This window comes from Terrimonas ferruginea DSM 30193, assembly GCF_000425585.1.
Classification (GTDB): domain Bacteria; phylum Bacteroidota; class Bacteroidia; order Chitinophagales; family Chitinophagaceae; genus Terrimonas; species Terrimonas ferruginea.
The window spans coordinates 1-57,671 of record NZ_AUDS01000026.1 but is presented as its reverse complement, the minus strand read 5'-3'; the positions used below and the strand labels follow the sequence as shown (position 1 = coordinate 57,671).

Annotated in this window: 56 protein-coding genes and 1 tRNA gene (1 of these 57 running past the window's edge); 41 read left to right on the top strand and 16 right to left on the bottom strand. The window is 48.5% G+C overall.

Going from position 1 to position 57,671, the window contains the following annotated elements; translation table 11 throughout:
* From H608_RS0110345 to H608_RS0110325, 5 genes are all read left to right on the top strand, one after another.
* A protein-coding gene (locus tag H608_RS0110345; RefSeq protein ID WP_028787620.1) for a zinc-dependent metalloprotease crosses the window boundary here: on the top strand, positions 1–1,797 show its 3' portion. The gene continues 741 nt to the left of window position 1, outside the view; the window shows 1,797 of its 2,538 coding nt (coding positions 742–2,538); its start codon lies beyond the left edge, outside the window; it ends in the stop codon at positions 1,795–1,797.
* A 364-nt stretch (positions 1,798–2,161) separates the two neighbouring features.
* Complete coding sequence (gene rpmI / locus H608_RS0110340; RefSeq protein WP_028787619.1) at positions 2,162–2,359, top strand: 50S ribosomal protein L35; 198 nt, start codon at positions 2,162–2,164, stop codon at positions 2,357–2,359.
* Between the two features lie 64 nt (positions 2,360–2,423).
* Positions 2,424–2,768, top strand: a complete 345-nt coding sequence (gene rplT, locus H608_RS0110335) for a 50S ribosomal protein L20 (RefSeq protein ID WP_028787618.1) — start codon at positions 2,424–2,426, stop codon at positions 2,766–2,768.
* A 105-nt stretch (positions 2,769–2,873) separates the two neighbouring features.
* A complete protein-coding gene (locus tag H608_RS0110330) occupies positions 2,874–3,644 on the top strand; it encodes a hypothetical protein (RefSeq protein ID WP_028787617.1) in 771 nt (256 codons plus the stop codon).
* A 99-nt stretch (positions 3,645–3,743) separates the two neighbouring features.
* A complete protein-coding gene (locus H608_RS0110325; RefSeq protein WP_028787616.1) occupies positions 3,744–5,147 on the top strand; it encodes a type III PLP-dependent enzyme domain-containing protein in 1,404 nt (467 codons plus the stop codon).
* Between the two features lie 105 nt (positions 5,148–5,252).
* Here the strand turns inward: H608_RS0110325 and H608_RS0110320 are convergent, their stop codons facing one another.
* Positions 5,253–5,585 (bottom strand): hypothetical protein, encoded by a 333-nt coding sequence (locus H608_RS0110320; protein WP_155990118.1) that lies wholly within the window; start codon positions 5,583–5,585, stop codon positions 5,253–5,255.
* A 62-nt stretch (positions 5,586–5,647) separates the two neighbouring features.
* On the opposite strand from H608_RS0110320, the gene H608_RS0110315 reads away from it, so the two are divergent.
* On the top strand, positions 5,648–6,115 hold the full coding sequence (locus tag H608_RS0110315; protein WP_028787614.1) for a DUF4440 domain-containing protein: 468 nt from the start codon (positions 5,648–5,650) through the stop codon (positions 6,113–6,115).
* Here the strand turns inward: H608_RS0110315 and H608_RS0110310 are convergent.
* Positions 6,096–7,316, bottom strand: a complete 1,221-nt coding sequence (locus tag H608_RS0110310) for an MFS transporter (protein ID WP_028787613.1) — start codon at positions 7,314–7,316, stop codon at positions 6,096–6,098. The genes H608_RS0110315 and H608_RS0110310 overlap by 20 nt on opposite strands.
* A 330-nt stretch (positions 7,317–7,646) precedes the next feature.
* Between H608_RS0110310 and H608_RS0110305 the strand changes: the two genes are divergently transcribed.
* The 4 genes from H608_RS0110305 (at position 7,647) to H608_RS0110290 (ending at position 13,225) form a co-directional block, all read left to right on the top strand.
* Entirely contained in the window at positions 7,647–8,927 is a 1,281-nt protein-coding gene (locus tag H608_RS0110305) for a retropepsin-like aspartic protease (protein WP_028787612.1), read from the top strand.
* A gap of 371 nt (positions 8,928–9,298) precedes the next feature.
* Complete coding sequence (locus tag H608_RS0110300) at positions 9,299–12,121, top strand: sensor histidine kinase (protein WP_028787611.1); 2,823 nt, start codon at positions 9,299–9,301, stop codon at positions 12,119–12,121.
* A gap of 53 nt (positions 12,122–12,174) precedes the next feature.
* A tRNA-Arg gene (locus tag H608_RS0110295) sits at positions 12,175–12,248 on the top strand.
* A gap of 350 nt (positions 12,249–12,598) precedes the next feature.
* The gene (locus H608_RS0110290; protein ID WP_028787610.1) at positions 12,599–13,225 is read left to right on the top strand and encodes a hypothetical protein; all 627 of its coding nucleotides are present in this window, start codon (positions 12,599–12,601) and stop codon (positions 13,223–13,225) included.
* Between the two features lie 79 nt (positions 13,226–13,304).
* Here the strand turns inward: H608_RS0110290 and H608_RS0110285 are convergent, their stop codons facing one another.
* A complete protein-coding gene (locus H608_RS0110285; RefSeq protein WP_211227053.1) occupies positions 13,305–13,820 on the bottom strand; it encodes a transposase in 516 nt (171 codons plus the stop codon).
* A gap of 457 nt (positions 13,821–14,277) precedes the next feature.
* On the opposite strand from H608_RS0110285, the gene hutH reads away from it, so the two are divergent.
* Genes hutH through H608_RS0110270 form a run of 3 tightly spaced genes read left to right on the top strand, consistent with a single transcriptional unit; the run spans position 14,278 to position 18,747 of the window.
* Positions 14,278–15,840 carry a histidine ammonia-lyase gene (hutH, locus tag H608_RS0110280; RefSeq protein WP_028787608.1) on the top strand — a complete coding sequence of 521 codons (1,563 nt, stop codon included), beginning with the start codon at positions 14,278–14,280 and terminating at the stop codon, positions 15,838–15,840.
* 31 nt (positions 15,841–15,871) lie between these two features.
* Positions 15,872–17,518 carry a urocanate hydratase gene (hutU, locus tag H608_RS0110275; RefSeq protein WP_028787607.1) on the top strand — a complete coding sequence of 549 codons (1,647 nt, stop codon included), beginning with the start codon at positions 15,872–15,874 and terminating at the stop codon, positions 17,516–17,518.
* 26 nt (positions 17,519–17,544) lie between these two features.
* Complete coding sequence (locus tag H608_RS0110270) at positions 17,545–18,747, top strand: outer membrane protein assembly factor BamB family protein (protein ID WP_028787606.1); 1,203 nt, start codon at positions 17,545–17,547, stop codon at positions 18,745–18,747.
* A 71-nt stretch (positions 18,748–18,818) separates the two neighbouring features.
* Here the strand turns inward: H608_RS0110270 and H608_RS0110265 are convergent, their stop codons facing one another.
* From H608_RS0110265 to H608_RS24250, 5 genes are read right to left on the bottom strand one after another with little or no spacing between them, the layout of a single operon-like run.
* A complete protein-coding gene (locus H608_RS0110265) occupies positions 18,819–19,352 on the bottom strand; it encodes a c-type cytochrome (RefSeq protein ID WP_028787605.1) in 534 nt (177 codons plus the stop codon).
* Entirely contained in the window at positions 19,342–19,959 is a 618-nt protein-coding gene (locus H608_RS0110260; protein ID WP_028787604.1) for an SCO family protein, read from the bottom strand. The genes H608_RS0110265 and H608_RS0110260 overlap by 11 nt, the downstream gene beginning before the upstream one ends.
* Positions 19,956–21,650 (bottom strand): cbb3-type cytochrome c oxidase subunit I, encoded by a 1,695-nt coding sequence (locus tag H608_RS0110255; RefSeq protein ID WP_028787603.1) that lies wholly within the window; start codon positions 21,648–21,650, stop codon positions 19,956–19,958. Before H608_RS0110255 ends, H608_RS0110260 begins: the two co-directional genes overlap by 4 nt.
* An 11-nt stretch (positions 21,651–21,661) precedes the next feature.
* On the bottom strand, positions 21,662–22,120 hold the full coding sequence (locus tag H608_RS0110250; protein ID WP_051268203.1) for a cupredoxin domain-containing protein: 459 nt from the start codon (positions 22,118–22,120) through the stop codon (positions 21,662–21,664).
* A gap of 9 nt (positions 22,121–22,129) precedes the next feature.
* A complete protein-coding gene (locus tag H608_RS24250; protein WP_081658852.1) occupies positions 22,130–22,255 on the bottom strand; it encodes a cytochrome c oxidase subunit 2A in 126 nt (41 codons plus the stop codon).
* A 114-nt stretch (positions 22,256–22,369) separates the two neighbouring features.
* On the opposite strand from H608_RS24250, the gene H608_RS0110240 reads away from it, so the two are divergent.
* From H608_RS0110240 to H608_RS0110230, 3 genes are read left to right on the top strand one after another with little or no spacing between them, the layout of a single operon-like run.
* On the top strand, positions 22,370–23,167 hold the full coding sequence (locus H608_RS0110240) for a DUF542 domain-containing protein (RefSeq protein WP_081658851.1): 798 nt from the start codon (positions 22,370–22,372) through the stop codon (positions 23,165–23,167).
* A 48-nt stretch (positions 23,168–23,215) separates the two neighbouring features.
* A complete protein-coding gene (locus H608_RS0110235; protein ID WP_028787600.1) occupies positions 23,216–24,454 on the top strand; it encodes a PAS domain-containing sensor histidine kinase in 1,239 nt (412 codons plus the stop codon).
* The gene (locus tag H608_RS0110230; RefSeq protein ID WP_245565750.1) at positions 24,451–25,509 is read left to right on the top strand and encodes a response regulator; all 1,059 of its coding nucleotides are present in this window, start codon (positions 24,451–24,453) and stop codon (positions 25,507–25,509) included. The genes H608_RS0110235 and H608_RS0110230 overlap by 4 nt, the downstream gene beginning before the upstream one ends.
* 185 nt (positions 25,510–25,694) lie before the next feature.
* Here the strand turns inward: H608_RS0110230 and H608_RS0110225 are convergent, their stop codons facing one another.
* Complete coding sequence (locus H608_RS0110225) at positions 25,695–26,045, bottom strand: hypothetical protein (RefSeq protein ID WP_028787598.1); 351 nt, start codon at positions 26,043–26,045, stop codon at positions 25,695–25,697.
* A gap of 177 nt (positions 26,046–26,222) precedes the next feature.
* On the opposite strand from H608_RS0110225, the gene H608_RS0110220 reads away from it, so the two are divergent.
* From H608_RS0110220 to H608_RS0110205, 4 genes are all read left to right on the top strand, one after another.
* Positions 26,223–26,573 carry a hypothetical protein gene (locus H608_RS0110220; protein ID WP_028787597.1) on the top strand — a complete coding sequence of 117 codons (351 nt, stop codon included), beginning with the start codon at positions 26,223–26,225 and terminating at the stop codon, positions 26,571–26,573.
* Positions 26,574–26,588: 15 nt separating this feature from the next.
* The gene (locus H608_RS0110215; RefSeq protein ID WP_155990117.1) at positions 26,589–27,239 is read left to right on the top strand and encodes a hypothetical protein; all 651 of its coding nucleotides are present in this window, start codon (positions 26,589–26,591) and stop codon (positions 27,237–27,239) included.
* 86 nt (positions 27,240–27,325) lie between these two features.
* Complete coding sequence (locus H608_RS0110210; protein WP_028787595.1) at positions 27,326–28,165, top strand: universal stress protein; 840 nt, start codon at positions 27,326–27,328, stop codon at positions 28,163–28,165.
* 14 nt (positions 28,166–28,179) lie between these two features.
* Positions 28,180–29,019 carry an adenine nucleotide alpha hydrolase family protein gene (locus H608_RS0110205; RefSeq protein ID WP_028787594.1) on the top strand — a complete coding sequence of 280 codons (840 nt, stop codon included), beginning with the start codon at positions 28,180–28,182 and terminating at the stop codon, positions 29,017–29,019.
* A 25-nt stretch (positions 29,020–29,044) separates the two neighbouring features.
* Here the strand turns inward: H608_RS0110205 and H608_RS23590 are convergent, their stop codons facing one another.
* From H608_RS23590 to H608_RS0110190, 3 genes are read right to left on the bottom strand one after another with little or no spacing between them, the layout of a single operon-like run.
* Complete coding sequence (locus H608_RS23590; RefSeq protein WP_155990116.1) at positions 29,045–29,443, bottom strand: hypothetical protein; 399 nt, start codon at positions 29,441–29,443, stop codon at positions 29,045–29,047.
* Between the two features lie 16 nt (positions 29,444–29,459).
* Entirely contained in the window at positions 29,460–29,933 is a 474-nt protein-coding gene (locus H608_RS0110195; RefSeq protein WP_028787593.1) for a pyridoxamine 5'-phosphate oxidase family protein, read from the bottom strand.
* Between the two features lie 27 nt (positions 29,934–29,960).
* Positions 29,961–30,593: a class I SAM-dependent methyltransferase gene (locus H608_RS0110190; protein ID WP_028787592.1), complete on the bottom strand. Its 633-nt coding sequence runs from the start codon at positions 30,591–30,593 to the stop codon at positions 29,961–29,963.
* A 187-nt stretch (positions 30,594–30,780) separates the two neighbouring features.
* Between H608_RS0110190 and H608_RS0110185 the strand changes: the two genes are divergently transcribed.
* The 6 genes from H608_RS0110185 to H608_RS0110150 all read left to right on the top strand — a co-directional run bounded on the left by H608_RS0110185 (position 30,781) and on the right by H608_RS0110150 (position 36,361).
* Entirely contained in the window at positions 30,781–31,227 is a 447-nt protein-coding gene (locus H608_RS0110185) for an Hsp20/alpha crystallin family protein (protein ID WP_028787591.1), read from the top strand.
* 77 nt (positions 31,228–31,304) lie between these two features.
* A complete protein-coding gene (locus tag H608_RS0110180) occupies positions 31,305–31,661 on the top strand; it encodes a hypothetical protein (protein WP_028787590.1) in 357 nt (118 codons plus the stop codon).
* 2 nt (positions 31,662–31,663) lie between these two features.
* Entirely contained in the window at positions 31,664–33,166 is a 1,503-nt protein-coding gene (locus H608_RS23585; RefSeq protein ID WP_051268201.1) for a L,D-transpeptidase family protein, read from the top strand.
* An 81-nt stretch (positions 33,167–33,247) separates the two neighbouring features.
* Positions 33,248–34,003, top strand: coding sequence for an SDR family NAD(P)-dependent oxidoreductase (locus H608_RS0110170; protein ID WP_028787589.1), 756 nt, complete (start codon positions 33,248–33,250; stop codon positions 34,001–34,003).
* Between the two features lie 816 nt (positions 34,004–34,819).
* Positions 34,820–35,656 carry a sulfite exporter TauE/SafE family protein gene (locus tag H608_RS0110155; protein WP_028787587.1) on the top strand — a complete coding sequence of 279 codons (837 nt, stop codon included), beginning with the start codon at positions 34,820–34,822 and terminating at the stop codon, positions 35,654–35,656.
* A gap of 102 nt (positions 35,657–35,758) precedes the next feature.
* On the top strand, positions 35,759–36,361 hold the full coding sequence (locus tag H608_RS0110150) for a hypothetical protein (RefSeq protein WP_028787586.1): 603 nt from the start codon (positions 35,759–35,761) through the stop codon (positions 36,359–36,361).
* On the opposite strand, the gene H608_RS0110145 is transcribed toward H608_RS0110150, so the two are convergent.
* Complete coding sequence (locus tag H608_RS0110145) at positions 36,358–37,698, bottom strand: MATE family efflux transporter (RefSeq protein WP_038008119.1); 1,341 nt, start codon at positions 37,696–37,698, stop codon at positions 36,358–36,360. The two genes, H608_RS0110150 and H608_RS0110145, sit on opposite strands and share 4 nt — an antisense overlap.
* Positions 37,699–37,886: 188 nt before the next feature.
* Between H608_RS0110145 and H608_RS0110140 the strand changes: the two genes are divergently transcribed.
* From H608_RS0110140 to H608_RS23580, 9 genes are all read left to right on the top strand, one after another.
* Positions 37,887–38,735 (top strand): alpha/beta hydrolase, encoded by an 849-nt coding sequence (locus H608_RS0110140; protein ID WP_162142863.1) that lies wholly within the window; start codon positions 37,887–37,889, stop codon positions 38,733–38,735.
* A 72-nt stretch (positions 38,736–38,807) separates the two neighbouring features.
* The gene (locus H608_RS21925) at positions 38,808–39,239 is read left to right on the top strand and encodes a cupin domain-containing protein (RefSeq protein ID WP_051268199.1); all 432 of its coding nucleotides are present in this window, start codon (positions 38,808–38,810) and stop codon (positions 39,237–39,239) included.
* Positions 39,240–39,258: 19 nt separating this feature from the next.
* On the top strand, positions 39,259–40,221 hold the full coding sequence (locus H608_RS0110130) for a Gfo/Idh/MocA family protein (protein ID WP_028787583.1): 963 nt from the start codon (positions 39,259–39,261) through the stop codon (positions 40,219–40,221).
* 51 nt (positions 40,222–40,272) lie between these two features.
* Positions 40,273–41,049 carry a non-homologous end joining protein Ku gene (gene ku, locus H608_RS0110125; RefSeq protein WP_028787582.1) on the top strand — a complete coding sequence of 259 codons (777 nt, stop codon included), beginning with the start codon at positions 40,273–40,275 and terminating at the stop codon, positions 41,047–41,049.
* Positions 41,046–43,484 (top strand): DNA ligase D, encoded by a 2,439-nt coding sequence (gene ligD / locus H608_RS0110120; protein WP_028787581.1) that lies wholly within the window; start codon positions 41,046–41,048, stop codon positions 43,482–43,484. Before ku ends, ligD begins: the two co-directional genes overlap by 4 nt.
* Before the next feature lie 185 nt (positions 43,485–43,669).
* Entirely contained in the window at positions 43,670–44,749 is a 1,080-nt protein-coding gene (locus H608_RS21920; protein ID WP_051268198.1) for a serine hydrolase domain-containing protein, read from the top strand.
* A 264-nt stretch (positions 44,750–45,013) separates the two neighbouring features.
* Positions 45,014–46,678, top strand: a complete 1,665-nt coding sequence (locus tag H608_RS0110110; RefSeq protein WP_028787580.1) for an FHA domain-containing protein — start codon at positions 45,014–45,016, stop codon at positions 46,676–46,678.
* Positions 46,679–46,797: 119 nt separating this feature from the next.
* Positions 46,798–47,655, top strand: a complete 858-nt coding sequence (locus tag H608_RS21915) for a PP2C family protein-serine/threonine phosphatase (RefSeq protein ID WP_051268197.1) — start codon at positions 46,798–46,800, stop codon at positions 47,653–47,655.
* Entirely contained in the window at positions 47,636–49,381 is a 1,746-nt protein-coding gene (locus H608_RS23580) for a serine/threonine protein kinase (RefSeq protein WP_071836945.1), read from the top strand. Before H608_RS21915 ends, H608_RS23580 begins: the two co-directional genes overlap by 20 nt.
* On the opposite strand, the gene recF is transcribed toward H608_RS23580, so the two are convergent.
* Positions 49,378–50,568 (bottom strand): DNA replication/repair protein RecF, encoded by a 1,191-nt coding sequence (gene recF, locus H608_RS0110095; protein ID WP_245565749.1) that lies wholly within the window; start codon positions 50,566–50,568, stop codon positions 49,378–49,380. The two genes, H608_RS23580 and recF, sit on opposite strands and share 4 nt — an antisense overlap.
* Before the next feature lie 58 nt (positions 50,569–50,626).
* On the opposite strand from recF, the gene pdhA reads away from it, so the two are divergent.
* The 4 genes from pdhA (at position 50,627) to H608_RS0110075 (ending at position 53,671) form a co-directional block, all read left to right on the top strand.
* Complete coding sequence (pdhA, locus tag H608_RS0110090; protein WP_028787578.1) at positions 50,627–51,622, top strand: pyruvate dehydrogenase (acetyl-transferring) E1 component subunit alpha; 996 nt, start codon at positions 50,627–50,629, stop codon at positions 51,620–51,622.
* 66 nt (positions 51,623–51,688) lie between these two features.
* Positions 51,689–52,378: a tetratricopeptide repeat protein gene (locus H608_RS0110085; RefSeq protein ID WP_028787577.1), complete on the top strand. Its 690-nt coding sequence runs from the start codon at positions 51,689–51,691 to the stop codon at positions 52,376–52,378.
* Positions 52,379–52,414: 36 nt separating this feature from the next.
* A complete protein-coding gene (gene ribH / locus H608_RS0110080; RefSeq protein ID WP_028787576.1) occupies positions 52,415–52,912 on the top strand; it encodes a 6,7-dimethyl-8-ribityllumazine synthase in 498 nt (165 codons plus the stop codon).
* Between the two features lie 39 nt (positions 52,913–52,951).
* Positions 52,952–53,671, top strand: a complete 720-nt coding sequence (locus H608_RS0110075) for a (Fe-S)-binding protein (protein WP_028787575.1) — start codon at positions 52,952–52,954, stop codon at positions 53,669–53,671.
* 296 nt (positions 53,672–53,967) lie between these two features.
* Here the strand turns inward: H608_RS0110075 and H608_RS0110070 are convergent, their stop codons facing one another.
* Positions 53,968–54,522, bottom strand: coding sequence for a fasciclin domain-containing protein (locus tag H608_RS0110070; RefSeq protein WP_028787574.1), 555 nt, complete (start codon positions 54,520–54,522; stop codon positions 53,968–53,970).
* 144 nt (positions 54,523–54,666) lie between these two features.
* On the opposite strand from H608_RS0110070, the gene H608_RS0110065 reads away from it, so the two are divergent.
* Positions 54,667–55,077, top strand: a complete 411-nt coding sequence (locus tag H608_RS0110065; protein ID WP_028787573.1) for an EVE domain-containing protein — start codon at positions 54,667–54,669, stop codon at positions 55,075–55,077.
* A gap of 408 nt (positions 55,078–55,485) precedes the next feature.
* Positions 55,486–57,108 carry a vWA domain-containing protein gene (locus H608_RS21905; RefSeq protein ID WP_051268194.1) on the top strand — a complete coding sequence of 541 codons (1,623 nt, stop codon included), beginning with the start codon at positions 55,486–55,488 and terminating at the stop codon, positions 57,106–57,108.
* 243 nt (positions 57,109–57,351) lie between these two features.
* On the opposite strand, the gene H608_RS24505 is transcribed toward H608_RS21905, so the two are convergent.
* A partial coding sequence (locus tag H608_RS24505) for a hypothetical protein (RefSeq protein WP_038008097.1) occupies positions 57,352–57,671 on the bottom strand: 320 nt, incomplete at its 5' end.

Here is a 57,671-nt window from a genome sequence, read left to right as displayed (position 1 = left end):
GAACTGAACAGTTCCTGGGTCGTACTTCCGGCAAAAAAAATGCAGCCGCGTTATTATGATCCGCGCGTGAGTTATTTCGCTGTGGGTTATACCGACTTTGATGCCAACCCGCAGGGGGTGGAATCTGTTCGCCTGATCAAACGCTGGCGCCTTGAGCCGAAAGACGGCGATTGGGAAAAATACAAACGCGGCGAACTCGTAGAGCCCAGGAAGCCTATCGTGTTTTATATCGATCCGGCTACGCCGAAAAAATGGGTGCCTTACCTGATCCAGGGCGTGAACGACTGGGCCAAAGCATTTGAAAAAGCAGGTTTCAAAAACGCGATCTATGCACGCGAAGCGCCGACCAAACAGGAAGATCCTGAATGGAGCCTCGATGATGCCCGCTATTCAGCGATCGTGTACAAACCTTCTGACATTGCCAACGCAAGCGGTCCAAGCATCAGCGATCCCCGCACCGGTGAGATCATGGAGAGCCATATCAACTGGTATCACAACGTAATGCAACTGATCCGCAACTGGTATTTTGTGCAGGCTTCGCCTGTGGATACCGGCGCGCGCAAAATGTTGTTCGACGATGAACTGATGGGCCAACTGATCCGTTTCGTGTCTTCTCACGAAGTGGGACATACCCTCGGTCTGCCACACAACTACGGATCCAGCTCCACGGTGCCCGTAGAAAAACTCCGCGACAAAGCATGGGTAGAGAAAAACGGCCATACGCCTTCGATCATGGACTATGCGCGTTTCAACTACGTAGCACAGCCGGAAGACAATATCTCCCGCGTGGGCCTGTTCCCCCGCATCGGTGACTACGACGACTGGTCGATCGAATGGGGTTATCGCCTGTTCCCGCAGTACGCAAATGAAGATGCGGAAAAAGCGCACCTCAATCAATGGGTGATCAATAAACTTAAAGACAACCGTCTGTGGTTTGGCCGCGAAAACAATCCCGATGATCCCCGTTCGCAGCGCGAGCAGGTAGGCGATGATGCCATGAAAGGAGCTTACTATGGCATCCTTAACCTGAAGCGCATCATACCCAACCTGGAAGCGTGGACACGCGAGCCTAACAAGAACTATGACAACCTGCGTATGATGTATGGCGAAGTGCGCAACCAGTTTGCGATGTATATGAGCCATGTAACAAGATATGTGGGCGGCATCATGGAAACACTACGTACAGTAGAAGAAAAGGGTGTGGTATATGAATACGTACCGAAAGCAAAGCAAAAAGAAGCAGTAACATTCCTGCAAAATAACCTGTTCAAAACGCCAACCTGGTTGCTGGATCAATCGATCTTCGCGAAAACAGGTATCAGCGGAACTGCAACCGTGTTGTCGCTGCAGGAGTCAACGCTGAACAGCCTGCTGTCTGGCCGTAACCTCGGCAAGCTGGTGGAAGGCGAAACGGTTGAAGGAGCGAAGGCTTACACGATCAGCGAACTGCTGAACGATCTGCAAAGCGGTATCTGGTCTGAGCTGAAAACACGCAGCCGTATAGATCCTTACCGTCGCAACCTGCAGAAAGCATACGTTGGTGTGCTGGACAAACTGCTGAATCCTCCGGCCAGCACCATGACGCTGATCGTTGGCGGCGGTGGCGGTGGCCGTTCATCCGGTCCCTCTGCTCCGGCAATTGAAAATTCGGATGTTTACAGTGCGGTGCGTGCCCATCTGGTGTCGCTGCGTGCAGAAGCGAAAAATGCCGCTGCGGGTACTGCTGATGCGATGAGCCGTGCTCACCTGCAGGATGTAGCCAGCCGGATTGATAATATTCTCGATCCGAAGAAGTGATGTGATGATTTGACAATTTGAAGATTTGATAGTGAGTGAACAGGTGAATAGTGAATAGTCAATAGTCAATAAAACAGCCGTGATTAGCCCTTCGAGAGGCCGAGTATCAGCCTGGGGGAGCTAATCACGGCTGTTTACTTATAACCTGGTACTGACAACCCTAAACCTTAAGCCTTAAACCTTTTGCCTTCATAATCAGGCGATTAAGGCGTTGATCAAAAATGTGTTAGGTAAACCAGAACAGAATGTGTACATTTGCGCCCCGTTTTGTTTGGTACAAGCGGATACATTACTGAAGAGGCCCGACAAGGATCCCGACTGTTTGGGAACGCCTCAAAGGTGTAATTAAATAAACAAGGTTATAATGCCTAAAGTAAAAACAAACTCCAGCGCAAAGAAACGCTTTAAAGTGACTGCGACTGGTAAGATCACCCACCAGAAAAGTTTCAAGCGTCACATCCTGACCAAAAAATCTACCAAGCGTAAAAGAGCGCTGCGTGTTGACGGAGTAGTGGCCAAGTCCAACATGAATTTCGTTAAACGCCTGCTGCGCCTGAAATAAGCCGGCAGACCGCGCAGAGCGGTGTTTCAGTTAACCCCAATCTTTACTTTTAAACGCTTAAGATATGCCTCGTTCAAAAAATGCAGTAGCTTCCAAAGCTCGCCGCAAAAAAATATTAAAACAAGCCAAAGGTTTCTATGGCAAACGTAAAAACGTATTAACGGTTGCCAAGAACGTTGTTGAAAAAGGTATGACCTACATGTATGTAGGCCGTAAACTCAAGAAAAGAGAATACCGTTCGCTGTGGATTGCCCGTATCAACGCGGCCGTTCGTGCTGAAGGCCTCACTTATTCTGAGTTCATCAACAAACTGCAGAAAAAAGGAATCACCCTCGACCGTAAAGTCCTGGCTGACCTGGCTATGAACAACCCCGAAACATTCAAAACGCTGGTTGATTCTGTAAAATAAATTCCCGCTTCAGGAGAGAAGGACCACGCTACGGCGTGGTCTTTTTTTGCCTTATACCGCCATTTTCTGTACATTCAGGGTACCATTTCCAACAAATAAACGCTTATGAAAAAGTTCTTCTTTTCCTGCGCGCTTGTACTGGCTGGTTTATTCCTCCAGGCCCAGAACAGACAAATCGGTATCGGTTACAACCTGTTCCTCCCCGGTGGCGAAATGAAAAAAGGTTTCAAGTCCGAACACGGTCTCGACATGGAAATGTTGTTTTCCCTCAAAAAGGCACCCTTTATATGGCTCGGAGCTGACCTGCAGGTAGGCACTTATGGCTCCTCCAGCCGCCGCCAGACCTTCACTTTCCGGGATGGCAGCTCCACCGAAACAGATGTGAACCTCAACAGCCAGATCGGCACCATAGGCGCCCGCGCAAGGTTTGAAAAGCCCCGCACCGACAACAGCAAAAGACTGGTGCCTTACGGACAGATTATGGGCGGACTGCTCAGTATGTACAGCACCCTGTATGTCGAAGATCCACATGACGAAGATGGCTGCCGGCCCCTGGAAAAACGCACGACCGTAAAAGATTATACCTGGTACGCAGGTGGTGGTGCCGGGCTCATGTATGATTTCAGCAAAAGCAAAGCCCGCAACCGCTCCTTCATCGACCTGAGCTTTTCCTGCATAGGTGGCGGCAAACAGGAATATGCCAATATGGGTAAAGTATATGAAACCAATGTTACCAACCCTTCCGAAGGCAAACCGCTCAACATCCGTTTTGTAAACGTAAGCACCAATGAAGAGCACGAACACCGGGTAGCTGATATTTACGAACATCCGGTCAAACTTTTCCAGGTGCAACTCCGGTTCGTCTACCGCTGGTAGCTCCGAAAATATTTCCGGCGTATTTTTTTCAATGTTTTATTTTTGCCCGTTACTTTTTGTTAACCGGGTAGACGACCCGCGCGCCGCGGGCTGATTAAAATGAACAATTCATACAGCGATCTCGTAAAGCAGACATTCAATTTTCCACAGGAAGGCATTGATGTGGTCGATGGGTATCTTCAATTCAACGGCCTTGATCTCAAAGCCCTGATCAACAAGTACGGTACTCCGCTCAAGTTAACTTATCTCCCTAAAATCGGCATGCAGATCAACAAGGCAAAAGCCATGTTCGAAAACGCATTTAAAAAACACCGCTACGAAGGGAAATACTTTTATTGCTATTGTACCAAAAGTTCGCATTTCTCTTTCGTAGTGGAAGAAGCGCTCAAGCATGAAATTCATCTCGAGACCTCTTATGCTTACGATATCGAGATCATCAAGAAGTTGTACGAACGCAAGAAGATCAACAAGGATATTCATATCATCTGCAACGGTTACAAAGAAAAGAGCTACACGCGCCGCATCGCCAGCCTGCTCAACTCAGGATTCCAAAACGTAGTGCCCGTACTCGATAACAAAGATGAGCTGAAAGAATACGCCAAAACAGTGAAGGTTCCGTTCAAGCTCGGTATCCGCGTGGCGGCTGAAGAAGAACCGAATTTCCCTTTCTATACATCAAGACTTGGTATCCGTGCAAAGGATATTCTCGAGTTTTATGTCGACCGCATCGAAGGGTATGAAAGCAAGTTCCAGCTCAAGATGCTCCACATCTTCCTGAACAAAGGCATCAAGGATGATATCTATTATTGGAGTGAGCTGAACAAGATCATCAACCTCTATTGCCAGTTGAAAAAAATCTGCCCCGAACTGGATTCGATTAACATCGGCGGCGGCTTTCCGATCAAACACTCCCTTGGTTTTGAGTACGACTACCAGTTCATGATCAATGAAATCGTGCGCAATATCAAGGCTGCCTGCAAGAAGTCAAAAGTGCCGATGCCGAATATCTATACGGAGTTTGGCAGCTACACAGTGGGAGAGAGCATGGCGCATATCTACAGCGTTATCGGGGAAAAGGCGCAGAACGATCGCGAAACCTGGTACATGATCGATTCATCTTTCATCACCACATTGCCCGATACATGGGGCATCGGTGAAAAATTCCTCATGCTGCCCATCAATAAATGGGATGAAGAATACCAGCGGGTGGTGTTGGGAGGCATCACGTGCGACAGCCATGACTATTACGATTCCGAAGAACATATCAACGAAGTATTCCTGCCGAAAAAAGGCGAAAGTCCCGAACCGCTTTATGTTGGCTTCTTCCATACAGGCGCTTACCAGGATCAGATCAGCGGTTACGGAGGTATCAAACACTGCCTCATTCCTTCGCCACAGCACGTGATTGTCGGCTACGACAACAAAGGTAAATTGACGGATTGGGTATATGCCAAGCAGCAATCTGCGCAGAGTATGCTGCGGATCCTCGGCTACCTGAAGTAAGGGAGTAATAAGTTTTAAGTAATAAGTTATAAGTAAAGGTGAATGAGTTACTCATTCACCTTTTTTCTATTGACCATTCACCATTCACCATTGACCATTGACGACTCAGCGTCCGCGATAATAATGCCTGTGATCCCTCTTCCACGAATGATACTGCGGATGATTATAATAACGGCGATTCATATAACGGCGGTCAAGGTAATAACGGTTGTCGTTGCCGCGCCAATAAGTATAACCCTGCGGACTCCGGTAAAAATACCGTCCGTCACGATAACGGCTGACCGGGAAACCCGGACCGGCCGTGACCACCAGGGAAAAAGATGACGGAGGCGGTGGTGGCGGACCATATACATGTACCTCGCGGCTACTGCCGCAACTGGCAAAAATAACCGTCATAGCCAGTAAAGCGACCGCTGGTACCAATTGTCTTGTTTTCATACGCATTCGTTTTTTCTTTTGGACGAACAAAACATGCAATAGTTTGCCCAAAAAATCACGTTATGCGTCATTTTATCTCCCTCTTAACAACGGTTTTGCTTTTTGTTAATACAAATGCCCAAACAACTGAAGATAGTGTTAAAGCCAGCGTAAACCAGTTGTTCAAAGCCATGCACGATGCCGATGCCGCCGCCTTGCTGGCCGTATTCGACGACAGCGCCGTGCTGGAAACAATCGTCACCACCCGCGACGGGCAGGTGAAGGTGCAGCGCGAGTCGCCCGCCGCATTCGCCGCTTTTTTACAGAAAGAAGAACCGGGCAATGCTGATGAGCAAATCAGTTTCGGAGCCGTTCATATCGATGGTAATATGGCTGTGGTATGGACGCCTTACCATTTTTTTTATAAGAAAAAATTCAGTCACTGCGGAGTGAACGCGTTTACATTGGTGCGCACCGGTGGTCAATGGAGAATCCGCTACATCATCGATACACGTCGAAAAGATCCCTGCCTCAGGAAGCCGGGTCAGTAGCGAGTTTACTTACACGGTAAACAAATATGGCGCATACCAACATGGCGCCCACCACTACTAATCCGAGTATAGGGTAATGCAGCAACGCCGCTTCTTTTGCCGGTTGCACCACGATCGAACCCGCGACGATGGCCGCAATGCCTCCGGCCATTTGCTGTAAAGAACTGTTGATGCTCATAAACGCTCCGCGGTCAGACATAGTAGGGATAGACGTCACCAACGACATGGCGGGCACCATGCGGCTCATAATGCCGACAAACATCACCATGTTCAGTAAAATGATTGCCCACAAAGGTACCGGCACAAGATTGGTGTAAACGAGAACCATGGCCATAGCCAGTGCAGAACCGGCCACAAACAAACTGAACTTGTTGACCTTATCGCTGAGACGGCCGACTACCGGCATGATCACGATCGAGGCAATACCGGTGCAAAGAAAAATGATGGGCAGATCGTCGTGATGAATATGAATATTGTTTACCAGGAAAACGCTGGCAAAAGGCATCATCATAAATCCGCCGACAGACAGCAGGGCAGTGGCGGCAAAACCGGTACGGTATCTTCGGCTCTGCAACGTGTGCCAGAAATGAAGGAAGGGTGATTTGTCGTGTTGTATACTGAGGTGAGCCGTTACAGGTTTTAACAACCAGATGATGGATATGGCAATCAGGATGGCAAGGATCACGATCATCCAGAACGAACTGTGCCAGCCCCAGTTATTGGCGAAGAAAAGACCGGCGGGAATACCAAGCACCTGGCTTACCGCGAAACCCATTTGCACGATGCCCATTACCCGGCCGCGTTGCTGTACGGCAAACAGATCGGCAATAATGGCCATGGAAATGGCACCGATTACGCCGCCGAACAAACCGGTAACAATGCGGGCCGAGAGCAGCATGACGTAATTATTGGACATCGCGCAGAAAGCCGTACCGCCAATAAAACCGATATAGAAGAAAAGCAATAATTTTTTGCGATCGAATTTATCGGCGAAGCCTGCCGCCAGGATGCCGGAAATGCCCGCGCTGAAGGCGTAAGCCGACACTACCCAGCCGAATTGTTTGGTAGAAATGTCCATTGATTTCATCAACACATCGCTGAGTGGAGACAAGACCATGAAGTCAAGAACAACGGTGAACTGCAGCAGCGCCAGCAGGGCAACTACAAACCGCTGATAAGGAGAGAAAGCCGGAACCGACATAAGGTTACTTTTTAAGTGCTTTGTAAAGCGGGGCAAAGATAGGTGAATCGTCAATCGTCAATAAGTCAATAGTGAATGGTGAATAGTCAATGGTGAATCGTCAATCGTCAATCGTCAATAAGTCAACAAGTGAATGGTGAATAGTGAATGGTCAATGCCATGGTTCGTGTATACACGAACCATGGAGTAGAAGCCTTACCCCTTCGCCCCGGCTGTTTACTTAATACTTAAAACTTATGCCCGAAGTATCGGGCGGCTGTTTACCCTACCCCTTACGCCCTACACCTTATACCATCTCTTTAACCTAACTTAGAATCCAAAAACCTCCCCATGCACCGGCTATTTTTATACATAAGCTTTGTTATACTGACAGGTTGTGCTACCAGCAGGAAAACGACCGACACCCCGGACCAGGTCTACAACCGGATTGAAGCGCTTTTCAGCGATAAGGATTTTTTTTCGGCACGTGATCTTTACAAGGCCAGTCAAAGCCAGCTTTCAGAAAAACAACAATGGCTTTGCGAAGCAAAAATCGATAATGTTTTTAATCGTCTCGGTCAGTCCAACGAGCGGATCGCTTCTCTTTTTTCCAAATATGGAAATGAATTAGGCCCTGCCGCTAAGCTGCAACTGCTGGGTCTGCGTCAGACGAACTGCGGAAAGTTGTTTGCCTACGGCGAAGCCTGGGCGGCCATCAATGATATTTTGGAAAACTACCATGCGCAACTCAGCGCAGACGAACGCGATGATTATGCCAACACCCGCAAAATATGGGGCGCATTGCGTGGCGAACCTGCCCAGCAGGTGATTATAGCAGAAAGTACAAAGCTGCAGTTTACACGTGATAAGGTAATGCTCACCAATCTCAAAGTAAAATCCGGCGATGCGGAAGAAGATTTTGTATTTGACACGGGTGCTAATCTTTCCACAGTTACAAAATCCACTGCCCGCACATTTGGTATGCGCATCATGCCTGATACGCAAATTGAAGTAGGAGCGATCACGGGCATTAAGGTAAATGCCGAACTGGCGGTTTGTCCTTCTTTCAAAATCGGTGAGATTGAAGTACGTAATGCCGTATTCCTGGTGTTCCCTGATTCTGCCCTGGCTTTTCCGCAGATCGGTTACCAGATCAATGGCATCATCGGCTTTCCCGTGATCGAAGCTTTCGGGGATTTCCAGATTACCCGCAAAGACGAGTTGATCGTGAATAAAACATTCATCACCTGCACCGAGCAGAATCTTGCACTGGACTTCTTAACGCCCATTCTGCAACTGGACGGCGACAATTACACCTTCGACTCCGGTGCCCGCGGTACGCAACTGTACCAGAAATATTTCCGTAAGCACCGCCAGGATATTTCCAAACGTTACAAAACCACGCAACTTTCCTACAGCGGCGCCGGCGGCACCATGACGGCTCCCGGCTATTTTGTAACGTTTAGCCCAAAGATCAACGGCGTGCCCGTGGCGGTAGACTCGGTACAGTTGTTCAGGGATGCTACCAACCCCGAAAGGGCACACTTTTACGGCAACATCGGCCAGGATCTCATCGGCAAGTTTGAAAAGCTACATTTCAACTTCCGCGATATGTGTTTGCGTTTCGAATAGGCATCGGAAACTTGTCAAATGTCAATTTTTCAATGCTTTTATTGAACATATCCAAGAAAAACGGGGTATTTTATTGTCATATTCCCGGTCTTCTTATTATTGCAAATAATCTTGTCAAATCCGGAAACAGTAAGCTGCCACCGGAATAAGTAACGAACCTATACCGAATGGAGGAGTTGTTGGTCAAGGGATACCAACCTAACCTGTGTAAGAGAAAGACGCTTTTTTTTGTACGATTTTTTTGCTGCTGGATAATATACTGGTTATGTAGTCTGTGTATCCCGTCATACGCACAGCCTGCCACCGCGGGCGACCCATATAATTTTGTCTACCGGAGCTGGAACAACGAGTCCGGCCTGCCGCAGAACACTGTGTACCGCGTTGTACAGGACAGTACCGGTTATCTGTGGGGTGCAACGGAAGAAGGATTGTTTCGTTTCGATGGTGCAGAGTTCTCGCTCATCAACATGGCGAATACGCCATCACTTATTTCCCATACTTTTTATGACTTTGCTGTTTCCGGCCGTAACGTATGGGCCGCAGGCAGCAATTCTGTCGTGCGTCTTTCGCACAAAGTGGAGCGGGTATGGGACCTGCGCGACCAGGTGAGTGGCGGATGGATCAAAAGCATTGAATTAGACAGAAAAGGTAAACTGTGGATCGGTACCAGCAATGGAAGGCTGCTGGTGCTGAATGGCGATTCCATTTATAATTATCCGCAATGGGAACGTGGTATGGGCTCTTCCATTGAAGTCATCAGGCAAAGTGCACACGGACTGCTGATCGGTACATCGCAGGGGCTCTACCGCATCAGTGGCAACGATCCTGTACCGCGTCCGCATCCCTTGTTCAATGGTGTGGGAATACTGGCAATAGAACCCGCTGCCGATGGCTCGATATGGCTGGGAGCGGCATCGCGCGGGCTGTGTCATCTGTCAACCGATACCACCTGGTATTCAGACAAAAACGGATTGAGGGAAAACTTCATCAATAGTTTGCATTACTCATCTGACGGAAGGCTGTGGGTCGGTACCCGCAGCGCAGGATACCAGGTAATGGAAAACGGCAAACTGGTCACACCGGCGCAGGCAGGCCACGAACACGATGGTATCCGTTCCATCTTAACAACGAGCAAGGGAATTGTGTGGATGGGCACCACTTCGTCGGGATTACTGCAACTGCGCCCGGCACTGCTCGGCGGACCGATGCCACAACAAGAACTTGCCGGTAAAATCATCCTCGCTATCTATCAACATCCGAATGGCGATCAGTGGATCAGTACGGCCGGAAAAGGCGTGCATCGCTGGGCCAACGGTTTGCTTACCAAATTCGATCAGACAAATGGATTGGCCAACAATGTGGTATTGTCGATCTATGGAAGAGGGGATTATGTCTACATCGGCACTACGAATGGACTTACGCGTTTCAATAACACAACCGGCCGTATCGACCGGCAATACACCACAAAAGACGGACTGCTGAACAACGGCGTCATATGCCTTTTCAATGACTCGCGTAACCGTCTCTGGATCACTACACGCCTGGGTGGGCTGCATGTGATGGATGAGGACGAGGTGATAAAAACGGTAGAACCACCATCGGGCGACAGGCCCAATATTATAGCGGCTTATGAAGACAAACAGCAGAATATCTGGTTTGGTACCCGTGGAAACGGTGTATTCAAAATGGACAGGGAAGGCCATATAGCGCGGTATCATCACAAAGAAGGATTCCAGGGGGAAATTGTGTATGACTTTTATACCGACCGGGAAGGTGATATGTGGATGACGACGGATGTGGGACTGATCGTACAATACGAAGGAAAATTTCAACTACTGGATAAAACAGCCGGATTATTTTTCAGGGAATCCTACCGTATGCTGGAAGACTCAAAAGGTTTTTTGTGGCTCACGGGCAACCAGGGATTACAACGGGTATCTGTGGAAGAAATGATCCGCGCAAAAAAAGCAGGTGGTAAAAACCGGATGGCGGTGCGATTATTCAATGCATTTGACGGTATGCCCAATGCTGAAACCAACGGCGGATTTTATCCTGCAGGATGGGCGATGGCTGATGGCACGCTCTGGTTTCCTACAGTGCAGGGTGTATCGGTTGCCGATCCCGCCAACATTGGTAAAGAAAGTAACGACCTCAACGTATTGATCCAATCGCTTCGGTTTGGTGATCATACATTTTATCCCGGTATTGATGATATTGAAATACCGCCGGGTGTATACAATTTCGAGATCCGTTATACGAGTATCGATTTTTCCAAGGCTTCGGATATTCAATACTATTTCAGGCTGAAAGGCACGGACGAATGGACGCCTACAGGTAATAAACGCGTCGTATACTTTTCTTCACTGGAGCCCGGCAATTATGCTTTTGAAGTAAAAGCCGAGCGGTACGGGCATTGGTCGCCGACGGCTCAACTGAACTTCCGCATCAAACCCTACTTCTACGATACGTTGTGGTTTAAAATAATATCGCGCACATTGTTCTTACTCATCATTGCGGGAATATTCTGGGCAGTGAGAAGAGCGTTGCGGCGTAAGTTGCGGGAGCAGCAACTGATCACACGTGCGCAGATCAATGGACAGGAAAAAGAACGACAATTCATCAGTTCGGAACTGCATGACAGTGTCAATCAGCAACTGACCACTGCCAAGATCTACCTCGACTATGCGAAAAGTCAGGAAGGAAACCGGCAGGAGCTGATCGAGAAGAGCGAGGAAATGGTGCAGTCGGTGATCAGTGAAATACGTACACTTTGTAATTCGCTTACACCTCCCGGATTAAAAGATATAGGGCTGGAAGAAGCATTGGAGGACCTGGTAGGATCGTATACATCAGTAGGAAAATTTGAAGCGCAGCTTCGTTTCGATGTGGATCCTGAGCAATTGGACGAAGAACTACAATTTACCATATACCGGATCACGCAGGAGCAGTTGAACAATATTGCGCGGCATGCACAGGCGAAAAATGTGTGGCTGTTCTTTCATGTAAGTGCGCAGACGCTGCACATGTCGATCAGGGATGACGGGCGGGGATTTGATGCGCGTACCCAGCCGTTTGGCATGGGCTTCACGAATATCCGCAACCGGTTACTGCTGTTCCAGGGAAAAATGGAGCTGCTGACAACACCTGGCCGCGGTTGCACGCTGGAAGTGCATGTTCCCCTGAAGAAACGATAGGATGATTTAGATTTGTCCGGCTGTCAAAAAAATCGTTATTTTGCGGCCCTGACGGCCCGGTAGCTCAGCTGAATAGAGCAACTGCCTTCTAAGCAGTAGGTCATTGGTTTGAATCCAATCCGGGTCACAAAAGCGCAATTTATAATTGCGCTTTTTTCGTTGAAAGCCCGCTACCGGTAATGGTTTAACTAACTGCTACCATTTATACGTAATCAAACAAAACCAGGAAAAGCGGAGCCTGTTTGGGGGCTTTTTGGGGACCCGACTTTATCGTTCCCAGTGTAAAAGGAGTTTGAAGCTTGGTGAACGAAATGTCTCCACAGGCTCCAAGGTTTTAAGCGATGATTGGAATAATGACCTTGAAAGAGGCAAGAATTGTCAGGAAAAATGAGGGTAGTGGTCCTTTCTTAACTTAAGTGAACGAGTCGGGACATCTTGCCAATCGACCTTTGCATTACATTTAATAACAGTATTGACATGCAAAAGAAGATTGTATTTTTCGCTTTGACCTTAATGATGACAGGCAGTTTACAAGTGAATGCACAAAATGTCCAACAAGACAGTACTTACAAAAAGTATTTTGTTGGGAGTACATTCCTGATGCTGGGAAATTTTATTCCGAATGACCGTAATCCACCTCATTTTATGCAACTGAATCTTGGATACAGGATCACATCTAAAGATGTTGTTTTCCTGGAATTAAAAAGATCCAGGTTTGCTTATCCGTTAGGTATTCCCTGGGGAAAATCATTTGATGCGCCGGGAGAAAACTATCCCGGACATGTGCGCCAAAATGTAATTGGATTAGCGTACAATCGTTTTTGGTGGAAAGGATTATATACAGGCGTGCATGCAATGAATGCTTTTCAAAGATATTATAATGAGGATGATAAAAAGATTGCAAATGGATTCACCTTATTTATGACCTACCGTTTGGGTTACCAGGTTAAACTATTTAAAAACCGTTTCTTTATAGAACCATCTGTCGGTTTGACTCATTGGCCTGTAAAAACGAATACGCCACAATCTTTTAAAGAAAAGGAAAGTAAATGGCCGGGATACTTTGGTTTTGAACCCGGACTTCATTTTGGGTTTAATTTTTAATTGATCTGTTAACTAAAAGTATTTTTCGCTCACTCCTGCAAAACAGCCATGGTTCGTGTATACACGAACCATGGCTGTTTTAAAATTCACCTCTCAGGTCTTTCAAAAAACTGAACTGTTTTTTGTTATGCTCATAAAATGATGCAGATGAATACTTGTAGCTGCAAGGATCGGCAGCCAGTTGCCAACGTCCTGCGAGCGGATTGTTGTGGAGATAATCCAGCTTTTGATAAGCTATTTGCCGGTTGTAAAGCTGAATCGCCAGGGAGTCGCGTTTCCAGAATTGATATTTTTTATTGGCGGTATTTACCATAAATGGCAATAGCCTGGCAGGGTTCTCACAGGTAAGTTTGTGTTTGAATTCCTGCGCGGTATGTTTTAGAAACGAATGATGCGGACGTTGCTTTCCGTTCATTTTATTTAATCGCCATATAAAATGAACATGATTGGGCATTACTACGAAAGCAAATATATCCACCAGGTTTTTTTCGCTGAGGTAACAAAGAGAGTTAATAACAATCTTCTTGTAAGTATCGTCCAGCAGTAATTTGTTCCATTGGTGAATAGTTGCCGTCCAGAAGTAAATCTCTTCCATTTCCATATAAGAGTTCCGCCGAGGTGACGGTAGGATTTTATTCATCATCGGGCGAAATTATTCCTGGCAATAAATATGTCAATGTGAAAATGACGTTCAGCAGATGAGGCTTTCCTTGACAGGACGTTTAGATGGAACTTTTCCTCCCTTGGTTCGTGTGTACACGAACCAAGGGTTTGGGGGTGATTTTTCTTCAGGTGGGCGAACGTTTCCCTCCCTGGTTCGTGTATACACGAACCAGGGGTTTGGGGGTGATTTTTCTTCAGGTGGGCGAACGTTTTCCTTCCATGGTTCGTGTATACACGAACCATGGGTTTGGATGGGATGATTTTTTTTTAAGGTAGGCGAACGTTTTCCCCCCATGGTTCGTGTATACACGAACCATGGCTTTGGACGGGAAATTTTACCTACTCACGACTGATCGTAATTTGATATTTTTGCGCCCTAACACGTTTGTATGCCCGATACTTTTTTTTACGGCACCGACCGGCTCACTTCCAGCAAAGCTATCGCTATTGCCCGCGGCCAGCTCAAAGCCAGCCTCAATGACGAAGCTACCGCACGCGTACTCGCCAGCCAGGGTGAAGTAGCTCAGATCGTCAGCACCGGCCGCACCGTCTACGGCGTCAATACCGGCTTCGGAATCCTTGCCAATAAGCCTATTTCAGAAGAAGATACCGCCACACTTCAATACAAGATCCTGCAAAGCCACAGCGTGGGAGTAGGCGAACCTATCGCTCCGGAAGTGTCGAAGCTCATGCTCATTACCAAAGTGCAATCTCTTGCACAAGGGTACAGCGGGGTGCAATTGTCCACTTTACAAAGGATCATCTGGCATATCGACAACGACATTATTCCCGTAGTGCCAAGCCAGGGAAGCGTCGGCGCTTCCGGCGATCTGGCCCCTCTGGCACATCTCTTCCTTCCACTTATTGGTTTGGGTGAATGCTGGGTTAATGGCGAAAAGAAAAAGACTGCCCGGGTGTTGCAACAAAACCAATTATTGCCAATCCAACTTGGTCCTAAGGAAGGACTGGCACTGATCAACGGCACGCAATTCATTCTTTCCTTCGCCGTAAAAGCGGTGCAACGGATGCATAATTGCCTTGAGGCTGCCGATATCATCGGCGCCATGACGCTTGAAGCCCTGACAGGTACCAACGCACCGTTCGACGAACGCCTGCACAAACTCCGGCCTTATGCCGGCAACCGGCTCGTAGCACAACGCCTGCGCCTGATCCTGCGTGATTCTGCCATTATGCAAAGCCATGTGGACTGCGGACGTGTACAGGACCCTTACAGCCTCCGTTGCATGCCGCAGGTACACGGTGCCAGCCGCACAGCCTGGTTTCATTTAAAAGAATTGACCGAAACGGAACTTAACGCCGTTACTGATAACCCGATCATTTTTTCCGCAACAGATACCATCAGCGGTGGAAACTTCCACGGGCAACCACTCGCGCTGCCACTCGATTATGCCTGCTTTGCCGCAGCAGAGATCGGTAATATTTCCGATCGCCGTTGTTATTTGCTGCTGGAAGGCAAATGGGGTTTGCCGATGTTGCTCATGAAAGATGTAGGATTGAACAGCGGCTTCATGATCCCGCAATACACCACTGCTGCTTTGGTAACGGAAAACAAAACACTTTGCTTTCCTGCAAGCGCCGATAGTATTCCTACTTCACTCGGACAGGAAGACCATGTGAGCATGGGCAGCATCAGCGGGCGCAAACTCAACCAGGTGCTTGATAACCTCGAAAATATCCTGGCGATCGAATTGCTCAGCGCCTGCCAGGCGATTGAATTCCGCCGTCCGCATCGCAGCAGCGAAGTGCTCGAGTTTGCACATGACCTTGTGCGCAACTACGTAAGCTTTGCCGAGGAAGACCGCATTTTTGCTGAAGACATCAACCTGGTGGCAGGATTGATCAAAGATTTTTCTTTCGTGGAAAAAGTAGACGCCTTTACTGCCGCGCGCGATATCCGGCTCAACGAAGGGTATGCCGAATTTACCTATTAATAAAAATCATTCATCCGATAAACAGTTTACTATGTCTTACGATCCGGTTAAATATAAAACACCCACGGGGTCCACGCTCACTACCAAAGGCTGGGTGCAGGAAGCGGCACTCCGCATGTTGCTCAACAACCTCGATCCCGAAGTGGCCGAACGTCCGGATGAATTAATAGTGTACGGCGGCCGCGGTAAAGCTGCGCGCAACTTCGAGGCACTCGACAAGATCATCGCCAGCCTGAAGTCATTGGAAAATGATGAAACATTGCTGATACAATCCGGCAAACCCGTCGGCATTCTTCGAACCCATCCCGATGCACCACGTGTTTTGTTATCCAATTCCCAATTGGTGCCTAAATGGGCTACCTGGGAACATTTCGATATGCTGGAGAAAAAGGGATTGATGATGTACGGTCAGATGACCGCCGGCAGTTGGATTTATATTGGCAGCCAGGGCATCGTACAAGGAACCTACGAAACCTACGGAGCCGCGGCCGACAAACATTTCGGCGGTACACTCAAAGGCACATTGAATGTAACGGCCGGTCTCGGTGGAATGGGTGGTGCCCAACCACTCGCCATTACCATGAATGAAGGAGTGGCACTCATCGCCGAAGTGGAAGGCTGGCGCATCGATAAACGCATCGAAACACGCTACCTCGATGAAAAATTCACCGATATCGACGCAGCCATCGATCAGGCTTTGCTTTACAAACAAAAAGGGGAAGCACGCAGCATCGGTGTCCAGTGTAATGCCGTACACCTGCTGGAAAGATTGATTGAGAGAAAAATCATTCCCGATACTTTAACGGACCAGACCTCCGCGCACGATCCGCTGATCGGGTACTGGCCGCATGAACTGAGCTACGAACAGGCAACTGAATTACGCAAGATCAATCCCGATGAATATGTTGCATTGGCTTATAACAGCATGGTGAAACATGTAGAGCTGATGCTGGAATTGCAAAAGCTGGGCGCGATTACGTTTGATTATGGCAACAATATCCGCGCACGCGCGCAGGAAAAAGGTGTGGCCAATGCATTCGATTTTCCCGGTTTTGTTCCGGCTTATATCCGCCCGCTTTTCTGCGAAGGCAAAGGCCCTTTCAGATGGGCGGCTTTGAGCGGCGATCCTGCTGACATTGCCGTTACCGATGAAGTAATCGGCAATTTATTCCCTGATAACAAAGGCCTCCAACGCTGGTTGCGCCTCGCCAAAGAAAAGATTGCGTTTCAGGGTTTGCCTGCACGTATCTGCTGGCTCGGACAAGGAGAAAGAGAAAAAGCCGGTCTTGCTTTTAATGAATTGGTACGCACCGGCCGCGTAAAAGCTCCAATTGTGATCGGCCGGGATCACCTCGATACAGGCTCAGTAGCAAGTCCCAACCGGGAAACCGAAGCCATGCTCGATGGCAGCGACGCCGTGGCCGACTGGCCATTGCTGAATGCATTGGTCAATACGGCTGGCGGCGCCTCATGGGTGAGTCTTCACCACGGCGGCGGGGTAGGCATGGGCTATAGCATTCATGCAGGGATGGTAATTGTAGCGGATGGCACAGCCGAAGCCGATGCACGACTTGCCCGCGTATTGCGAAACGATCCGGGGATGGGCGTTATCCGCCATGCCGATGCAGGTTATGACATTGCGAAGGAAACCGCGAAGAAACACGGACTAACTATCTGATATATAACAACTACCATCTATTAAAAATGAACAAAAAACGAATTCTCTGGATCACTGCATTATGCTTAAGTTTATTTGCTTCCTGCACAAAAGATACTGCAGCAAATGAATCACCAGAACCTCCGGATCCACCTCCACCTCCGGCTGCAGTGGATAATGAAAAAGTGGCCGCGATTGTGGTGAGTACAGTCGTCGATATTCCAATATTGCCCTATTCCGCGACGAGTTTCAGCGTATATGATACATCGGGCACACGCCAGTGGAATGTTACATTTGACAAGCAGATTTATCCGCCGGTGATAACCAACGGTAAAGTAGTTGCGGTGTCTGAATATGAACTGCGGGGATATGATCTGAAAACGGGAGCATTGTTGTGGTCTAACTCTTCAAATGGTTACAGACTGGTCAATGATGTTGTTTCCCGAAATGATACCGTCATCTGCTCAACGTTGTACGGTACCCGGGCGTATCTAGCCGCCTATAGCGCCATCGATGGGAACTTACTATTTTCTACTCACATTCCGGCGCAGTCGGGTTACGGATTTAATAAAATGGCCTGGCATGAAAACGCGGTTTACTTTACTTTGTATGATGGACCATACAGTACAAAATTTGTTAAGTACAATACGCAGTCTAAATCTATCGAGTGGGAGCAGTTTCAACAGACCATTAACGTTACAGACTTTGGTAACGCAATTGTTGCAGGAGACCTTATGGTGACTGTGGGCGGTGGCAGTATTGGGGCATTGAATAAACACACAGGATCAGTGGCCTGGAATAAACGTGGTCAATTTTCAAGACCATTCTCTGAGAATGGGCGAATCATCGCGCTGGACAGTAGTAAGATATTGAAATCCATCGATCCGGTGAACGGCGGCATGATTCAAAGATGGCCGGTTGCCGATAATCTTGGTTTATCTATTTGGCGCTATACTATCTACAATAAAAAAGCCTACCTGTACAATATTCATAACAACAGTTATTATCTAACTGCTTTTAATATGGGAGAGAATACACAGGTGTGGAAAACGGACGTATACCCAGGAGGAGGACTCAATATTAAATATGGCGGCAATAAATTGTTCTTATATGGTTCGGACGAAAACGGCCGAAATGGTTTTAGTATTTACAACGCAGCTACCGGTGTATTGCAAAAGCACGTGGATATTGAAGACAGGTATATGAATTCTTTGTCATTAATAATGTCTTCAGGGCGAATAGGGTACTGATACGGACCTTATTAACATAACAGCCGGCTAATCTAACAAAGCCGGCTGTTTGCTTTCTATCTCAACTAAAACTAATCAACTTGTTTTTTACGCGTTGCTTCCGCAATCGTATTCATGCGTACAATGAATAACAGCAAGGCTACCAGCAATCCTACTGCCATTAAATAGATCAGGAACATGCCATAGTCCCGCTGCAGAGAGGGCGGCAGATAGTGTGTTTCGAGTTTTGATGGTTTTACGAACGGCGCATCACTTTCTTTTTGGGTACTGGCATTGATGTATTCAACGATGCTTTTGATGTTGTCGGAAGTAAGATCAGCATGATCGGGCATCACCACCTGGTTGAACTGATGATAGATCGCTACCGCATCTTTATCGCCGCTTTTGATCAGGGCCTGCGATGATTGTACAAATTTTACGATCCAGTCCATAGAGCGGCGCTGATCAACACCGGCCAGCGCAGGACCCGTGAGTATACGGTTTACATTGTGACAGGCTGCACAACGACTTACAAATATCGTCTTGCCATCTTCGACGGGATTGGCATAGAGCCCTCCTCCGGAGATGATCAGCAGAAAGGCAACAAGCAGGGATCTATTTTTCATGTTTCAGTTTTTTAATGTCAGTTATGAGTTGGGCTACTTCGGTATCACTGGTGCCGTCATAATATCCTCTTATACGCTGTTGCTTATCCAGGAGTACCAGTTTTTCACTGTGAATAAAGTCATTCGGCCCGCCATCGCCATCGGTGGCTACTACGAGAAAGCTGTTGCGCGCGAGTGCGTAGATTGATTTTTTATCGCCTGTGAGCAGGTCCCATTGATGCGTATCGAGCCCGAACCGGTGCGCATAAGTGGCCAATTGCGCACTGCTGTCATTTTCCGGGTCAACTGTAAAAGAACTGATCCATACGCCCGCATCGTCGGAGAAGGCTTGTTGCACCTGGCGCAGATGGGTCGTCATCTTCGGACAAATGACCGGGCAATGCGTGAAGAAGAAATTCGCCACCACGATCTTTCCATTCCATCGATCCTGCGTTATGGTTTCACCTTTTTGATTCTGCAGTGCAAACGCCGCAATCCTGTGGTCTTCTTTGCCGAATATGGGAAGGGTTTCCCATTTGCGTTCGTACAGGTTCACCATCGCGTATACCGTAAAGGGCAGCGCAAAGACGATCAGGATAAAGAGCCGGATGGTTGTGTTCTTTTTCATGGTTTAACCGTTTCAGTTTTATTCTCAAGCGGCATCGGGTTGTCGATATTGTACCTTGGCGCACCGGGGCCGCTGTTTTTATTTACATTGATCAGGGCAGGTATATAAGCCAGTAGAATGATCACGATCATGGCTGCCAGCCAGGGTTTGAAACGATCGAAAAGCGGTACACGTTTTTCATCATGAAATGCTTCGGCGACGGGAATATCCAGTTGGCCTTCTTCGGTTTTCTTTTTGAAAATGGTGCCGAAGAATACGACTACGAACAACATACCGGCAAGGAACATGATGACTCCGCCGAGCAGGGCGATGGTGGTAGTGGGTACCCAGTCGGGGCGGAACTGCGCGCTTTCGGGATTCAGGTAAGAGATACCGAGATTGGTACGGCGTGGTTCACCTCTCAATCCTCCCCAGCTCATACCGAAGGAAAAAATCAGCATGCCAATCATCCAGAGATAGGGAATGATCGCATTCACCGAGGGCATGAATATTTTTTTACCACTCATGCGGGCATACAGGTATAAACTCATTCCCACAATACCGAGGAACACCGGCCCCGCAACGGTCATGTGAAAGTGACCGGGCAACCAGGCTGTATTGTGTATCACATTGTTGAGCGAGTAAGAAGAGTTGATAATACCGGTTACGCCCCCGAAAATAAACAGGATCAAACCGCAGATGAAATAGCCAAAGAGGAATTTGTCTTTGTTCAGGTACGGCAGTTTCGCCATCCATCCGAATAATCCTTTCGCACCGCGCTTGCGGCCTGCATATTCGAGCGAAGCGGCAATCGTGAATGCTGTGATAAAACTCGGAATGGCTACACCATAGGTCAGCAAACCGTGGAAGAATTTCACACCACGTGTGATGGTAGGGTCGCTGTATTGGTGGTGAACGCCAACGGGAATGGAAAAAATGAGAAACAGAAATAAAGCAATGCGTCCTGCGAGATCGGAATAGAGCTTGCCACCCGCCACCTTCGGCAGGATGGTGTAGAACATGATATAAGCCGGCAACAACCAGAAATAAACCAATGCATGTCCGAAGAACCAGAAAAGTGTTCGGGCCAGGTTCACATTCACCGTTTTGGTCCAGCCCATTGACCAGGGTATTAACAATACCAATACTTCATAGGCTACGGCCAGTGTACACATGAACCAGATGATGAAGTTGATGAGCGTTCCCAATACCGCCAGTGGCGTTTTGGTTTCGGGATGCTCTTTTTTCCAGGCATTGTACATGCGTACCCAATCGAACAACGGCACCCATGACCCGACAATCAGCAGGGCGGCACCAAGATAGAATAATGGATGGGCCTTCAGTGGGGGGTAAAAAGTATAGAGTACCGATGCTTTACCCATCAGCATCGTTGCCGCAGCCAGCAACACACCGGTGAGCATCAGCCAGAAGCTGAGCCACATCAGTTTTTTGTTGGGTTCTTTTTTGAAATAAAAAGCCATGGTCGCATGACCAAACGCCACGGCAAAAAAGGTGGTCAGCACCAGCGCGTTGATTACGCCGTGAAGGGTGAGTCCCTGGTAGTAATCCAGTTTCAGGAAGGAAGTCTGGTGCAATACGCCCGCCCTGTACACGGTCTGCATTAATCCGTGATATATACCGATGATCAGCAAGGCTACCGGTATCGCCAGTTCGAGGTAAATAATCCGTTTGAAAGTTTTGCTTACTTGCATAAATCATCGTTTTATTTGGCAGTAGGATAGTTGACAATAACCTGGGCACGCATGTTTTGATGACCCACTCCGCAATACTCATGGCATACGATATCATACACGCCGGGTTTGTCAAATTTTACGGTGGTCTTATTGATGGAGCCATAAACGGCCATCATGTTTACATTCTTCTGCGCAATGTTGAACCCGTGAACCACATCTTTGGAAGTGAGATAAAAATCCACTTCGCTGCCGACGGGTACATAGATTTCACCCGGTTCAAATTGCCACATGGAAGCCACTGAAAACACCTGGTAGGTAGTTGAATCGATTTTGTTGATTTTGGGTTCGGTATACACCTTGTTATAAGGAAGACACTCAGGCAGGTCTGTCTGGTATTTGTTTTTCGCATACAACAGCGAAAAAATAAACAGCCCGATAACAGAAAGTGTGATGATCAGCACCCGTTTTTCAAATTTGTCAATTTTCATAAAAAAAATTTAGCTGCGTTCGATCATGAGGGAATAGATGCCATACCAGAAGAGGAGGGAGAGCACAACCAGTGCGATAAAAAAGGCCATCGCTCCTTTTGGGGTGAATTTTTCTTTCTTTTCTTGGGGTTCCATGTGTATTGATTTGATTGCCCGGCAAAACTACCTGTCCGCTTTTTACACACTGATGACATGACGCTCCTGACGAACTGATTTATATCAGGCAGACTGCATGACATAAATCAGCCGATGCCATTAGCGGATACTTTTCTTTTACAGTTCAAACGGATGGATATTATGTTTTTACAGGATAATGCTATTACCGGGGAGACGGTTGTAAGAGATATTGTGCAGGCTGATTATCGGACGGCGGCGGTGTTTGATGCATATGGCATCGACTACTGCTGCGGGGGAAGATGGCCCGTTTCTTCCGCCTGCCTGATGAAAGGCGTTCAGCAGGATGAACTACTCGATAAACTCCGGCAGGTAACCCGGACGCTCACTTTGTCTACGACACATGCGTTCGAAGAATGGGATATCGATTTCCTGATCGATTATATCCGGCGCGTGCATCATACTTATCTGCGTAATAATTTGCCACCACTGAGTGAGGCCCTGGACCGTTTTGCCGGCAAACACCGGAATAAATACGCGTACATACCCGCCCTGGAGGAACTATTCATGCGCTTCAGCACCGAAACCCTGCAGCACATTAAACAGGAAGAAGAAGTATTGTTCCCATACATCCTCCAGGTAGCGCATGCTTATGCCGATAAAGATTCGCTGGCAACCTTACTGGTTAAAACACTCCGAAAACCCCTGCCGCCGGTGATGGAACAGGAACATGCTATTTTCAGCAACTACCTCCTGCCGGTCCGGGAACTTACATCGTTGTATACGCCACCGGAAAACGCGTGCACCAGTCACCGCGTGCTGTTCGGACGCCTTCGGGAACTGGACAATGATCTGTCGCAATACCTCTATCTTGAGACGTCGATTCTTTTCCCGCGGATCATCAATATGGAAAAGGAATTACTGGGGACTTGAAAGGCACCTGAATTTTCACTACCTTAAGCGCCCGGAGAAGACCCAACTATGGCGGCAGACATTACCCATTTACATTCACTTTTTGAGAACGCAACAGAAGGCATTATCCTGACCAATGGTAAAGGGCAGATCATTCTTGTGAACCCTGCTGCCTGCCGCATGTTTGATTACCGCCCGGAAGAAATTACCGGTCAGCCCATAGAAATACTGATACCCGACAGCGTACGTTCGCATCACCACGAACTGCGGGATGGGTTTTACCATAAACCGTCCAACCGCGTAATGGGCCACGGCCGCGACCTTTACGGCAGAAAAAAAGGGGGTACCGATCTACCCGTAGAAGTAAGCCTCAGTTATTACCACCAGCAGGAGGAAATGTTCGTGATCGCTTTTATCGTCAACATCACGCGACGCAAAGAGATTGAACAGAACATGGTGCGGCAGCAGAAAGAACTCGAACTCATCAGCAACGAGATCCGCATACTGAATGCGGAACTCGAAGCAAAGGTGGAAGAACGGACACTCATTCTCAAAGAAGCCTTACAGCGGTTGGAACAATCACAGGTGGAATTGAACGAAGCCCTCGACAAAGAACGGCAATTGAATGAAATTAAAAGCCGTTTCGTTTCCATGGCCTCCCACGAATTCCGCACACCATTAAGCACCGTGCTGTCATCAGCGTCGTTGCTCGGTAAGTATACAACCACAGATGAGCAGGACAAACGCACCAAACACATCGAGCGGATCAAAAGTTCGGTTAAGCAACTCAATGACATACTCGAAGACTTCCTGTCACTGGGTAAACTGGATGAGGGAAAAGTGCATACGCAATTGACGAAATTCGATCTGCGTCATTCGCTGGAAGAATTAACAGAAGAATTAAAGCCATTACTTAAAGACCAACAATTTTTCGACTTGCAATACCAGGGGCCTGATCATTTCTGCTCCGATGAAAAGCTGGTGAAAAATATTCTCACCAACCTGATCACCAACGCGATCAAATTTTCGGGTGAAAAAGAAGGGATTCGTATCGAAGCGATAACGGATGAGCTACAGGCAACCGTGCGTGTAACCGATAAAGGCATCGGTATTGCACAGGAAGACCTGGAACATTTGTTCTCCAGTTTTTTCCGCGGTGCCAATGCTGTCAACATCCAGGGTACGGGTCTGGGATTGCATATCGTGCGCCGTTACCTAGACCTGATTGGCGGCGATATAACGGTAGACAGTAAACTGGGTGAAGGCTCCTGCTTTTCGATCACTTTCTTAAATCATAAATCCACATGATGAAATCTGTATTGGTCATTGACGATAACCAGGGCATCCGCGAAAACACAGCCGAAATCATGGAACTCGCCGGTTATAAAACATTTACCGCTGAAAACGGCAAAAAAGGAGTGGAACTGGCCGTTCGCGAAAAGCCGGACGTGATCATCTGTGATATCATGATGCCCGAACTCGACGGTTATGGCGTGCTGCACCTGCTACGCAAAAATCCGGACACCAGTCATATTCCTTTTATTTTCCTTACCGCAAAAACAGAACGCAGCGATCTGCGGAAAGGCATGGAAATGGGAGCCGACGATTATGTAACCAAGCCATTCGACGAAATAGAATTGCTCAATGCGGTAGAGATACGACTAAAGAAAGCGGAAGTATTGCAGCAGCGATATGCCGCTTCAGCGGAAGGCGTAAACAGCTTCCTCGATGATGCGCGCAATGCCGGTATGATGGGTAGCCTGACATCGCAATACAACACAGAACCTTACATGCGCAAACAAACCCTTTACCAGGAGGGAAAGCGCCCGCGTTTTCTATATTACCTGGTGAAAGGGAAAGTGAAGGCTTTCCGTACACACGAGGACGGAAAAGAATACATCACCGATATGTTCAGTGAAGGCGATTTCATGGGTTACTCCTCCCTGCTCGAGGATAAAAATTACGATCACTCGGCCGTCGTACTCGAAGACGCGGAGGTGATGCAGGTGCCGCGGGAAGATTTCCTGCAAATGGTATATGGCGATATCAACGTGGCCACAAAATTCATCCGGATTATTACGCAGAACGTAAAGGAAAAGGAGGCCAGGCTGTTGAATCTTGCTTACAGCTCACTTCGCAAGCGCGTGGCCAATGCGCTGGCCGATCTGCACGATAAATATGCCAGCGGTCATAAAGACACGGTTATCGATATTTCAAGAGAAGATATAGCACATTATGTGGGCACGGCCACCGAGTCGCTCATCCGCACGCTCAGTGATTTTAAAGCAGAGAAATTGGTGGAAATCAGGGAGGGCAAGATCCGGGTGACGGATGCGGATAAGCTGAGGAATTTGTTGTATTGATAGAGAGGGAAGGTGTAAGGTGTAAGGGGTAAGGCGTAAGGTAATAGGTGATATACTACTGGCCTCCATGGTCTATTCAAAATTGCCGATTGACGATTCACGATTGACTCCCGAGGCTTCGGGATCACCAACCACAATTGACAATTGACCATTGACCATTCACCATTCACGATTCACCATTCAACTTAGTTCTCCAACTCCCTTCCATGCGTATCCTGTTTATCCAATGTCCAGCCATCGGTCATGGTGGTTTCGAGCCATAACTGCCCCGACTTACGTGAAACCTGCGCATCCACTCCAAGTTCCTTTGTCAAAAGATTCTCCAATTCCGCTACGGTCATGTAGCGGTTCACATCAATAAACGCTTCCTCTTTTTTCATGCCGGCATCGGCAAGACTGCTGCCATGCATTAAATGTCTTTTCAGTCCCTTGCTCCCGGTCTGCGGATAAAACTCCAGCTTCAGGAACGGGAATTCCTGGCTGAACGCCTCCTGAATTTCGTGAATAGTCTTGCTGCGCAAAAATCTTAACCGCATAAAAAATGGTATTTACAAACAAAAATAAACAGTCGTATCACCGGAATCCATGATGCTGTACGTTCCGGTTATGAGAATGATCAGCCTTGCAGTTTGCGTAAATCAGTCGTGCAAAGGTGACAGGTCATGAAAAAAAGCGGACGGATAGAGCAATTTTGTGGTCTAAACAGGACAACAATGAAAACTCTTCAGCATCCCATCGTTTTGCAAGACAGCGTACAAAGAACCAGCATCATCCGCCGTTTTTTTGATTGGGCGGGAGCACAGCAGAAAAACCGGATTGCCTGGCTGGCTGTTATGCTCATGGGGCATGCCTGTGTGCTTACACCGCTTACATTGTTTTTCATCATGTATTCCGGAAACAATTTGGCGCTTTGGCCGTTTGCCATGGTAGCCATGGTGCTGGTACTGATCACCAACCTTTCGGCACAACCCACTAAAATTACTATCCCGGTATTTTTCCTCAGTATCTTGCTGGATGTAATCATTATCGTAGATTGCATTATCAATCTGGCGAAGCCCGCCTGAGGATAACAATCTATTTTGAAAAAGATTCTTCAATATATCTGCGGGCTCCTGCTATTGGCGGGAGCTTTTGCATTCAACGGCTGCCGTACCGGACGTGTGAATACTTCCTGGCAAACAGGAGAAACCTTCAAAGCTGCACAACGCGTATTAGTCATTGCCATACTGCCTCCCGACGATACCGCGGCTCGCCGCGTCGCTGAAAAGGAAATGGTCGCCCTGTTGCAGGAACGCGGCTATTACGCCATATCAGCGGTGGAGAAATACGGACAGAACGGGCTGGACGAAAGCCACGAAGGAGTTTTGTATAAGGAATTGAAAAGCGACGGTATCGATGCCGTACTCACCGTTGCGCGGATTCCGCAGAACCGCGAAGACAGGTGGAAAGAAACGATGACCGTTTACCCGAACAGTTATTATTACAAACGCATAAAAAGCTACCGCACGCTTTTCGCCCAACCCGGCGAAGGCCGCCGTCCTTTTTTCTGGGAAGGCATACTCTTCGATCTTTCCAGTCTTCAGGCATTAAGCGTGTTACGTTCCCCCGCCATGGGCAAACCTCCGGCAACACAACCTTCGCCTGAGCTGCTGAAACGTTTCATGAACAAAATGCAAAAACAGAAAACACTGCAACGCAAAGCTGCTCCGGTAGGATACAAAGCGTTCTGATTTTCGTGAGAACAATCAGTTTTCCCAATAACCCCTGTCATAGATTCAGATAGTGAGGCGGAATAAATTTGGTAAAATGTTACCGAATGAAAAAGATCCTGCTCGCACTGGATGCATTGAGCCCGGACAAGGCTGCTGTCGACTTTGCCTGCTATCTGGCGGCATTGACGGATTCCCTGCTTACCGGCGTATTTCTGGAAAACCTGGTCGCCGACCAGGAGCCTGTTTTGAAAAAGACGGCCGGCGCAGCCTATATTAAATGGGACATCGATAAAGATTCAAAGGAATACAAGGAGAAATGCACAAAAACGGAAGCGCATATCGCCGAATTTGAACGCGCCTGTTATGTGCATAATGTAAGGTTCAGTATACATCGCGATGAAGGAACGCCGGTAGCAGAAGTGATCCGCGAAAGCCGGTATGCCGATGTGCTCATTGTCGATGCCGATACTTCTTTTAACAAACGATACGAAGGAGTGCCTTCCGGCTTCGTGCGGGAATTGCTCAGAGATGCCGAATGCCCGGTAATCATTGCGCCCGGCGATTTCTACAGCATCGACGAACTTATTTTCACCTACGACAATTCGAAGTCTGCTGCCTTTGCTATGAAACAATTCACCTATCTCTTTCCCGCGCTGTCAGATAAAAAGGTGACCGTTTTACAAGTAAATAAAAGCGGAGCATGGCAGGAAGACGAAAAAGCCGGTCTGCGCGGCTGGCTGCAGCATAATTATTCCTCTATCGGCTTCCAGGCATTGAAAGGAGATGAGCAAGATGCATTGTTTTCGTTTTTATCCGGAAGGAAAAATGCATTTGTTATAATGGGCGCCTATGGCCGAAATGCCCTGTCGAGGTTTTTTCGGGAGAGTACCGCGGATCTTATAATAAAAGTTATCACGCGCCCGCTCTTTATTGCTCATCTTTAAAAATAAACTGAATCATGCGTAAAATCATTGCCGCATTCGACGGTCTCCGGTATTCGTCTTCCACCAGGGATTTTGCCATCCATTTTTGTAAGGAAACAAAAGCCCACCTGGTAGGCGTGTTTCTTGACGATATAATGCGTACCAGTTACCGGATTTCAGACGCGGTATCCGGGGAGGGTACAACGGATGACCGGCTGGGAAAACTTAATAAAAAAGATCAGCGTATGCGCGAAGCATCATCCGCCGATTTTGCTATTAAAGCAAAAGAAGAAGGGCTGAGTTTTTCGATACACCACGATTATAATGTGGCCATCCGCGAACTGTTGCATGAAACGATGTATGCGGATATGCTCATAATAGATGGTCATGAAACGCTGACGAATTATGCAGAACCTGTTCCCACGGATTTTATCCGGGATCTTCTTTCCAATGCGCAATGCCCGGTAGTGGTAGTGCCCGTGCAGTTTAAGCCGGTATCAAAGCTGATCTGGCTGTATGATGGTCAGCCGACTTCCGTACATGCCATGAAAATGTTTTGCTATGTATTACCCGAGTTTGCAGGTTATCCCGTTGAAGTGATTACAGTGAAAGCCGCCGGCAAACCTGCGTACATGAATGACCATAAGTTAGTGCGTGAATGGCTGAAGCGCCATTGTCCCAAAGCTGCGTTCACCGTACTCAAAGGCGATGCGGAAACAGCTATCGCACAATACCTGAAATCGGTAAGGGAGCAGCCGCTTGTCATTCTCGGCGCTTACCGCCGTAATACGGTTTCGAGATGGTTCCGGCCCAGCATGGCCGACAACCTTATCCGCAACCTGAAGCTTCCCGTTTTCATTGCTCACAACAAATAAGTGGTATGCGTATACTGTCAGGAAGCTACAATACGTCACAGCCGGCAAGGCCTTTCATTTTTCCAGTATTTTTCGCTCCGTAAATGATCTGGAATACGCCCAGGCTTATAAAGATCAGGTGTAACCAACTGAATCCCCGGATCATGATTACCTGGACAATGATCCAGCCAACAAGCAAGACCCCCGCCATCAGCGTCCGGCGGCCGGCGCTTGTAAGGTTGCTGAGACCGGCAAGCAAGGCAGTTAACTGGCTGCCCCCGATCACCAAAGCCAGTATTAAACCCGGGATAAAGAAATTGTCGAATGGTGATGTCTTCAGGAGGAAAAGCGGAAGCCCGATAGCCGAGCCATCGGGCCAGGTAACGAGCAGGCCGCCGCAGATAAGTGCAGACAACCCGGTAACAGCTTCCGATATCAACACCAATTTTTTCACAAAAAAATTACGTGGCGAAATAATAATCCTGGTTTGTCCGTTCGAACCGGCCGCTTTTCTCAACAACCTGGATACGGAAAATAATTCCATCAACGGCATCATTGTCTCCGGCGCTAAAAGGCCAGTCATTTCCCAGGTGTGTGGTTTCGCTGCTCCGTATGGGCAATACGCGTTTGTGAAGCCATGTCAGGGCTTCGTTACGTTCGTCAACTGCCTCCAGCTCCTCGTAAATGCCCTGTATCACCACACTCTGCCAATTGGCATGATTGCGGGTGTTTTCGGCTTCAAAACAAACATGCGGATTTTTCCGCATCATCTGTATTTTCAGCCCTTCCTGCGAACGGCAATAAACATACCGGCCATCGTAAGCGAAACTGATCGGTACTACATAACAACGGTTGTCGACGCAGCATCCGATGCGGCCGATCACCTGGTGATTGAGCAAACTTTCAACTTCTTCTTCGTTAAGATGTCCGATCATGTTATTTTTTTTTAGTTTGAAAAATGTTCAACGCCTGCATTTTATCACGACGAAGGAGCCCTCTCCGTAGCCGGACCGGGGCTGCTGCACGCCGGTGATCGTGTGCAGGTGACCAAATAATGTTTGGTAGAAATTCAACTGCTGAAATCCTGCCTGGTTCAACAGTGTTTGTACTTCTTCTGCCGTATACAAACGGGCACAGGCGCGAAATGAGCCCTCCGAAAGATGCGCTTCATAATGCGATGCGAGCTCGCTGTTGCGATCGATAAAAGACAGTATCAGCGTACCGCCGGGTTTCAGTACCCTGTGCGCTTCGTTTAATGCGCGTGGCACGTCTTTGACATGACTTATGCAACCATTCATCAATATCACGTCGGCCTGCTCATTTTCGTAAGGAAGGTCTTCCGCAAGGCCCGGTATTGTGGCCACCGGAATTTGTTCCGCCGGCGTTTCCAGGCCGGTAGGGGTTTGCAGTCCTTCGTGTACGCACAGCGCCGCCGCCAGCCTGCCCGATACGGTGCCTATTTCCACTGAAATAAGTTGCTCCCCGCGAGGCCATACCTCTTTTATAGCCAGCAATTTACTCTGGAACACAGCCGGATACTGGTCGATCCAGCGGTCGTATTGTTCGATGATAATATCAGGGGATGATGTAAGCAATTTTTTTGTTTAAAAGTAGGTTGGTCTAACGCTGTTTCCCATGAGAGAGGTCAGCCGGTGTTATGATGTTTGCATACAGGAAATTGATCAAGTTCATTACCGGGGTTGAGTAAGGTCGTTGTAAAGAGCAGGAAAGGAGAATAGATTCGTACTGTAATTTTTTCTTCATCAAATAAACAGTATTTGTATGGCCACAAAGGAACTGACGAAAACAAGCGGTGAGACGCCGGGCTTGTTGACTGACTTTTTCAAACCATGGAATGAGTGGTTTCAAAAAGATTTTTTTCTTCCGGCCCGGGTATTATCTGTGCCGGCTGTTAATATCGTTGAGACTTCCGATGCCTACGAGGTATCGCTCGCCGCACCGGGTATGGAAAAGGAAGACTTTCAAATAAACGTTGAAGGCAACCTGCTCACTATCCTGGCGGAAAAGGAAGTAACAAAGGATGAAAAAGAAAAGAAGTTTACAAGGAAAGAGTACAGCTATTCTTCCTTCAGCCGGTCATTCAATCTGCCTGATGCGGTAAACAAGGATAAGATCGACGCCAGGTATGAAAACGGGGTGTTACATCTGCTGCTTCCGCGCAACAAGGAAGCACGGCAGTCTGCAGCAAAAAAGATCGCTGTAAATTGATCAGTACACAGACTGCATTGCCCGCCATTGTAAAATGACGGGCCTTTTTTCATCATATAGCTTTTAAATCACTGGTTATGGATAGTGCGTTATCAGACGAAGTCAATCATTGGAAACTGCAGGTGATGCTTTTGCAGAGTGAGAACATGCAGTTTAAACACCAGGTAAGTGAACTGGCACAGGGTGATATTTCAGGAGCGCAACTGATGAACCTGGAAGATTTTCTCAGCAAGTTGATCCGCAAAGATGAAGGTATCTTGTTGCTGAAACAGGATATACAGACGTTCGAAAGGCAATTGAACGCCGCCGGAGGGCAGATGTCCGATCCCGAGATCAAAAATTCAGCTGACCGTATACGGACGGAACTCGACAAACTGCATTATCAGTTTGCCCTTTTAAAAGAAAATTTTGTTTCTCATTTCAGCAACGAATAAGTATGTGGATCAAATCGCTCTTTTTATATGTCCTGCTATTATCCGGCGCTGTACGGGGGCAAAGTACCGGCGAGCTGCTGAGGTCGCGTTTGCAACAGCGCGATATCCCTTCATTAGTATACAGGTTTTATAAGCTCACGGATATGCAGGCCTGTTGGCTGGGAAAAAATCAGGAAGCACTGAAACTCTCCGCTGATAGTCTTTTTAAAAGTACCGGCGGCCTGGGTGTGGATATGCAACAGCCAGAGTGGCCGTCGTTTGACAAACTGCCTGTAACGGCCAGCGATAGTGTGGAGACAGAAATAGGGTATACGAAGTCTTTATTCATGCTGATGTCGGCATTGATCTGTGGTCAGCGTGAGCCGGTACTGTCATTCAAAGGTGTAATGACGGCCTGTACACAGGATTCATTGCCCGATCTATTGCTGACATACTATCGTTCGGCACAACTGCAGCTAATGGCGGATAGCCTTGCCACGCTTTACAAACCCGTTGTCCCTTTGCTGCAGCAATTAAAAATATTAACCGGGAGTACCGGAACTCCCGGATACCGCGAACAGGCAATGAATGCTGTACAGGCAGATCCGCTCAACAAAATTTTGGTTGCCAAACTTCGAAGCTGGCAATTGGTAGACAATGACAGCACGCCGTCGAAGCAGGACATGAAAAAGGCGATAAAAATATTACAGCATACATTCGGATTGATCGCGGATGGTGTAATCCGCAGTTCGCTGAAGCAGGAAATCAATGTGCCGCTGGCACGCAGAATAGCTCAGTTAAAGAGCGCTATTGATGCCAATCGCTGGTTATATGGCCGGTTTGCCCCCGATAGTGTGGTGGTGGTAAACATACCCGCGGCTACGCTGACGGTCAGCACAGCAAGGGAAGAAATAATCCGTATGCGCATCGTGGCGGGAAATCCCTCCATGCCTACGCCAACCCTCAGCAGTTATATACGCGAGGTAATACTCTATCCCTACTGGACGGTGCCGCACAGCATCGCGGTTAATGAATTACTGCCAAAGATCAAGCGCGATAAAAGCATGCTTGAAAATTTTCAACTGCTGGACCAACAGGGCCGTATCGTTAACCCCCAAACGGTCAATTGGCATAAACTCAACGCAACGAATTTTCCCTACACACTGCGGCAGTCAACCGGATGCGACAATGCTTTGGGTATACTGAAGTTGAATTTTGACAATCCCTTCAGCGTATACCTGCACGATACCCCGGCGAAAGGTGGTTTTCTGCTGGAGCGGCGATTCCTGAGTCACGGGTGTATGCGCACGGAAGAACCTTTTGCATTGGCGCGGCTCCTGTTGCCAGGCAATGAACAGGCAGTGGATACACTCAGCACGGAAACCTGCTCCATCGTGCCCGATAAGCCGCTTGTGCTGAAGGCCATTAAGCCGCTTCGCCTGGTAGTATGGTACCAACTGGCCGGTACAGACGCGGAGGGAAACGTCATATTTTGCCCCGACGTATACAAAACGCAGAATAATTAAACTCATCATCGTAACTGACCAACATCAGTTGTATCTGCTTCTCTCACATTTATTTTTGCAACCGTATCAACTACAACTATTATGTATGATTTGAAAGAAAAAGTCGCATTGGTAACGGGCGGCGCATCGGGTATCGGACAAGCGACTGCTAAACTTTATGCCTTGCACGGAGCAAAAGTGGTTGTCTCTGATCTCGACGAAATAAATGGTGAAGAGACCGTAAGACAAATCCGTCAGAAAGGGGGAGAGGCCGTTTTCTTAAAAACAGATGTGAGTGATCCCGCGGCCTGCGAAGCGTTGATAGCGGCTACGGTCAAAACATTCGGCAGTGTGGATATCGCGTTTAACAATGCAGGTATCAGTGGAGAGAGTAATCCGATCGGAGAGATGAGCATTGACGGATGGAAAAAGATCATTGCGGTAAACCTGGACAGCGTATTCTATTGCATGAAGTATGAGATACAACAGATGCAAAAGCAGGGCAAAGGAGCCATCGTTAACATGTCTTCCATTCTGGGCCAGGTGGGTTTTGCTAATTCCGCCGGCTATGTAGCCGCCAAACACGGTGTTGTTGGTTTGACGCAGAATGCTGCGCTTGAATATTCCGCCAAAGGGATTCGGGTGAACGCGGTTGGCCCCGGATTTATCGATACGCCTTTGCTCACACATGCAGGTCTGGATGATGCCACACGCCAATACCTCGCATCGCAACATGCGATCGGCCGCCTCGGAACTTCAGACGAAGTGGCGGAACTGGTGATCTGGCTGAGTTCTGATAAAGCAGGTTTTGTTACCGGCAGTTATTATGCTGTCGATGGCGGCTACCTGGCACATTGATCAAGGTTTTTTGTTGTTCGACATAAAAGGTCTGTCTGTTAATCCGTCCCATCCACTTCCCTTAGCCCGGTTGGTTACCGGGCTTTTTTTATGCAGGGAAACGAGTAACTTACCGTTATGCATGCATTCATTATGTATGCGTAAGGGGTGATCCCGAAGCCTCGGGGAGTCAATCGTGAATGAAACAGCCATCTCCATGGTTCGTGTATTTTCACTAACCATGGAGAGGATGTGCTTAAATAAGAGACAAATGACTTCTATGGCCAATCCCTGATTCCGGCCTCTCCACCGCAACTGTTCGGAAGGTTTAGCGCCCTTGGAGGTCTCCCGACCAGCAGGCAAGCGGCAGGTTGCTTTGATATGTTAAGAGTTAACTTTGTACATAACTCATGGATGAGTAGGCCCGTTGGTCTGGAGGCCAACGGCGGCGTGATGTAGGATTGACAGGTTTTGAAATCTTCCCGAACAGTTGTTGGTCTTCACAACCAGCAGCACGGTCAATATCATAACGTTCTTTATCGTCGCGATCGCTTCTGTTTTTTTACTTTTGACTTATGAACGATACATCCGGCGGTCTTTTCATTCTCGGTATTCTGCCCATTCTCATTGTGGCCATGGTGATCATTGTGATTGCCTGGCGCAAAGTGCGGGGGAAGTAATTCAAAAGTCAATCCTGTATTCGCGAAGACGGGCATCGGCTGTTTTACTTACTACTTACGACTTAATACTTAGTACTTAATACTTATTACTTAATACTTATTACTTAATACTTATCACGTAAAACCAGCCCGCTTTCCTGCGTATCTTTGTCCGGCCATGGACAACATCTTTATTCTTCTTGCCATTGGTTTCGTTATCGGCACACTTGGGACACTTATCGGAGCCGGTGGCGGGTTTGTGCTTGTTCCTTTGCTCTTGTTCACTCATCCTGAATTGTCGCCGGAAACCATTACGGCTATCTCCATAGCCATAGTTGCCGCCAATGCCATTTCCGGTTCGGTAGCTTATGCCAGGTCGGGACGCATCGATTACCGGGCGGGCTTATTGTTTGCGCTGTTCACCATTCCGGGTTCCGTTTTGGGTGTTTATACCACCCGTTATATCCCCACAGTTGTTTTTCATGGGTTGTTTGGCGGACTGCTGATCTCGCTGGCTGTTTTTCTTTTCTTTAAAAAAAATACATCAGCATCCGGGGCCGAACAGCCACGCAAGGGGAAAGGGCTTCGTCATCATGTACTCACCGACCAGGAAAAAGTAACGTATCGCTATACCTATAATCAATACGCAGGTATTGCGGTCAGCGTCATCGTTGGTTATTTATCGCCTTTGCTTGGTATTGGTGGGGGCATCATTCATGTACCTGCACTGGTACACTGGTTGCATTTTCCTGTCTATATCGCCACCGCTACTTCACATTTTATCCTGGCAATTATGGCCAGTGTCAGCGTAATTGTTCACTTCGTTCAGGGTACCTATGATGCGCCTGCCGTTGTGCGTATGGTACTGGCATTGGGCGCAGGTGTGGTGATCGGCGCGCAACTGGGCGCATGGCTCTCACATCGCATAAAAGGAACATCTATAGTGCGTGCATTGGCGATATGTCTTGCATTGGTTGGCCTTCGCCTGCTGCTCGGTGTTTTACAAGGGCATTGATCCTCAGTTTCTTCTATTTCATTCGTTAATGAAATTCTAAGTAATCCACAAAAAGAAACCGTTGCCGGGCCGGATACGTTTATATCGTAATTGTACTATACTATGAAAAAGACCGAATCTTTTCTCCATTCGGGGCTGATAGAACTGTATGTTCTGGGCCTGGCCACTGCCGAGGAACGCGGCGAAGTAGACCGCATGGCCGTTAAATACCCGGAAGTGTTGCAGGAGATTTATTCTTTTTCTGAAGCTATTGAACAACAGGCACATCTTCACGCTGTACCAACGCCGCGGTTTTTCAAAGTATTGCTGATGGCCTATGTCGATTTCCTGGATCGCCGCCGCCGCGGTTTGGTGAGTGCGGATCAGCCGCGCGTAAGTCCGGGCAGTTCCCTGCATTTATTCAACACGATCCGCCATTCTCTTTTTTCCTCTTCCACCGATCCATTACGTATTTACGTAATCAACCAAACGCCTCATCTTACAACAGCGCTCGTGTGGTTGATGGGCACATTGGCCGAACCTCCCGCTTACGACGAATTACAGGCAATACTCGTGCTGGATGGTATTTGTGAGATTAAAGACAACCAGGGCACACGTACGCTGGCCAAAGGAATGTATCATCAAATTGCATCAGACAGCGCATACCGCATCCGTGTAGCGGCGGGAGCTACCTGTATTTTTGCCTGGGAAAAACGGTCGGCCTAAAGCGATCTGGATGCCCTGCGCAGAAAACGGATACTCAAAAACAAACTAGAGCAGGAAAGACCAATAATAAATCCTGTCCATATTCCCGCGGCACCCATTTTCAAACCGAAGGCCATCCAGTAACCGATGGGGATGCCAATTACCCAGTAAGCAATAGCGATCAGTATGGTTGGCACCGTCACGTCCTTTACACCACGCAGCAAACCGGCACCGATTGCCTGTGTCGAATCCGAAATCTGGAATATAGCCGCAAAGAACATCAGATAGGCCGCAAGCTGCCGCACCGTTGCATCGTCCTCATTGAACAGGCGCGCCAGCGGATGCCTGAATAGTATAAAGCAGATCGCACAGATCGTTCCATATAACAAGCCGGTGATCAATGTGCTCCTGCCAATAGCAAGGATCAAAGGTCTGTTGCGTGCACCATGCGCATTACTTACGCGGATAGAACTGCCCTGCGCCAGTCCCATCGAGATCATAAAGGTAAAAGACGCACAACTCAATGCGATTTGGTGGGCCGCCTGCGAAGTGGCATTGATCGTGCCGATCAGGATACCCGATATGGCAAAGGCACCGCTTTCAAGGCCTACCTGCAGTGCACTCGGAATACCGATGTGCAATAGTTCTTTCATCGTTTGCCAGCGGAGCTGCCACTGGTTACGCCGCACAGCCATGTAACGGCAGAACACAGGGTGCGTAAGCACCACAATACCCAGGGCCACAAACATCAGGGAACGCGTGATCAAGGTGCCCCAGCCGGCGCCCACCAGTTCCAGCCGCGGAAAACCAAGATTACCGAAGATCAGCAGCCAGTTGAGGAATATATTCAGGGGTAAAGCAATCAGCGAGATGATCATGGCCGTACGGGTCTTTTCCAGTCCGTCGGTAAATTGTTTCAAGGCCATGAACAATAACATCGGGATAATACTCCAACTCATTAATTCGAGAAAAGGAACCGCCATGCGCGCCACTTCGGGATCCTGGCCAAGGTGCAACAGGATGTTTTTTCCCAGCACCAGGCTGAGTGAGATGACCAGTGCCGCTGCCGCACAAAGCCAGAAGCCATTATAAAAATAATGCGACACCTTCTGTCCGTCGCGCTGGCCGTGCGCCATCGATACCAGTTGCGATACTGACATCGTAATGCCGATGCCGATTACAAATGGAATATTCATTACCGCAATCACCAATGCGGCCGAGGCCAGGTACTTGTAGCCGAGTGCCCCGACCATGGCGGTATCGATCAGGTGCAGCGCCATCTGGGCCAGCTCTCCGAATATGATTGGCAGGGATAATTGCAGTGTTTTCTTGGCCTGGTAAGGCAGTGACAGATTCATAATAGCCTCCTCGTTTCTTCCCGGCCCCGTTTTTTCGTAGTTAATTTGACCGTAAGCGGCTGCAAAGATCGGTGTTTTGGAGGAGCGGTTACGCAACTGGCGTTTTTTTTGCTTATTTTAGAAAAATGGGGGTAAGAGATGTCAAGGTTGTCTTATTCTTAAAGCCTTCTTCAATGATGAAAAACTATATGTTCCGATTCCTGACCGTGCCTGTGCTTATCGCCACAGTATTCAGTTCCTGTACTTTTAAGAATGTGGTGCCCGACAAGGATATCACGTACATGAAAGCCGATCAGACCGGCCGCGTCCACGATCAGAAGCTCAACGTTTTTTCACCGCGGGACAGCAATGGCCTTTCAGAAGTTTTTCTTTTTATCCATGGCGGCATCTGGAATTCCGGCAAACGTGATCTGTATTCCTTTATCGGCAACGGTTTTGCCAACAAAGGGGTAGTAGCTGTCATCATCAATTACCCGTTAAGCCCCCAGGCCAATTACGACGACATGGCGAGGGCCGTGGCTTCCTCCATAAAATGGGTACGTGATAATATCCGGCTGTATGGCGGCGATCCTGAAAAGATCTATATCGGCGGTCATTCGGCAGGCGGGCACCTCGCCGCACTGATTGCGGTACAGGATAAATATTTCTCAGAACTCGGTATGAAAAACCCCGTGCGAGGTGCCATCCTCATCGATGCCGCGGGCGTGGACATGTACGATTATCTCAAAGGCAATAGTTTCCCGGAAAATCATACCTACTACAAAACCTTTACCCACGACCAAAGCGAATGGAAAAAAGGGTCGCCCATTTATCAACTGCACAAAGACATGCCGCCCATGATGGTGTATGTAGGCGGAAAAACCATCCCTTTTATCGCCGAAGGCAACGATAAATTCATCAAGGCGCTTAAAAACCAGGGCGATGAGCCTGAGTACCATGTGTTGAAAAAGAAAAAGCATGTAGCAATGATTACACAGTTTTTCAATTTATCCAACCCTTGCTACGACGAAATCATTTCATTTATGCGCCGGCACTAAGCCAACTGGCTGTATTTCCTCCATTTTCAATAAAATAGTACGGTTCTTGTACCTGTTAGGGAAACTGAGGGTATGGAATACAAACGCAATGAAGCCACCGATAACCGTCCGGAAGGCGATCGTGTAATAGACGCGCCGTTCGTGTTTACCGATATCGGCACACGCATTAATCAATTAAGAGAAGAAGAAGCCTGGCAAAAGAACGACCGCAACGGGATCACTGTTTTTAAAACAGACCATCTCAGCATCGTACTCGTATGCCTGCACGAAAAAGCTTTTTTCGACAACCAGGTCGATGGCGTATTTACCATCCAGGTGCTGGAAGGAAAAGTGCGCGTCAGAACCATCGAAGGCGATATGGAATTGAGATCAGGCAACCTGGTTACTTTTCATCCCGGTGTGGCACACACCATTGAAGCAACCGACGAAGCCGTGTTGTTGTTTACCAACAGCACCGCAATGCATGCGGATAACGATCATGGACACGGCCACGACGGCCTCTAAAACGGCTTATCTTTGCCGTATGAATGAACTGAATTGGGGGATCATTGGTTGCGGAAACGTAACGGAAGTAAAAAGTGGTCCCGCTTTTAATAAAGTACCGCACAGTCATTTGCATGCCGTCATGCGCCGCGACGCTGCGCTTGCGGCTGATTATGCAAAACGCCATGGCGTACCGCAATGGTATGCAGATGCCGCGCAATTGATCAATGATCCTGTTGTTAACGCCATCTATATTGCTACACCTCCCGCCTCACACGAAGAGTACGCTCTGGCCGCCATTGCCGCAGGTAAACCCGTGTACCTGGAAAAACCGATGGCCCTTACGGCCGCAGCCGCCCGTCGCATAGCCACCGCTGCAAAAGCGAACAACGTAAAATTATCCGTGGCACATTACCGCCGCGGGCAACCGCTTTATCAATATGTAAGGAAATGTGTGAGAGAAAATAGACTCGGCAACATCAGAGCTGTCACCCTCCGTCTTCACAAACCATTTCCCGAAAATGCCGGATGGCACGTCGACCCGAAGGTTTCGGGTGGCGGCTTGTTTCATGACCTCGCACCGCATCAACTCGATATCCTCTATTCTCTTTTCGGACGCCCCCGCATACTGTCTTCCTCTGCACTCAACCAGCAACAGGTATATCCGGTACCGGATCTGGTGGCGGGTCACCTGCTTTTCAACGCCCAAATTCTCGCCGATGGCCTTTGGACATTCGGGGCACCGGCCGAAGCAGACACCGACACTTGTGAAATAGTGGGAACTGCGGGAAGTATTTCCTTCAATTTCTTTGGCCATCCTGCCTGTTTATTACGCATCGGTGATCACGAGGAAAAGATTGTCTTTGAGTCGCTGGCGCATGTGCAACAACCGATGATCGCTGCCGTATCTGCCTTTTTCAGAGGCGAAGGCGACAATCCCTGCACCGGCGAAGAAGGCGCCGAAGTGATGGAGATCATCGAAGAACTCACCCAAACGGACTGATCCCATCACTCTGGCATACTTTTTCTCCTGTTTCCGGTAAAAGCATACATTATGAGAGCTATCTGGACAGGTTCCATCGGCTTCGGGCTGGTGAATATCCCGGTTAAACTATACAGTGCTGTGGAAGAAAGTACACTGGACCTGGATATGCTGGACAAAAAAGACCATGCAAACATCAAGTTCAAACGTGTAAACGAACGCACCGGCAAGGAAGTGGCCTGGGAGAATATCGTGCGTGGTTATCTGATCAATGAAAAATACGTGGTGCTGGACAAACAGGACTTTGAAAGAGCGAGTCCTGAAAAAACCAAGCATATCGAAATCCTCAATTTCGTAAACGAAAAAGAGATCGACAGCACCTATTTCGAACAGCCATATTTTCTCGAGCCGGAGAAGACCGGTACACGCGCCTATGCTTTGTTGCGCGAAGCACTGGCCAAAACCGGTAAAGCCGGCGTGGGTATGTTTGTGATGCACAACCGTGAACATATCTGTATTATCAAGGTGAGGGGGAATGCACTTATGCTCAACCGCATCCGTTTTGAACAGGAAATGCGTGCAGACAAAGAGCTGAGTATACCGAAAACAAAAGCCAAACCCGCCGAAGTAAAAATGGCCGTCGAGCTTATCGACAAACTCACCAAAAAATTCGACATCGGTAAATACAAAGATGACTATACGGACAAATTATTGAAGATCATCAAGTCGAAAGCCAAAGGAGCGAAAGCGAAACCTTACAAACCAATGAAGGTGGTGCATTCGAAAGCAAGCGATCTTATGGATCAATTGAAAGCCAGTCTTTCATCCGGTAAAAGAAAAGCGTCATGAGTATCAGTACCTACAACAAGAAACGCGATTTCAAACAGACTAAAGAACCCGCCGGCAAAAAGAAAAAAAGCAGCACAGGCAAATTGCGTTTTGTGGTGCAGCGCCATGAGGCCACGCGGTTGCATTACGATTTCCGGTTGGAAATGGACGGTGTGTTGAAAAGCTGGGCTGTGCCCAAAGGTCCGTCGCTCAACCCTTCACAAAAAAGACTGGCCGTGATGGTCGAAGATCATCCGGTCGACTATATCACGTTTAAAGGAACCATTCCCGAGGGAAATTATGGCGCGGGCAAAGTAGGTATCTGGGATAAAGGCACCTACGAACCGGTAAACGCACGGCACGAAGTGATTACGGAGCGGGCAGCCTTGCAGGCCTTAAAAAAAGGAGAACTCAAAGTGCGGCTGACCGGCAACAAACTCAAAGGAGAATTTGTATTGGTGCGGCTCAAGGCAGACGATAAGAACTGGCTCCTCATCAAACATCGCGACGATCACGCCGTCAATGCCATCTATGAAGCGGAAGAAGAAAAAGGAACGAAAGGTCAGTCTCACAAAACCGTTGCGTCCACACGGCATGGCCGCGCGAAAAAAATGACGAAATACATAAAGCCGATGCTCGCCACACTCGAGAAAACACCGTTCGATGACAAAGACTGGATCTTTGAAGTGAAATGGGATGGCTACCGTGCCGTGGCGGAGACAGGTACCGACGAACCAAAATTCTATTCGCGCAATGGCGTAGACTTTAAAGATCGGTTCCCTGTGGTCTACCAGGGCTTGCAAAAGATCAAACACAAAGCGGTGCTGGATGGCGAAGTGGTATTATTGAATGAAAAAAATCTCCCCGATTTTCAAAAGCTGCAGCATTATGAGAACCACCTCAATTATCCGTTGATTTATTATGTATTTGATTTATTGTCGCTCGACGGAAAAGACCTGAAAGATCTGCCGCTGACCGACCGTAAAGCCTTGCTTAAAAAATTATTAGCGCGTCAGAAAACTGTTCGCTATTGCGATCATATCAAAGGTGAAGGCATCGCTTTTTTAGCAACAGCCAGGGAGCAGGGACTCGAGGGTATTATTGCCAAAAAAGCGGACAGCACTTATACCACCGGCACGAGAAGCAAGGAATGGTTGAAATTGAAAAATGTGCAAAGCACCGAAGTGGTCATTGCAGGCTATACCGCACCCAGAGGAGGAAGGCATCATTTCGGTTCTCTGATCCTTGCCAATAAAAAAGGCAGGGGATGGCAATACCGGGGACATGTAGGAACAGGTTTTTCAGACGAGTTGCTGGGTGAACTGAAAAAGAAAATGAAGCCACTGGAAACGGACGATTCACCTTTCAAAGAAAAAATTCCAGCGAATGGCGCCGTCACCTGGCTTCAACCAAAACTGGTTGCCGACGTGGCTTACGGGGAAATTACGCGAGACGGGATATTCCGCCATCCTGTGTTCCTTCGCCTGCGTGATGACAAAAAAGTTTCAGCCATCAATGAAGAAACCGTGGAAGAGCAACTCGATACGCCGCGCGAAGAATCGCGCGGTACGGGCAAAAACAAGGTAATCATTACCAATGCCCATAAAATATTCTGGCCCGATGAAGGCTATACAAAAGGAGATGTGATAGACTATTATGAAAAAATGGCGCCCTTCATCCTGCCGCATCTGAAGAACCGGCCTTTGTCGCTCAAGCGCAATCCCAACGGGATCCGCGATGAAGGATTTTTTCATAAAGATGCCGGAGAAAATGCGCCGGCTTACGTAACTGTTTTCCCGGTGGAAAGCGAAAGCAGTCAGAAGACGATCGACTACATCGTATGCAATAATGTCTCCACCTTGTTGTACCTGGCCAATCTCGGTTGCATAGAAATCAATCCCTGGAACAGCACCATGAATGCGCCGGATAATCCGACCTGGATGGTAATTGATATTGACCCTTCGGATAAAAATGATTTTACGGAAGTAGTGGATGTGGCGCTTGTCACGCAAAGTGTATTGGAAAAAGCAGGGGTGCAGTCGATATGCAAAACATCCGGCGCTTCAGGCTTGCATGTATATGTTCCGTTGAAAAATAAATATGCTTACGAAACGGTGAAGGACTTTGCACATATCATTGCTTCACTGGTAAGCGAGCAGATGCCGGACAATACCACGCTCGAACGCTCCCTGAAAAAACGCGGGCCACGTATTTATATCGACTACCTGCAAAACCGCAGCGGTCAGACCCTGGCATCGGTGTACAGTCTCCGTCCGAAACCCGGCGCTACAGTATCGGCGGCGCTGGAATGGAAAGAAGTGACCCACAAACTCTCGCCATCCCAATTTACGATCCTCAATATGCCTGCCCGGTTGAAGAAAAAAGGCGATCTGTTTAAAAAAATACTAACGGGAAGTACCGATATCGAAAAAGCACTGAAGAAGCTGGGCGCGTGATCGGTTGGTGTATGCATGAACCGCGGTTTTGAATACCTCCCGGTGTCACCAAAAAAGCTTCCTGACAAAGTCCCAGTTGCCATGGTTCGTGTATACACGAACCAGGTTTTGAGTACATCCTGGTATCCCGAAAGGTTTTCTATCTTTACCATTAAACGTTTCCATCTACTGGCCGTCTATTGATTATGCGAAAAAACTACGCCCCGCTGACCGTACTGCTGACTTTCACTGTCCTGCTGTCCTTTACAGCCTGTCAACCCAGGGATCCCGGATCCGAGCCTGTTGATCCCACTACGCTGGACTATTCCCCCGTAGACAGGATTCTTACTGACTCCATGACTACTATCTTCGACGGACGTTGTTACGCCGTGATCCATGTAGATGGCCGGGAAGTGTACGCGAAAGGTTGGGGTGGCTACAATGGCAATACACGTGCGCTGATCGCTTCCTGCTCCAAATGGTTGTCCGGTGCGGTGTTGATGTCACTCGTAGATCAGGGGGCATTAAAATTGGAGGATACGGTTGGCAAGTACCTGCCGGTCTTTACCACCTACGGCAAAGGCAAAATAACCCTGGCCCAATTATTTTCCCATACATCTGGTTTCCCCGGTAATTCCAGCCAGGGTTATGAATCGGACCAGACCCTGACCCTGGCAAAAGCGGTGGACTCGATTGCCAAAAATGTTCCGCTGATCAATGCACCCGGTACAAAGTTTAACTACGGTGGCGTGAGCATGCAGGTGGCGGGCCGCATCTGCGAAGTGGTCAGCGGTAAAAGCTGGAATACATTGATCCAGGAAAAAATATATACGCCCTGCGGCATGACCAATACTGATTTTGGTCTTACTACTAATCCCATCATTGCCGGTGGTGCCCGCAGTACGCCGAATGATTACATACTTTTCCTCGATATGCTGATGCGCAAAGGTCTCACGAATACGGGCACCCGCGTGCTCAGTGAGGCGTCGGTATTGGCTATGGAAAAAAGTTATACCACCGGTGTTACCATCGAGAACACACCTTATCCGGTTAGCTATTTTACCACGGGCGGCATCTACGGCATCGGCAACTGGCGCGATGTGACCACTTCCGCTGATGTATTGATTGAAAACAGCAGTCCTGGTGCTTTCGGCAGCCATCCATGGGTCAATCGTGGTAAAAAGATTACCGGTTTTATCTTCACCCTGCTGCCTGCAGGCAGTGGTTTTGTGACGGCACCCACTTGCCTCAAGGTGCGGCAGACGTTGAGAAATATCGTTCCTTAGAAGGCGTAAGGTTTAAAGCATAAGGTTAAACAGCCATGGTTCGTGTATACACGAACCATGGCTGTTTAATTTCCACATCTACACATTTTCACATTTCCACATTGTTTGTAGTATTCCGTGCGCCTGCACGGAATACTACAAACTAAGTATAGGACTCCGTTTTGACGTAGGATAATATTGCATCATAAATCCTTCCCTCCGGAACGCCCCCTTGAAATACACCCGGCCACAGGCTGTTTTATTCCTAACGTCAAAAAAAGTAACATGAGCAATTCAACCATTACTACAATCCTGCTCCGTCACATCGACGGAGCCAAGTCTGGTCAGGTAGACAAATTCAGCGCCTCTCCGGATCTGGAAATCCGTATCGGTCGCGGACAAACCAACCAGATCGCTTTTGATCTGTCGGCCGATAGTATCAGCCGCGAACACTGCCGCATCCGTGTCAATCCCTTACTTCCCGATACCTATGAGATCACCGATCTGCAAAGCAAGAACGGTACATTTGTCAACGGCAAAGCCATCACCGAAAAAACGGTGCTTTATGCCAACGACGTAATCCGTCTCGGCAAAGACGGTCCCTCCATGGAGTTTGACCTCGATCCGCGCCCCGCTTCGCATATCAAACAAACACGGGTAGTGGATACACCTGCTGCACAAACAAAAGTACACGAAACCAGCGCCAAAGCCGTGCCCATCAAAGAAGGTATCGGCAAACAAACGATGCAGCACATCGTTAAACAATCGGAGAAAAAAAGCCGCAAGCGTTTGCTGATCACTGTTGTGGCATTGCTCATCCTCGTAAGCACCGGCGGCTGGATCATTTATTCCAATAAACCAAAAAAAGAATACCACGAAACAGTAATCGTCAAAGGTGACAGTACCAAGCGTGGACTCACACCGGCCGATATCGTAAAGGCCAACGAAAAGAAAGTAGTCTTCATCGAAGTGGGATGGAAATTACAATTGACCAGCACCGGCGAACAACTCTATCATGTCAAGCTGCCGATGAAAGAACGCGGCGTTACCCAATATTATGCGGCTTATATCCGTAATGCTGCAGGTGCCGTAGAGCCGTATCTCTGTACCAAAGGCAACGAACCAGCAGGCGCTATGATCCAACCTATCGGCGGTTATGGAACCGGCAGTGGCTTCGTGGTAGATGACCGCGGTTATATCGCCACCAACCGCCACGTGGCCTCACCCTGGCTCACTTCTTATCATTTCTCCGACGCTGATTTTCCCGGTGTGTTGCTGGCTTATAATCAGAAAGGACAGCTCGGTCCCGTGGATGGTGTAATGGTAGGGCCTAATGACGTGCGCGAATGGGTGCCTGTTGAAGCGGGCAATTACAATCGCCAGAATATCGAATCAGGCGTGACCGTTATCGCCGGTGATCTTTCTTACCTCGACGTAACGTTTGCCAACAATTCATTGCGCACACCCGGAAAAGTAACACGTATTTCCAATGTTCACGACGTGGCTTTGGTGAAGATCGATATGGTGGAAGAATTAACACCTGTTCAGTTGCTGAACAATTACGACGAAATTGAATCGGGTAGTGAAGTAACGGTGATGGGGTATCCCGGCATGTCGCCCGATCAGTTTGTGGCTACGCGTTCGCAGGATGCGTTCAATAAAAATCCCAACATCGTGAAAGTGCCTGTTCCCACCGTCAGCACCGGCATCATCGGGCGACTGGTGAAAGGGCGCGCCGCTACCGACAAAGTAGATGGTTATATGAGTGTGATGGGCGATTACTATCAGCTTACGATCAACTCTACCGGTCCCGGAAACAGCGGCGGTCCGATGTACGACAATAAAGGAAATGTGATCGGCATTTACTCTGCCGGAAGTGATAAGATGTCGTATTCCATTCCTATTAAATATGCCATGGAACTGATGGGTCGCGATGAAGTGATCCGCTAAAAACGAATTGCCCGTTTTCAACTAGCTTTTTTTGACGGGCGCTGCCCCGCAGGTCCCGGTTTCCGGGGCCGCGGACAGGCAGTCGTATCATGAATATCCCCCTTCTTACAACTACCATTATGCGTTTTCCCTGGCAAAAAAAACAAGCAGATCCGGTCATTCCGCATACGGAACAAACAGCGGCCTGCCGCGTATATACGCTTTCCGAAACAGGACCGGTGAGAACCGGCAACGAAGACAACCTGGTGTTTTTTTATCCCGACAAACATACACGGGCCGTATTTGCCATGGTGGCCGACGGCATGGGCGGACACCAGGCCGGAGAAGTGGCCAGCGCCATCGCCTGCGATACCGCAAAAGAATTTGTAGGCCTTCATTACAAGCAGATGAAACCGCCGGCGCTGTTAAGCAAATTGGTACAGGAGATTCACCAGCGTATCCACGATGCCGCCACCAAAGATCCTGCCCTGAACGGCATGGGTACTACGGCCGTGATGGCGCTGATTGCCGATCAGCAATTGCATTTTGCACACGTTGGCGACAGCCGCCTTTATTATTATAATAAAATAAAAACGGTTCAGCTCACCACCGATCACACACTGGTGAATCAACTGGTAGACGAAGGAACGATCACCGCCGCCGCAGCGATCAATCATCCGCAAAAAAATGTATTGCTGCAGGCACTCGGAACGGTAGCGGCCGTGAAACCGGAAGTGAGCCGGGAGCCGGTGTCGCTGGGTTTGGGCGAACGTTGTTTCCTCTGCTCGGATGGTGTGTACGATGCCGTTACGCCACAAGAGATCGGACACTTGCTTCAAATGACGGATCCTGCCTTTGCACTGGATGCGTTGCGCGCATTGTGTATGCAACGGCGTGCACAGGACAATTTTACTGCAATCATTATTGATATCGCTACATACCGGCCTGAGGCGGTAACACGCGAACAAACGGTAATGTATGAGCCAACAATTGAGTGATCAATATACGATCCTGCACAAGATCGGAGAGGGTGGAATGGGCACGGTGTACCTTGCTGAAGACCGGCTGCTTTTACGAAGAGTAGCCATCAAGTCATTGCTGCGTACGGTATCCTCTGAAGCAGAATCTCCCGAGAGCCGTTTCCAACAGGAAGCGCTTGCGCTGGCGAGACTTAATCATCCCAACATCACCCATCTCTATGCTTTCATTCCCCGTCAGGATACTTACTGGATGGTGATGGAATATGTAGAAGGAAAGACATTGGAAGAATGGGTGAAATATAAAGGCCGCCTTTCACCGGTGTTGGCCGTGAGTATTTTAATACAATTATTGCAAGGCCTCGGCCACGCGCACCGCCGTGGTATTATTCACCGCGATCTGAAACCGGCCAACGTTATGATCTCCGGTGATGGCGAAGTAAAGATCATGGACTTCGGCATCGCGCGTATCCGCGATTCGCAACGGTTGACGCAATATGGAAAATCCGTGGGCACACTGGAATACATGGCACCTGAACAAATCCAGGGAAAGGAAGGCGATGAACTTACCGATATTTATGCCGCAGGAAATATTTTATATGAATTGCTCACCGGCCATACGCCGTTCCGCGCCGATACGGATTATGACCTGATGAAACGCAAGCTCGAGGAAAAAGCGACATGGCCTGCTGATCCCGAACATGTGCCTGCCGCGCTCCGCAGAGTGGTGCTGACTGCATTGGAGCGGCAACCACAAAAACGTTATGCCGATGTGGCGGCACTCCAAACTGCTTTGAAGGAAGCATTGAATGCCGCATTGATACCCGATCATCATTTGTTGCAGGCCATCAGCAATGATCAGCTTACTCCACCAGATGCAGGAGCCACGCGCGCCTTTTCCCCGGCCAAACCTGTATTTAAACTACCAGCTTTAAAACTATCATTGCCCAAAATGGGAACCATACCTGCCTTAAGCTGGCCGGCATTTTTACAGGACAAATCGCTTCGCCTGCTTACGATCGTGGTACTGGTATGCCTGGTATTGGTAACCGGCAATTGCGTGTACCAGAACTTTCAATCGCAATCGTTAACAAACGGAGAAGCAGAAACGCCGGTACAAAAAGATTCAACGCGATCCTTGACGTTTAACCAGGATGACCCACCTGCGCAGGATGATAACGGCGGAAAAAAACAAGACATACCGGTTTTTGTTCCCGTGGTAAATGACAATGCTGGTGGAGGCTCCGGTAACACGGGTAAAACGCCGGAGAAGCCTGTCAGAGACAAAAATAAAAAGCAACCGCCATCCGAGGAGGCCAAAGGCAATGATCCGCCGGCGCCCGCGCCCACTCCGGAACCGGAACGCCCTGCAAAAAATGCCCCGGTGAAAATTCCTGCAGGCCGCTCCTTACGCGTAGTGCTCGCGGAAGAGCTTACGTCCGAACTCAGGGAGCGCGACGGCAAACCCGTTAAATTATACACGGCAGAAGAAGTGGTGGTCGATCATCGCGTAATCATCCGGAAGGGTGCGATGGTAACCGGTAAAATTGTAGACGTGGTGCCATCCGGCAAACGCAAAAAAGCCCTGATCGGTTTTGTGATCCTGCGGGTGCAGGCCGTTGATGGCAGCGATGTCAAATTGCATTCAGACCGTTTTCGTCAGCAATCGCTCGGATTGGATGAACCGGCGATCTATCGTTCCGGTGCGCAATTTACCGTGGAGTTGGGCAGAGGAGTGGTACGTTAACGCAGGGTGATGATCTGGTGCGCAATGGCGAGGTCGTCGAGGTGTTTTTTCAATCTTTCTTCGTTGGTATCCGTAATAAAAACCTGTCCTGCATTATCGCGGCAAACGCGCTGCAGCAGGTTGCTGATCCTCGACTCATCAAGTTTTTCAAATACATCATCGAGCAGCAGGAGCGGAGGGAAACCTTTTTCCTCTTTAAGCACATCCATTTCCGTCAGCTTGAGGGCAAACAGCAGGCTTTTACGCTGACCCTGCGAAGCGATCTGTTTAAAAGGCTGTGCGCCGAGGCTGATCTCCAGTTCGTCGCGGTGGGGTCCGGCCGTGGTGCGAGCGGCATAAAGATCTTTCTGACGGGAAGCCTGCAGGCATTCGGCCAGGTTATTTTCCAGTAACTGGCTTTCATAAACGAGCCGGAGATCTTCCGGTTGCTGTGCGATTTCGTGGTAGGTATGCCTTACCGCGGGCAGGAACGAAATCAGGAAATCCTTTCTTTTTTCAAAAATATATTGCCCCGGCTTCAGTAGTTGTTCGTCGAGCACATCGAGCAGGGCAAAATTGCGCTGGCCGGTTTCGGCGAAAGATTTGAGCAGCGAGTTGCGTTGCTGCAGGATCTTGGTATAGCTGATGAGGTGCTGCAGGTAGGTGGCGTCGGCCTGCGACAACAACGAATCGATGAATTTGCGGCGTTCCTCGCTGCCACCGGTTACGAGCACCGCATCGTCCGGCGCAATGATCACGCAGGGATAACGGCCGATATGATGGGAAAACTTGTCATAAGGCTGGTCGTTGACCGAAAATTCCTTTTTGCCGGTTTCGCGGAGCACACAGACGGCTTTTTCCTGTTTTTCGTTTAAACTCACCCTTCCTTCGATGCGGAAGCCTTTCTGGCCTTCCTGTACTGCATGGCCGTCGGTGCGGGAAAAATAGCTTTTGGTAAAACAGAGATAATGCAGGGCATCCAGCAGGTTGGTCTTTCCCTGGCCATTGTTGCCGCAAATACCGGTAACCGCCTCGTTAAACTCGAAAGCGCGGTTGGTATAGTTCTTAAATTGAAGGAGTGATATAGCCCGGAAAAACAGCATGGGACTGCAAGATAAGCGACCGGCCGCAAAACTGTCCAACTGCTGCACGGACAGCCGCTTAGGCTGCCGGGAAAGGGCAGGACCGATTTGGGTGGATAATTCCATTCTTTCCCTTATTTTTGCCTCCCGTTTAAAACGGTTAAACCCACAAAATTCAACGCCGGTGGCCACAAAATTTTCTAAAGAGACCTACCTGTACTGGTACGAGTTAATGCAGTTGATCCGTCAGTTTGAACTGATGGCCGAAGAAAAATATAAAATGGAAGGCAAAATCCGTGGCTTTTTCCACGCCTATGTGGGCCAGGAAGCCATCGCTGCGGGTTGTATGACCGCTACCCGTGCAGAAGACCTGTTCATCACCGCTTACCGTGACCACGGGCTGGCGCTGGCAAAAGGCATTTCTGCCGACAGCTGTATGGCTGAACTGTACGGCAAGGCCACAGGTTGTGCCAAAGGAAAGGGCGGTAGTATGCACTTCTTTGGTAAAAAAGAGAACTTTTACGGTGGTCATGGTATCGTGGGCGCGCAGATCGGTACGGGTACCGGCCTGGCATTTGCCGAAAAATACCGCGGCACTGACAATGTGGTGCTGTGTTATTTTGGCGATGGCGCTGCCCGCCAGGGTATCCTGCACGAATCATTTAACCTGGCGATGCTGTGGAAGCTGCCGGTGATCTACATCTGCGAAAACAACAACTATGCGATGGGTACCTCGGTAGAGCGTACATCCAACGTAACCGATATCTACAAACTGGCGGACGCATACGAAATGCCGGCCGATATGTTTGACGGTATGAGCGCTGAAACCGTACACGAAGGCATCAGCCGTGCGGTGAAAAGAGCACGCGAAGGCGGCGGACCAACCCTGATAGAAATCAAAACCTATCGTTACAAAGGTCACTCCATCAGCGATCCTCAGAAATACCGTACCAAAGAAGAAGTAGAAGAGTACCGTTCCAAAGACCCCATCGCACAGGTGATGCACACGATCCTGGAAAATAAATTCGCTACAGAGGAAGACCTGAAAGTGATCGATGAACGCATCGACGCAGTGGTGAACAACTCAGTGAAATTTGCTGAAGAAAGCCCATGGCCGGACGACAGCGAAGTATTGAAAGATATTTACGTAGACCAAAACTATCCCTTCATCGTAGACTAACTAACCAGGATGGAGGGCCGCGGAAGCGGATACGCATTCAGTCATCATTAACTAACCAAAACAAAAATGTCAGACAAGAAAAACGTGCAGGGTGTGGACAGTGGCGAGGTCGCAATTGCCAAGGCCAAAGATTTTTGGCAGAGAAACAGTAAGGTAATTTCCATCGTATTCGTAGCCGTGGTGCTGCTGGGTGGCGGATGGTTTGCTTACCAGCAATTTGTTAAGAAACCAAAAGAGCAGGAAGCTGCCCAGAAAATGTTCAAAGCCGAAGAGTACTGGCGCATGGATTCGCTGAACCTGGCCCTGAACGGCGACGGTGCCAACATGGGTCTGTTGAAAGTGATCTCCCGCTACGACGGTACCAAAGCCGCTAACCTGGCCAAATTCATGGCCGGCAGCGCATACGTTAAGCTGAAGGACAACGATAAAGCGATCAAATACCTGAAAGACTTCGACAGCGATTCAAAACAGGTACAGGCACGCGCATACAAACTGCTCGGTGATGCTTATGGTGATAAAGGCAGTGCTGCAGAAGCATTTGACTATTACAAAAAAGCCGCCCGCGAATTCGACGGCGACGCATTCAGCGCATCCGATGCATTGTTCAGCGCCGCTTACCTGGCTCAGCGCGTACTCAACAAGCCGGAGCAGGCCATCGAACTGTACAAAGAACTGAAGACAAAATACCCGCGTACGCCCGCCGGTTATACGGTTGACACTTACCTGGCTCAACTGGGTGTGTACGACGCCGAATAATCCGTTCAGGCTTCGCTAAAACAATAAGACGAGACCATGGCAGATGTAGCTAACAGTAAATTATTACATCTCGATACAGGCATTCTGAAAAAGGATGCCTGTGTCGTTTTGGTTAAAACCGAATGGAACGCAGCCATCGTAGACGAACTGGAAAAAGGAGCGATACGTGTGCTGCAGGCCAATGGCGTGGCGCAAATCATCCGCGTGAGTGTTCCGGGAGCCGTTGAAATTCCTTTCGCAGTAAAGAAGATATGGGACAGTGCCGACATCGGCAAAAAGCCCGATGCTTTCATTACCCTCGGCACCGTTATCCGTGGCGATACGCCGCACTTCGAATACGTGTGCAGGGCAGTAACGGATGGTGTTCTCCAATTAAACCTTACCTTGCCGGTACCCGTGATCTTTGGCGTGCTGACGGTTGGAAATGAGCAACAGGCACATGAAAGAACCGGTGGTATCCACGGCCACAAAGGTGAAGAAGCAGCTATCACCGCAATCAAGATGATTGGGTTGACGGGACAACTGCCTTTCTGAGTGGATCAACAGCATTGATAAATTCCGCAAGACGGTTTTATGAACGTACAACTTTTTATTCCCTGTTTCGTGGACCAGCTTTTCCCCGAAACAGCTTTTAATATGGTGAAAGTGCTGGAGAAAGCCGGCTGCACCGTAAGTTATAATGCCAACCAGACCTGTTGCGGCCAGCCGGCTTTCAATGCCGGTTTCTGGGACGAATCGCGCAGTGTTTGTACCAAGTTTTTAAAAGACTTCAGCGGCACCGATTACATCGTGGCGCCGAGTGCAAGTTGCGTAGGCTTTGTGCGCAACTACTACACCAAGCTGTTTGATAACTCTTCTTTACACAACCAGGTGAAGGACCTCGGTAACCGTCTTTTCGAATTCTCCGAATTCATGATCAAGGTGCTGAAGGTGGAAGACGTAGGCGCATCGTTGCCAGGCAAGGCCACGTATCACGATAGCTGTGCAGGACTGCGCGAATGCCGCATCAAAACCGAACCACGTCAGTTACTGTCGAAAGTGAAAGGACTGGAAATAACAGAAATGAATGATGTGGAAACCTGTTGTGGTTTCGGTGGCACATTTGCCGTGAAATTTGAAGCGATCTCGGTAGGAATGGGAGAGCAGAAGGTGGAGAACGCACTGGCCACAGATGCGCGTTATCTCATCTCTACAGACATGTCGTGCCTCATGCACCTCGATGGTTATATTAAAAACAAAGGCTACGATCTGAAAGCCATGCACCTGGCGGATGTACTGGCGAGTGGCTGGTAACTCGCCGCCGGAGGCGGCGAAATGTGGAAATGTGAAGATGTGTCACGCCTTCGGCGTGTTGATGTGAAAATGAGTCACCCGGCTGTTTCATTTTCACATTTACATATTTTCACATTTCCACATTGTAAAAAAGGGCCGGCGTCCTTGCGGAGCACCGGCCTGGTTTGCCCTAAATGGAAACTCGTTTATTGGACAGGTGTTTTCGGGTTACGGGTTTTCAGGGGTATGAATTAAAAACGTCCTCTATAACTAAATACGTAACCGGATAACAGCCGGTTTTCCATTCGGTAAAAAAATTATGGCATCAGCACATGGTCGATCACGTGGATCACTCCATTGCTTTGATACACATTAGGTATGGTGATCTCAGCTACGCCACCTTTTTCATCTTTTACCCACCATTTTCCGTCTTTTTTCATTACCCACAGCTTTCCGCCGGCAACCGTTTTCAGTTCGGCTGTTCCGTTATTTTTTGCTGCCCATTTTTCCAGTGTTTTTGAATCGAGTTTGCCAGCTACCACGTGATAGGTAAGGATGCCTGTCAGTTTCGCCTTGTTTTCAGGTTTAACCAGCGACTCAACAGTACCGGCAGGCAGACGGTCGAAAGCTGCATTGGTAGGAGCAAATACAGTGAAAGGACCTGGACCCTGGAGGGTTTCTACCAGCCCTGCAGCTTTTACGGCTGCTACGAGCGTAGTGTGGTCTTTGGAATTAACCGCATTCTCAACGATGTTTTTTGAAGGGTACATGGGGGCACCACCTACTTCAACTGTTTTTTCTTTCTGGGCGTTAGCTGTATGCAGCATCAGCAGTGAAGCGGCTGCCAGCATAAGTGTTCTGAGCTTTTTCATAACTGTTATTTTTTTGGAATGGTTTTTTGAAACCAGTTTACTGCATCAATTACGGCGAAACAGAATCGTTTGGTTTTTTATCCGGCGATTTTTTATTTTTATAAATTGATTCAATTTTTAAATCCGCAAAACACCTTTTATCGTATGGCATACTGGCTCATCAAATCGGAACCGTTCAAGTACAGTTGGGAGCAATTTGAAAAAGACGGAAAAACTTTTTGGGATGGTGTCCGCAATTATGCCGCGCGGAATAACCTGCGTGCGATGAAGAAGGGTGATCTAGCTTTTTTCTATCACAGCAATGAAGGCACGGAGATCGTTGGCATTGCCAAAGTGGTAAAAGAAGCCTACCAGGATCCTACCTCCACCGAAGACACATGGTCGGCTGTTGATTTTGCTCCGCATAAAAAATTAAAACATCCCGTTTCACTCGCTACGATAAAAGCCGATAAACGTCTCGCCGACATGGCGCTTGTGCGGCTGGGCAGATTGTCCGTTCAACCGGTAACAGAGGAAGAGTGGGAGATTGTGATGGAACTCGCCAAAGGGAAGTAAGTCAAAATTCAAAAGTCAAAAGTTTGAATGATGACGAGGCTCTCGAAGTTATCACGTTGCGTGGGCCTCGTCGGCTTTTCACGTGAAGACGCATAAGGTGCAAAGGCGCAAACTAACTACTACTTACAACTGGTTATACTCTTTGCCCGGGGCTTCGTGCAAACTCAGGTCGAAGCCCAGCCCTGAACTTGGGCGCAAATTTTCAAATCATCAAATTAACATATTCCGCCTCCGGCGGAAGGGTTACCTTTTTCAATGCCGGGTATATATAACTGTAACCGGTTACTTCGTTTCATCCGCTGAACAACCCGGAAAGAAAATGCAGTGCAGTGATAAAATTACTGACCACTCATTTATGAAATCTTTCTGTTCCTGCATCTATTAATCACTGATAAAGTAAGTATAGCCATGAACATTTATCACCAGCTGCGTGCAGCACGGGTGTTGATTCCCGTGCTGTGCCTGGTGGCTTACGGTTGCAACAATAAGCCATCATCAACTTCAAACACACAGTACAAAACCAGGGAAGATGCGCTTCTGCAAAGCCCCGTCGCAGGCGAGCCTGCAACAGATGAAGCAAAGGCATTGACGCTTGTCAAAGATGAGGAACTCTTTGATGGCGAAGGTTATGCCAGCATCGAAGAAAACAGTTTTCTGTCTCCGCGACAAGAGCCGTTATCGACCTTTGCAGCAGACGTAGACCGCGCTTCTTACAGTAACGTGCGCCGCTTTCTTGAATCCGGCAACATGCCGCCGGCAGGTGCCGTACGCATCGAAGAACTCGTCAATTATTTTGACTACAATTATCCCGAACCAACCGGCGAACATCCCGTTGCCATTCATACCGAACTGGCCGATTGTCCCTGGAATGCATCGCATCGTTTACTCAAAGTAGGCATACAGGGACGCAGAATCCCCACCACCGATCTGCCTCCTTCCAATCTTGTTTTCCTTGTTGATGTTTCCGGTTCGATGGATGAACCGAACAAACTCCCCCTTGTACAAGCCTCGCTCCATTTATTGACCGATCAGCTACGCGTTGCAGACAGAGTAGCGATCGTTACTTATGCCGGCAATGCCGGTGTGGTATTACCCGCAACGTCGGGCGACAACAAACAGCAGATACACAATGCCATTGACCGGCTCAATGCCGGTGGTTCCACGGCCGGCGGTGAAGGCATCGAACTCGCCTATAAAATTGCCCGGCAACAATTCATGAAAGAAGGCAATAACCGCGTGATCATTGCCACCGACGGCGATTTCAATGTAGGCGTTTCCAGCGAAGATGAACTGGTACGCCTCATTGAGCACGAACGTAAAAGCGGTGTGTATCTTTCCGTGCTTGGTTTTGGTACAGGCAATTACCAGGACAGTAAAATGCAGGAACTGGCCGATAAGGGAAATGGTAATCATGCTTACATCGATCAGCTTAGTGAGGCACGTAAATTATTGGTAAGCGAATTTGCCGGTACGCTGTTCACTATTGCAAAAGATGTGAAGATCCAGGTAGAATTTAATCCCGCCGGTGTACAGGGTTACCGGCTCATCGGTTATGAAAACCGCAAGATGGCCGCTTCAGATTTTCGCAATGATGAAAAAGATGCGGGTGAGATTGGGAGTGGCCATACCGTTACGGCACTGTATGAAATTATTCCGGTTGGTGTAAAAAATGATTTTCTCAAAAGCAGTGATTCACTCCGCTATCAACAAAGCAATAACGGCGTCCGTTATGCCGGCGAATTACTGACAGTAAAGGTCCGCTATAAAAATCCTTCCGAAGAAAAGGCTAAAGAACTGGGCCGCGTTGTGTACAACGATCCGCTCAACTGGCGACAAAGTTCCGATCATTTCCGTTTTGCCGCAGCCGTTGCCGAGTTTGGCCTGCTCTTGCGCGAATCGCCTTATCGCCAGCAGGCGAATTGGCAACAGGTGTTATCACTGGCCCGTGGAGCCAAAGGAGCCGATCCTGAAGGTTTTCGTGGCGGGTTTATCAGCCTTGTAGAAGCAGTGCCTGCTTTGTCAAAAAGGTAGAAGGCGTAAGGTTTAAGGTTTAAGGCTTAAGGCGTAGGGCGTAAGGCCCGACACTTCGGGCTAAGGTGAAACAGCCGCCCGAAGTAATAAGTTTTAAGTAGTAAGTATACACCAGGTTTCGGTCCCCGAGGACGAATCAAGGCGAATCCATTCACGATTGACGATTCACCATTGACGATTCACGATTGACGATTGACGATTCACCATTCACCATTCACCATTCAATGTCGTTTCCTTAAGGCTTTAGAGGTGTTTATAGTTTGAGTTTGGCGGTTTTTTTTTGAGGTGTTTCCGGGGGAAGCGTCTTGCTGGCCGGATAATTTCCTTTGTTTTCAGCAGTATACTGTCGATCGCTTTCAGACATGGAACAACCATTCCTTTGACCACCATTACATGCAAGTGATATTTGACGATGGCTAATGTATTAGTACGATTGACCTTGTATTTGTGCTTATTGCTGGTTTGGGCCTGTTCTTTTTTCAAGCGCTCTTCCACCGGAAAGGCCAGTACCGCCGCACTGGTCATCATGAACAAGCGGGCAAAAAAATCCTGGCGTACACTCA

What these genes read in the sequence shown, in the direction of transcription:
- rpmI (WP_028787619.1), top strand. Translation starts at nt 2,162, where the DNA reads ATGCCTAAAGTAAAAACAAACTCCAGCGCAAAGAAACGCTTTAAAGTG.
- rplT (WP_028787618.1), top strand. Translation starts at nt 2,424, where the DNA reads ATGCCTCGTTCAAAAAATGCAGTAGCTTCCAAAGCTCGCCGCAAAAAA.
- H608_RS0110330 (WP_028787617.1), top strand. Translation starts at nt 2,874, where the DNA reads ATGAAAAAGTTCTTCTTTTCCTGCGCGCTTGTACTGGCTGGTTTATTC.
- H608_RS0110325 (WP_028787616.1), top strand. Translation starts at nt 3,744, where the DNA reads ATGAACAATTCATACAGCGATCTCGTAAAGCAGACATTCAATTTTCCA.
- H608_RS0110320 (WP_155990118.1), bottom strand. Translation starts at nt 5,585, where the DNA reads ATGAAAACAAGACAATTGGTACCAGCGGTCGCTTTACTGGCTATGACG.
- H608_RS0110315 (WP_028787614.1), top strand. Translation starts at nt 5,648, where the DNA reads ATGCGTCATTTTATCTCCCTCTTAACAACGGTTTTGCTTTTTGTTAAT.
- H608_RS0110310 (WP_028787613.1), bottom strand. Translation starts at nt 7,316, where the DNA reads ATGTCGGTTCCGGCTTTCTCTCCTTATCAGCGGTTTGTAGTTGCCCTG.
- H608_RS0110305 (WP_028787612.1), top strand. Translation starts at nt 7,647, where the DNA reads ATGCACCGGCTATTTTTATACATAAGCTTTGTTATACTGACAGGTTGT.
- H608_RS0110290 (WP_028787610.1), top strand. Translation starts at nt 12,599, where the DNA reads ATGCAAAAGAAGATTGTATTTTTCGCTTTGACCTTAATGATGACAGGC.
- H608_RS0110285 (WP_211227053.1), bottom strand. Translation starts at nt 13,820, where the DNA reads ATGGAAGAGATTTACTTCTGGACGGCAACTATTCACCAATGGAACAAA.
- hutH (WP_028787608.1), top strand. Translation starts at nt 14,278, where the DNA reads ATGCCCGATACTTTTTTTTACGGCACCGACCGGCTCACTTCCAGCAAA.
- hutU (WP_028787607.1), top strand. Translation starts at nt 15,872, where the DNA reads ATGTCTTACGATCCGGTTAAATATAAAACACCCACGGGGTCCACGCTC.
- H608_RS0110270 (WP_028787606.1), top strand. Translation starts at nt 17,545, where the DNA reads ATGAACAAAAAACGAATTCTCTGGATCACTGCATTATGCTTAAGTTTA.
- H608_RS0110265 (WP_028787605.1), bottom strand. Translation starts at nt 19,352, where the DNA reads ATGAAAAATAGATCCCTGCTTGTTGCCTTTCTGCTGATCATCTCCGGA.
- H608_RS0110260 (WP_028787604.1), bottom strand. Translation starts at nt 19,959, where the DNA reads ATGAAAAAGAACACAACCATCCGGCTCTTTATCCTGATCGTCTTTGCG.
- H608_RS0110255 (WP_028787603.1), bottom strand. Translation starts at nt 21,650, where the DNA reads ATGCAAGTAAGCAAAACTTTCAAACGGATTATTTACCTCGAACTGGCG.
- H608_RS0110250 (WP_051268203.1), bottom strand. Translation starts at nt 22,120, where the DNA reads ATGAAAATTGACAAATTTGAAAAACGGGTGCTGATCATCACACTTTCT.
- H608_RS24250 (WP_081658852.1), bottom strand. Translation starts at nt 22,255, where the DNA reads ATGGAACCCCAAGAAAAGAAAGAAAAATTCACCCCAAAAGGAGCGATG.
- H608_RS0110240 (WP_081658851.1), top strand. Translation starts at nt 22,370, where the DNA reads ATGCCATTAGCGGATACTTTTCTTTTACAGTTCAAACGGATGGATATT.
- H608_RS0110235 (WP_028787600.1), top strand. Translation starts at nt 23,216, where the DNA reads ATGGCGGCAGACATTACCCATTTACATTCACTTTTTGAGAACGCAACA.
- H608_RS0110230 (WP_245565750.1), top strand. Translation starts at nt 24,451, where the DNA reads ATGATGAAATCTGTATTGGTCATTGACGATAACCAGGGCATCCGCGAA.
- H608_RS0110225 (WP_028787598.1), bottom strand. Translation starts at nt 26,045, where the DNA reads ATGCGGTTAAGATTTTTGCGCAGCAAGACTATTCACGAAATTCAGGAG.
- H608_RS0110220 (WP_028787597.1), top strand. Translation starts at nt 26,223, where the DNA reads ATGAAAACTCTTCAGCATCCCATCGTTTTGCAAGACAGCGTACAAAGA.
- H608_RS0110210 (WP_028787595.1), top strand. Translation starts at nt 27,326, where the DNA reads ATGAAAAAGATCCTGCTCGCACTGGATGCATTGAGCCCGGACAAGGCT.
- H608_RS0110205 (WP_028787594.1), top strand. Translation starts at nt 28,180, where the DNA reads ATGCGTAAAATCATTGCCGCATTCGACGGTCTCCGGTATTCGTCTTCC.
- H608_RS0110195 (WP_028787593.1), bottom strand. Translation starts at nt 29,933, where the DNA reads ATGATCGGACATCTTAACGAAGAAGAAGTTGAAAGTTTGCTCAATCAC.
- H608_RS0110185 (WP_028787591.1), top strand. Translation starts at nt 30,781, where the DNA reads ATGGCCACAAAGGAACTGACGAAAACAAGCGGTGAGACGCCGGGCTTG.
- H608_RS0110180 (WP_028787590.1), top strand. Translation starts at nt 31,305, where the DNA reads ATGGATAGTGCGTTATCAGACGAAGTCAATCATTGGAAACTGCAGGTG.
- H608_RS23585 (WP_051268201.1), top strand. Translation starts at nt 31,664, where the DNA reads ATGTGGATCAAATCGCTCTTTTTATATGTCCTGCTATTATCCGGCGCT.
- H608_RS0110170 (WP_028787589.1), top strand. Translation starts at nt 33,248, where the DNA reads ATGTATGATTTGAAAGAAAAAGTCGCATTGGTAACGGGCGGCGCATCG.
- H608_RS0110155 (WP_028787587.1), top strand. Translation starts at nt 34,820, where the DNA reads ATGGACAACATCTTTATTCTTCTTGCCATTGGTTTCGTTATCGGCACA.
- H608_RS0110150 (WP_028787586.1), top strand. Translation starts at nt 35,759, where the DNA reads ATGAAAAAGACCGAATCTTTTCTCCATTCGGGGCTGATAGAACTGTAT.
- H608_RS0110145 (WP_038008119.1), bottom strand. Translation starts at nt 37,698, where the DNA reads ATGAATCTGTCACTGCCTTACCAGGCCAAGAAAACACTGCAATTATCC.
- H608_RS0110140 (WP_162142863.1), top strand. Translation starts at nt 37,887, where the DNA reads ATGTTCCGATTCCTGACCGTGCCTGTGCTTATCGCCACAGTATTCAGT.
- H608_RS21925 (WP_051268199.1), top strand. Translation starts at nt 38,808, where the DNA reads ATGGAATACAAACGCAATGAAGCCACCGATAACCGTCCGGAAGGCGAT.
- H608_RS0110130 (WP_028787583.1), top strand. Translation starts at nt 39,259, where the DNA reads ATGAATGAACTGAATTGGGGGATCATTGGTTGCGGAAACGTAACGGAA.
- ku (WP_028787582.1), top strand. Translation starts at nt 40,273, where the DNA reads ATGAGAGCTATCTGGACAGGTTCCATCGGCTTCGGGCTGGTGAATATC.
- ligD (WP_028787581.1), top strand. Translation starts at nt 41,046, where the DNA reads ATGAGTATCAGTACCTACAACAAGAAACGCGATTTCAAACAGACTAAA.
- H608_RS21920 (WP_051268198.1), top strand. Translation starts at nt 43,670, where the DNA reads ATGCGAAAAAACTACGCCCCGCTGACCGTACTGCTGACTTTCACTGTC.
- H608_RS0110110 (WP_028787580.1), top strand. Translation starts at nt 45,014, where the DNA reads ATGAGCAATTCAACCATTACTACAATCCTGCTCCGTCACATCGACGGA.
- H608_RS21915 (WP_051268197.1), top strand. Translation starts at nt 46,798, where the DNA reads ATGCGTTTTCCCTGGCAAAAAAAACAAGCAGATCCGGTCATTCCGCAT.
- H608_RS23580 (WP_071836945.1), top strand. Translation starts at nt 47,636, where the DNA reads ATGAGCCAACAATTGAGTGATCAATATACGATCCTGCACAAGATCGGA.
- recF (WP_245565749.1), bottom strand. Translation starts at nt 50,568, where the DNA reads ATGGAATTATCCACCCAAATCGGTCCTGCCCTTTCCCGGCAGCCTAAG.
- H608_RS0110085 (WP_028787577.1), top strand. Translation starts at nt 51,689, where the DNA reads ATGTCAGACAAGAAAAACGTGCAGGGTGTGGACAGTGGCGAGGTCGCA.
- ribH (WP_028787576.1), top strand. Translation starts at nt 52,415, where the DNA reads ATGGCAGATGTAGCTAACAGTAAATTATTACATCTCGATACAGGCATT.
- H608_RS0110075 (WP_028787575.1), top strand. Translation starts at nt 52,952, where the DNA reads ATGAACGTACAACTTTTTATTCCCTGTTTCGTGGACCAGCTTTTCCCC.
- H608_RS0110070 (WP_028787574.1), bottom strand. Translation starts at nt 54,522, where the DNA reads ATGAAAAAGCTCAGAACACTTATGCTGGCAGCCGCTTCACTGCTGATG.
- H608_RS0110065 (WP_028787573.1), top strand. Translation starts at nt 54,667, where the DNA reads ATGGCATACTGGCTCATCAAATCGGAACCGTTCAAGTACAGTTGGGAG.
- H608_RS21905 (WP_051268194.1), top strand. Translation starts at nt 55,486, where the DNA reads ATGAACATTTATCACCAGCTGCGTGCAGCACGGGTGTTGATTCCCGTG.